We start from the raw sequence: 57,671 nt of genomic DNA on the forward strand, positions 1-57,671 counted from the left end.
CAACCAGCAACCAGCAACCAGCAACCAGCAACCAGCAACCAGCAACCAGCAATTCAACCACTTAACCAATTCTTAATCATCTCTTTCCCGTGTTCGGTCAGGATTGATTCCGGATGAAACTGCAGACCTTTTACATCGTATTGCTTATGGCGAAGCCCCATAATTTCTCCTTTAATATCCCGGGCAGTTACCACCAAATCATCGTTCACCGAACTAGCAACCACCGCCCAACTATGGTAGCGACACACCCCAAAGGATTTAGGCAAGCCATGAAATAAATATTCTTCATCATCTTCAACAAAAACTTTATCGCCGTAGCCGTGCAGTACCAACGGCATATTATACAACTCAGCCCCAAAAGCTTCGGCAAAACCCTGATGACCCAAGCAAATGCCAAGTATACTTTTACTCGGAGCGTAGGTTTTGATGAGTTCCATCATGGCACCTGCTTCTTCAGGAATACCCGGCCCCGGTGAAAGCAGAATTTTATCGTAGTGATCTACTTCCTCTACCGAGATTTTATCATTCCGAATGACATCCATCTTTTCTTCCATTCCCAACTCCCGAAGGATATGCACTAGGTTGTAAGTGAAAGAGTCGTAATTATCTAAGACTAGTATTTTCATGGTTGATTACAAATTGAAAAATTACAGATTGTAAAGTTGAAAATTTATACTTTTAAGCGAAGGTATTTCATGAAGCCTGATATTTGCTGGGAAATATCCAGTAGTCTATTTCGCAAAGTATCATACTCATTTCATTGAATGACTCCCGATTGGTGAAGAACGTACAATCGACTCCACAGTTCTCCCGCTGAGCCTTTAGCGTACCGTAGAAAACGGATAAAATCTTTGGTGTTATCATATCAAAACCTTCGGCAATATTGCTTGAAATGGATAAGGCAGAACGCTGTATCTGATCTTTGATACCAAAAGCATATTTCTATTCTTCCCGAACACTTAACTGATATATCTCAGAAGCAACATCAGATGCTTGTTGCCAGATCGGTAAACTTTCAAATTGCTCAATCTTCTTCGCCATCCTAAATAATTTGCGATTTTAAATTTCCCAACCTTTAGTTTGCAATTACACTAGTCAACTTTAACATTTGATTACCACCTTTCTGAAATTCGTAGTCAACGGTTAGTATCTCAGTATGTATTCCCTGATTTTCCAAATAATTTACTACGCTATTCAGATGTCTTGAGGCTTTACCGCTGATCTCTAGCAAAGGAAATATTCTGAGTTCTCTACCTACCCGGCACATTTCTAGTATAGCTTTTTGATGAAATTCTTCATCTAACTGTTCTGAATAAGCAAACAAAAAATGAGAACAAATGACTAAATCAAAGGAGTCATCCTCGAAAGGTAAACTAGGCAGGGTTCCTATTACGTAGCGATTAGTATTATTTTTTTGCTCAAAATCCTGTAGGAATAGCTCCATCGCAGCTAATCGAGTTTTTACTAGTTGCTTGGGCGACTGATAGTAATCCCAAATATAATCGGCTTGATTTTTTGTTAATTGCTCCTTAATAACCGTAGCAGTTGCTTCTATTCGCTCTCGGATTTGTTGAGCTGAGAATTGATAGATAGGATCTAACGATGTGTAGTCCTTATCTATAGAGAAGAGTTCAGCATTTACACTGGCAGGGCCATCTCCGCAACCAAGTATCTTTTTATCTAAACTCTCTGGTAGAAGCGCAAACATACGCTGATATTCCTCTAAATTCCTTCCCCAAGGAACAACTTGATCAATTGTAAATCCCATTTTGAACAATTCGTAATTTTTCAATTTGCAATTGTTTCTGCTAACTCCAGAGCCTTCCGCAATGCTGCCAGCTTATTATTCACTTCTTGTAATTCCTTTTTAGCTTCTGACTTGGCAACAACTCCGGCACCGGCTTGGTAGTACAGGGTGTTGTCCTGACTCAGAAACGAGCGAATCATAATGGCGTGGTTAAAATCGCCGTTGAACCCGAGAAAGCCGAGAGCACCACCGTAGTAGCCCCGTTGTGTAGTTTCGTAACGATGAATCAACTGCATGGCCATATGCTTGGGTGCTCCCGAAAGCGTTCCGGCAGGAAAAGTATCGGCCACTACCCGAATGGGTGACGTCTCTTTCGAGAGCGTTCCGGTTACTTTAGAAACCAAGTGAATAACGTGGGAGAAGTACTGGATTTCTTTGAAAGTCTCTACCGTTACATCGTCGCCGTTGCGGCTTAAGTCGTTGCGGGCTAAATCTACCAGCATTACGTGTTCAGAATTCTCTTTGGGGTCGTCCATCAGTTTACGTGCTAGTTCGGCATCGGCTTCATCGCTACCCGTACGGCGAAAAGTACCGGCAATAGGGTAAATACTGGCAGTATCGCCTTTAATCACAATCTGGGCTTCAGGCGAAGAACCAAATAGCTTGTAGTTACCGTAGTCGAAGTAGAATAGATAAGGGGAAGGGTTGATGGAGCGTAAGGTGCGATATACATTAAACTCATCGCCCTTAAAAGCTGTCTGGAACCGTCGCGACAGCACAATCTGAAATACATCGCCCCGAAAGCAATGTTCCTGCCCTTTACGAATAATCTCCAGAAACTCGTCATCAGTATAATTACTTCCCTCGGCTTCGCTACGCTTGAAGTGGTAGCTGGGAATGTTTTTATTGTTGATAAGTGCCAGCAAGTTGGTTAGGCCACTATCTTCGCCATCATTGCCTTCGTACTGATGCTCAAAAGCGTATAGTTCGTTACGAAAGTGGTCTACTACAACCACGTAGCGATACACTGCGTAGTATATTTCGGGAACGTTGTAATGCGTTTTTTCATCTGAAGAAAGATCAATCTCTTCAAAATATTGTACCGCATCGTAGGCCATGTAGCCAAACAAGCCGCTGGTAGTGAAGCGATAATTGCTTTCCTCACTTTCAAACCGTTGAGAAAATTGCGCTAGCATCTCGACCACTGCCTGAGGGTTTTCTACTGACTGCGAGTCTTTAGTACCGTCGGGAAAAACTTGGGTAACTGTTCTCTGGTTCACCGAGAAAGATGCAATCGGCTGGCAGCAAATAAACGAGAAGCTGTTATCGCTACTGTGGTAGTCGGAGCTTTCCAACAAAATAGGATTTTCGTAGCGATCCCTAATCTTCAAGTAGATGCTAACAGGAGTTACAGTGTCTGCTAATAATCGCTCGGATCGGGTAACGAGCCGAAAGGTATTGGGGGGTGATTGTGTATTCATGTTGGTAAATGGTTGAGTTTTTGTAAAAAAAAAGCCTACTGCGTAGACAGTAGGCGATTATTAAGTTATTTGTACAATAAGTTACCCCTAGTTCACGCAAAGAAGATATTCTTGCGCCACCACCATGCAGTAAACATATTGATTTGTGTATTCATCTTAACGACAAATATAAAAGTCCGTGTGGATAATCCCAATAGAAGCGTAAATTTATCCGATAATCTGCTGAAATTCAGCAATCAACCACGAAGTTTAATATAGTATATGGAAACCCTCGCCGAACAATTTCAGCAAGTTAGCAAACAGAAGAGCCGGGTGCAACGAGAGAACAAAGCACTTAAACAAGGACTAATTTTTAGCGGAGGGCTTATTTTGTTGTTGGTAGGTTACCTGATATTCATTGAGTTTTTCACTCCATTATTTGGTCGCTGGCCGCAAGTGCAAAAATCGTTGCAACGGGCCGAAGCGCACAATCACTACCTAAAGGAACAAGTTGATAGTTTATACCGGGTAAACGATTTGTTGTTAGAACTTTCCCCCTACTACACCGGAGTATTCTACGAAGTGCAAATTGGTGCCTTTGAGAATTTTAATCTGGCTGACTACCAGGAAGATTTGGTAAAGATGAACATTGATTACAACGGTCCGCTGGATCAGTATACCTTAGGAAAATTTAGGGACTTGCCCAAAGCCTTGGCCTTTCAGAAAGATGTGCAGCAAATGGGCATTCAAGATGCCTTTGTAGTGGCGAAGGTAGATGGAGAACGAGTTTCTGTAAATGAAGCTTTACGGGAAGCAGAACGGTTACAAGAAAGCCGGGAAGAAAGTTTGGAAAAAAACCCAACTTGAGTCTGTCGGTTTTACTAAATCCCAGAATAAACAGGATTTGAGCTGTTACGCCATCGCAACCCTCCACTGTTAACATCCTGCAAAAGCAGAATGCCCTAACAAAAGTTAGGGTGAGGCCCGGTTTTGGTGGCAAACTTGGCTCGGTAATGGTCTAAGTGTTGGATTTAGAAAACGAGATTAGACTCAAGCGGGTAACCTTCAATATGTAAAAGAACTACCGCTTCATGCGGCATTTACTTATAAATTTCTATTTACGAATATACTATAAACTCAAGAAAGGCTAAAATGATTTCATGCGGAAAAACTTCATTTTTAGTACATGCACTACTAAATCAGTAGATACTGTTTTGTAGACAGGAAAGAAAAAACCAGATAATTCGTACAGAGTTGAAAAGTAATAAGCCCTAAGAGTTCAGAGTTTTGGGTTCACAGTTCTGAATTACGATATGTTTACTAATTTGAACCCAGAACCCAGAACCCAGAACCCAGAACCCAGAACCCAGAACCCAGAACCCAGAACCCAGAACCCAGAACCCAGAACCCAGAACCCAGAACCCAGAACCCAGAACCCAGAACCCAGAACCCAGAACCCAGAACCCAGAACCCAGACTTTCATGAATATTGATCCCGATAAAATTCGCTTACTTGTTTTAGATGTAGACGGAACGCTTACCGATGGTGGAATTTACGTTACCGAGAAAGGAGATTCCTTCAAAAAATATAATGCCAAAGATGGTATGGCTATTTCCAAACTTATCCGGCAGGGATTACCCGTGGCGTTTATCAGCGCGAGCTTTACTGTTAACACGGTAGAGTATCGAGCTAAGATGCTGGGCGTAGAATATTGCTACGTGGGTAAAGATCCAAAAACGCAGATACTGGAAGGCTGGATGGAGACGTTAGGCATTCAATACTCAGAAATTCTGTTTATGGGCGATGATATTAATGACCGTGAAGTAATGCAGAAAGTAGGCATCTCGGCTTGCCCAGCGGATGCTTCTCCAGCAATACGAGAGATTGCTGACATCGTTTTGGAACGGCGCGGGGGAGATGCCTGTTTCCGAGAATTAGTCGACCGTTACTTTCCAATTAGCTAACGTATGAGCTTTGTCTATCCGTCGTTTTTGTGGGGCTTGCTAGCATTGGCTATTCCGATTATTATTCACCTGTTTAATTTTCGGCGTACCAAAAAAATATACTTCAGCAACAATCAGTTTCTGAAAAATGTAAAGGAAACGACCACTTCCAAATTGAAAGTCAAGCACTTACTGATTCTTTTAGCCCGGTTGGCCTTTATTGCGTTTCTAGTGCTCACCTTTGCCCAGCCCTACCTACCCGGAGAAAATGATGATGAGGCGGGGTCAGGCGAAAATCCGCTGGTGTATCTCTATCTGGATAATTCACTGAGCATGTCATCCGAATTGGCGAACGGAGTGCGGGGTATTGACCAAGGAGTGAGCTTTGTTGATGAAATTGCTACGTACTATCCCCGCAATACTCAGTATAAACTGCTGACCAATGGCTTTGGCAGTTTTTCGCGCGTACCCAAAAGCGGTGAGGAACTCACGGATTTGGTTACCAACGTATCGCTCACCGGAGTGGCTCGTGGCCTGGATGAAGTGTTGCAGAAAATTCAAGGTGATGTGCAACTAACTGGTATGCAAGGCAACGAAATACAACGGGCGGATGTATACCTGATCTCTGATTTTCAGAAATCAACCATCGGTGAAATACAGGGAAGTAAACTGGGCGAAGACACTACCTTGCAGGTGAATTTGGTTCCGGTGCAATCGTCGTATCAACATAATGTATTTGTGGATTCTATGTATCTGGCCAACCCGTTTATGATGGCCGGGCAGGCGAACGAACTAGCCGTAGCTTTGCGAAACGAAGGAGGTGAAGCAGTAGAAAACCTTATTGTTCGTCTGCTAATTAACGAGCAGCAGGTGGGCAGCGGCAGTGTAGACATTAATGCCTATGCGACTAATACGGTTAATTTTCCGCTCAACTTCCCGCTTCAGCAGCAAAATCAGTGTCGGGTTGTCTTCGAAGATTATCCCGTTACCTTCGATAATGAATTTTTCTTTACACTCAACCTGGGTGATAAAATTAATGTGCTGGAAATTACTTCTAATTTGGCGGCAACCCGAGTGAATAGTGCTACCAACGTAGCTCGGGTATACGCCAACGAGAGTGTCTTCAATTTCCAATCGTTCAGTATCGATAATCTGGATTATAGTCTGCTGGATAACACTAACTTACTAATCTTAAACGAGATAGAAGGGGGTAATCAAAACGCTTCAGTGCTACTGCCTTACATTCGCGAGTTTTTGGAAGACGAAGGACATATGGTATTTATTTTGCCCTCCAGTGGCGATGTTTCTTTTCTCAGTGAAGTTACTCAAAACACATCGTTAGCGGCTCAGCGCCAAACCTACACTGATTCTACCGGAGTGCGTACAGTGACTTTGGCCAATCCTGATTTGGCAAATCCTTTCTTCGACAATATGTTCGAGGGGCAAGCCGATAATTTTGACATGCCCTTCGCTGTGCCGTTGGTGAACCACAATCTGCCGGGTAGCTCGTTGCTACGTTATAAAACCGGCGATCCGTATCTGCTTTCGTTGCGAACGCCGTTCACTTCGGGAGATCAGATTTTTGTGTTTAGCACCCCGTTGCGCCAGGAGTTTACCAGTTTGTACCGTCACGCGATATTTGTACCGGTGATGTATCGGTTAGCTTCTATGAGTAAATCGCTGGATGTACCGCTGTATTACCCGATGGATGAAAATACTATTACGCTGGAAGCTTCACGCTTACTAGACTCCGCCAGTCGGGAAGCTACTGGTCCCCGCTACTTGTACAAATTGCGCCGCGACGAACAAGAACTAATCCCAACGCAACGAGCAGTAAACGGACGGCTACTGATGGAGGTGCCGCAAAATATACTTGAAGCCGGTTTTTACGAACTGGTACGTACTGAAGAAGCCGCCAACGCGGCCGATAGTGCGGTAGGGCTACTTTCTCTTTCCTTTAACAATACCGAATCAGAATCACTGGTAGAGCCCTACACCGTTGACGAGCTTCAGCAGCAGATTGAAGGAATAGAAGGCGTTTCTCTGTACGAAGCTGACGATGTAGAAGGCTTCACTGCTTTGATGCAATCTAAAAACGATCAGGTAGCTTTGTGGAAATATGCTTTGTTATTAGCCTTGGCTAGCTTACTTGCTGAGATTCTGCTGATTCGGTTTCTTTAGTTGTCGGTTGACGATCTACAGCCCACGACCAGTGGTTGTAACAGGTGAAAAAGTGAGCTGAGTAGAGAATCAGTTCCAGTAAAGCCTAGCAGCTACTTTTCAATTGACTTCCTAACCTTCCGAATTTGCTTTAGCGGTGTATCAGCAATCTGAGCAATCTGCTCATCCGTAAGTAATCCAGACTTTAGCATTGCAATTATCATTGCCTCCTTACCTTCGCCCTTACCTTCTTGTCTACCCTCTTCTTTGCCCTCTTGGTAACGAACGTCAGTCTTAATATCGTAAGTAAGTGCCATTGCTTCGGTATATTGTATGACTTTTGGTTGTAGGTGGCGTAAGTTAGCCAGTATTTCTATCTGTCGAACGTATCTCTTTAATTTTCGTTCGTTTTTGGATAACTGCCTTAATCTGTTGAGGATTTTAGGAATTACTGTATCTACTTCCTCTTTCTTAAAACTACTTAGGATTGCTAACACTGCTTCTTCCGGTTGGGTAGCGTTGCTAAGTAAATTACGGTAGTCAAGTTCGCGGATATCTACCAAAGTGAAGTGGTAATTTAGTTGTTCGTGGTTCAAAATAGTAGCCATGCGAGGCTTACGCGATCCAATAAATATGACGTACTGCTTAATCGGTTCCTGGTACTTCTCCCAGAGCATAGCGTAATACAAAAGCATCCGATTAGCCATGGTGGTTTCATCTTTCACCTGAAACTCGATGTGCAATAAGTAGGAGGGATGTTCATTTTTATGAGCAGTAACCCGCTTTAGTAAATCAGGCTTGCGCTCTAGCGTGGTTTGCAGATCATCGGGTAGCTCTTCCGTGGTTTTGATAGGCAAACCTAACAGCTTATCAGCCAACGGCAGGATTAGTGCCTCCATATTTTCTTTCAGAATCTTGTCGTAGTCTTGAGCCATACATTAAGCGGTTGATATTTCAAATATAATAGTCCACAGTCCAATCTAATGAGTAGTGATTAATGAATAATGATGAACGGCATGTATAAATCATCCATCATTGTGCATCAGTCATTACCAACCCTGTGGACTATTAATAAGAATCTACTATTTTTGTCCGCAGTTATCTACCATCCTAATGAACGTCTGGTTAAAGTCTGTCACTCTTCTTGAACCTTCCTCACCACTACATCAGCAACGGGTTCATCTGTTTATTCAAAACGGAAAAATCGCTCGCTTGGAAGCTGCGAGTGATACTGAACCTAATATTCAGGCGGATCGGATAATTGAAGGTGATGAAGTGCGGGTTTCAATAGGTTGGCTGGATATGCAGGCGCATTTTGGCGATCCGGGTCTGGAGCATAAGGAAGATTTATATTCGGGTAGTCAGGCGGCAGCGGCCGGAGGGTTTACCGAAGTTGCGCTGGTTCCTAACACTGAACCTGTACTGGATACGAAGAACGATTTACACTATTTGCTAGGTCGTTCGTTAAATTTAGTTAAGATTCATCCACTAGCGGCGGTTACTCGTAGTGCCGAAGGGCAGGAGCTAACCGAAATGATTGATCTGCATCAAGCCGGCGCCGTTGCGTTTTCGGATGGGTTGAATGCGCTCACCCACCGACAAGTGCTGCTGAAGGCCTTACAGTACACGCAGAAATTTGGTGGACTGCTGATTAACCGCCCGGAAGATACCCAACTTACCCAGTTTGGTACCATGCACGAAGGTGTGCAAAGCACCTTGCTAGGAATGAAAGGAATGCCCAGCTTGTCGGAAACACTAGCGGTAGAGCAGCACATCCGGCTATTACAGTACGCCAGCGAGTTTACTTACGCTCATCCACCTCGGTTGCATCTCAGTAATATTTCTACTGCTGAATCAGTAGCGTTAATTCGCCAAGCGAAGCAGCAAGAACTGGCGATCACCTGCGATGTAGCCGCGCATCAGTTGGTCATGACCGATGAGCTACTGGCTGACTTTGATACCAACTATAAAGTAAATCCGCCGCTACGTACCGAAGCAGATCGGTTAGCTTTGTTGGAAGGGCTGAAAGACGGGACGATTGACGTGATTGTATCCAGCCATCAGCCACAGGATGTGGAAAGTAAACGCTGCGAGTTTGATCTGGCCGAATTCGGGATACTTGGGCTACCTACGTTTTTGCCGACGTTGGCTCAGGTGGCATCAGAAGCATTGCCTTGGTGGTCGTTGCTAGATCGCTGTACGCATCTTCCTCGGGAGTTACTAAAACTACCGCTACCCAAAATAGCCGAAGGCGAAACGGCGAACTTAACCGTGTTTGATCCCACAGCAAGCTGGGAATTTAACGAATCAACCAGTCCTTCCAAATCTAACAATCATCCTTGGTGGGGTAATCCACTGACCGGGCGGGTGTTGGCAGTATTTAACGCTGGCGAACAGTATCTAGCTCCATGAGTGAAGAATCACCAAACCGGGAGATTTTTTCCGTAGGGCTAAAGTACGGATTGGTAGGCAGCGTTATCGCTATCGGTTTATTCTTTGCCATGAAATGGGGAGGGGAAAACCCGCTTATCTGGACTACCCCTAAGCTGGTGGTTTATTCTATTATCTTCATACTTTTCCCCTTGCTGGCTCTGGCTGAATTTCGTCGTTACCACTGGGAAGGAAAATGGAAGTTTTGGTACGGATTGGTGCTAGGCATTGTGGTGTACGGAACCATTTGTTTGAGCACATTTTCAATAGATTATATCGCTATGGTGGCTGATAGTAGCTTAGTAGCTTCTTATCAAGAGGCTTCGCTCCAGTCGCTGGAAAGTAAACAACAAGAATTTCTGGAGCAGTTCGGTGAAGTGCAGTACGCTCAAACCCGCGAAGCGGTGAGCAGTATTACGGCGGTAGAAATTGCCCTGGATGATTTGTTAAAGAAACTATTGCTAGGTTTTTTCCTAACGGCTACCATTGCCTTGGCCGTTAATATTATTTCATCTTTGCGTTCCCGTAGCGTTTCCAACTCATAAGTTCTATTATCTTTGTAATTCGTACACTACACTAACCCATTGCTTTATGAACCATTCGGTTAGATACGGCCTGATTCTCGGAGCTCTAAATGTAGCATTCACGGCAGGAGTTTTTCTGATTGACTACAAACTTATTCAGAATCCACTGATAGGCTTTCTTATATTTGGAATTACGATAGCTGTTCTATTTATCGCGGGCTTTGAACTACGAAAAAAGAACGGGGGTTATCTTACTTTCAAGAATGCTTTAGCATCCTCTTTTGTCATTTATGCTATTGCGGCGGTGCTGGTGGTGACGTACAATGTACTACAGTACAATGTATTTACTCCCGAAATTGCTCAGGAGCTTCAGAAAGAAGCACTTAACCAACAGGTGGCAGTATGGGAGAGCTTTGGTATGAGCGATGAGCAGATTGACGAAAATGCGGCGGCGATGGAAGATCGCAACCTGTTTGGCCTCACTTGGCAACTGGTAGGCTTAGCCGGAAATTTGTTCTTTGGGTTAATTATCTCACTAGTTGTGGCAGCCATTATTAAGAAGAAAGAACCGGAGTTTGATTAATGAAGAAAGACCTGTCCATAGTTGTTCCACTGTACAATGAAGAAGAATCGCTGGTAGAACTGTGCGCCTGGATTGCTCAGGTAATGGGCGAGTACGGATTTCGCTACGAGGTGTTGCTGGTAGACGATGGAAGTCGGGATCATTCTTGGCAGGTAATTCAAGAAATAGCAGAAGCCAATCCTAATGTGCAAGGATTGCGGTTGAACCGAAACTACGGCAAATCAGCTGCATTACAAACCGGGTTTGACCACGCCCAAGGTGAAGTGATTATTACGATGGATGCCGACTTGCAGGACAGTCCCGACGAGATTCCTGACTTATACGCCATGATTCAGGAGCAGGGGTACGATTTGGTATCGGGTTGGAAGAAGAAACGCCACGATCCCATTAGCAAAACTATTCCTTCTAAGTTTTTTAACTCCGTTACCCGAATGATTTCAGGAGTAAAACTGCACGATTTTAACTGTGGCTTAAAGTCGTACCGTCGGGAGGTTATCAAGAACATTGAAGTATACGGCGAAATGCATCGCTACATCCCAATGATTGCCGCTCGTAATGGTTACACCCGCATCGGCGAGAAAGTAGTGCAGCATCAGGAACGGAAGTACGGTGTTACCAAATTTGGTCTGGAACGCTTCATTTTTGGCTTCTTGGATCTCCTGTCAATCAACTTTGTTTCCAAATTTAAGAAGCGACCCATGCACTTCTTTGGCACATTAGGTTCGCTCTCGTTTTTGTTTGGGTTAATTGTGACAGTTTGGCTGATTGTGGATAAGATCTACCGAATCCATAATCAACTAATAGTGCGGGAAGTTACTGACCAGCCATTATTTTATCTGGCTCTGGTGGCGGTAATACTGGGAGTACAGCTTTTCCTTGCTGGTTTTTTGGGCGAGATGGTCACTATTCATTCGGGTAAGAAAAACGACTACCTGATTGCCGAGAAAACCCCGCAGCCCGAGAGTAAACTGGTGTAATCATGTTCTACTCGCTAATTATTCCGGTTTATAATCGCCCCGAAGATATACGGGAGGTACTGGAAGGCTTAGTTCAGCAAACTTACTCTAACTTTGAAGTGATTGTGGTAGAAAGTGGCTCTACCATTAAGTCCGATCAAGTAGTGGCTGATTTTCAGAATCACTTGAACGTTCGCTACGCGCCGACGGGCAACCACGGACAGGGCTTCTCTCGCAATTTTGGGATGGAACAAGCCCAAGGCGACTACTTCATTATTCTAGATTCTGACATCATTGTTCCGTCAGAATATTTACAGCACGTCCACGAAGGTATTCAGCAGCAGCAGTTAGATGCTTTTGGTGGGCCAGACCGCGGGCATGCTTCTTTCACACCCGTGCAGAAAGCCGTTGATTTCGCTTTAACCTCCTTCCTGACCACCGCCGGAACTCGCGGGCAAAAGAAACAAGTAGGTGAGTATCATCCCCGCAGTTTCAATATGGGGTTTTCGCGAGAAGTATACGAAGCCACCGGTGGCTACCGCCTTCCCAATTGCGGGGAAGATATTGACTTGAGTATCCGGATTCACCAGCAGGGTTTTACGGTTGGACTAATTCCTAAAGCATTTATCTACCATAAACGTAAGCGTACGCTGGCGGGCTTTTGGCAGCAGATGGTCTGGTTCGGTAAATCCCGAATCAACCTGGCGCGTTTGTTTCCCGGTAGCCTGAAACCTATTTATTTTTTACCACTGGCCTTTTACGCTTACCTAATTTTAACACTGCTGCTAGTAATTGCTATACCTCTGTTAGGAAAGTGGTTGTTAGCCATGCTAGGGTTCTACGCGATTGCGGTTGTGATTGAAGGAGCGTTACGATATAAATCACTTCGGGTGGGGATCTTGAGCATTTTTACTGCCTTTACGGTGTTCTTGGGCTACGGCTATGGTCTGGTAAAATATTACTTTCAGCAGTCGGAACCCTACACACATCCGGCCGAAGCACTTTAGAAGTTATTTACTTATCTGAGCTAAGGCTGAAAATCAGGATGGTTCGCGTCTTTCTCCGATACGATAGGTTGCTGAGTAGGCCAGTCAACATTAAATGTAGGGTCGTTCCAGCGGATGCCGCGTTCTTTTCCGGGAGCGTAAAACTGAGATACCTGATAAAAGACTTCACAATTATCTTCCAGGGTAATAAATGAATGAGCGAAATGCTCCGGTACGTACAAAGCCCGATGGTTTTCAGCGGATAACTCTACTGCTACGTGCTGGCAGTAAGTGAGCGAGTTCTTCCGAAGATCAATAATCACATCTAAAATACTGCCCCGAATGCAGCGAACAGTTTTGGCTTCTTCGGCTCCTTCCACCTGATAATGAAAGCCCCGCAGTGTATACTTTTCTTTAGACAGCGACAAATTGCACTGAGCTACCGTCGGGTTCAGCCCGTGCTCCTGGAATTCATTCGCGCAGAAGGCTCGGGAGAAAAAACCACGCTCGTCTTCTATCTTCTTTAGATCAATAATGTGCGCTCCGGCTAATTTGGTTTCAGTAAAGATCATATAATCAATGGTTCAATTGCTCAATAGCTTGGGCTTGGAGCAGGGAGCTTGGCGTATGTGTTTTTCGTCCACACTTTTGACCTCGCATTTATACTTCCCTAAGTCCGTGCGCCCCGCCCGTTTTTCAAATTTCACTTTTTTGTCCTCTTCCAGTCTTCTTCTAAAATTGCGTATTCATGGTTATCCACCCACTGGCCTCGGATGGGTAGTACTTTTCGTTTGCTGCCTTCGCGTTGCATTCCGACTTTTTCTAGCACTCGGGCGGAGGCAATATTCTTGGTGGCGCACCCGGCTTCAATCCGATGCAAATGTAGCTCTTTAAAACCAAACCTAAGTACTTCATTCAATGCTTCGGTCGCTAAACCTTTTCCCCAGAATACTGGAAGCAACTTGTACCAAACTGTAGCCAACTGAAATCGCTCTTCTCCCAGGTGTAGGGCAATCAACCCGATGAAGTTCTGAGTAGCTCTATCAGAAATTCGCCAAGTGAAATGATGATTAGGTTCGGCTTGCTGCTGATTCAGCCACTGCTGCACAATGGCTTCTGTAACCGCCCTGTCTTCAGGAATACCTAGCGTATTGTATCGATCAGTTTCCGGTAAAGAATGCAGATAATGAATATCGTCCAGATCATCGGACGTAATGATCTTCAACTGAAGTCGGTCGGTGATTAGTTCTGATTGCAAATTTGGAAAACATAATCAAATTACTGAATCAATTCCAGTCGTTTTTTTAGCGTGCGAAGCCGCACAAACTGGTCGCCCGCAAAATCTTGTTCGCTGAACTGGTGCTCAGTTAGTTTTTGGTGTAGCTCCTGCATTCCTTTTTGCAATGTGTATTCCAATTGAAAATCGGGGAGGACAAAATTAAGCAAATCAAAATTAACTTTGTAGTTACGCGGGTCTTCGCCTACCTCGCCGGTGTACACAATTTCAGCTTCCGGTAGCAGTTTCTGCACCTCGTCGGCTACATCCTTCACTTGGAAATTTTCTTTATTGCCCCCTACGTTCACAATTAAGTTATGCACTTTGTCGCGAGAAGCTTCGCCTAAAGCCACAAACGCACGGGCAATATCTTTGCAGTGAATGAGCGGTCGCCAGGGTGAACCGTCACTTTTAATGGCAATATTTCCTTGGGAAACGGCGCAAGCCAGTAGATTATTCACCACCAGATCAATCCGTAGCATGGGTGAGTGACCGTAGGCGGTAGCGTTCCGCAGAAAGGTAGGAGAGAAGTTATCGTCGGCCAAGGCCGATATACGCTTTTCGGATTCAATTTTGGACTTGGCGTAAGCCGTGAGCGGATTCACCGGGTCGCTTTCGTCCATATCCAGCTTGGCCCCCTTACCATAGATAGAGCAACTACTGGCAAACAGAAAGCGAGATACTCCGGCTTCTTTTGCCATCTCGGCTAGTTTCACCGATCCCTCCAGATTAATTTGGTAGGTCAGTTCAGCATCAACATCGCCCATGGGATCGTTAGACAGTGCCGCCAGGTGCATTACTGCATCGTGTCCTCGCAAATCTTCTACCGAAAGGTTACGCACATCACGAATCCATTCGGTTTGGGGTGCAACAGTTTCTTCCCAGCCGGTGCTTTCGTACAGGTTAATATCGCAACCCGTAACGGTGTGACCGTTTTCTATGAGCAAGGGTACTAAATGAGCTCCGATGTATCCTTTATGGCCGGTAACCAGTACGTTCATGGTTTATTCTTTAGCAGGTGAAAAATAGCGGTCGCTTCTTCCTGAAAGCGATGGCTAAGCGAATAGTTCACTACGGATTTGAGTTTCTTAGCACTAACCTGTAAATCGTCGGGATGCTGGGCAGTGTCTTGCTCATTGGTGGTGATCGGTAGCTGTTTCCCGTACTCGTTTTGATAGGCAGCCTGAACCTCCTGAGCAACGTCTAGCATAGAATAGGTTTGTTCACCGCAGATATTAAACGTATTGTTCGGAGCCTGCGGAAGTTGTAGTACCTTTTCAACGATCCGGCACACATCTCCCATCCAAATAAAGTCGCGGGTAGCCTTTCCGTTCGATTTCAGCACAATTTTTTCTTCCGTGGCTGCCATCCTTGCCAAATCATTCAACACCAAGTACCACTTAGAAGAATCGTAATCTTTAGGGCAACCGTAGCTGTTCGTGAGCCGAAAAATGGTGTAGGGCAACTGCTGATTGGCGTAAAACTGCTTTACGTAGTATTCGGCGAACAAGTGAGTGGTTCCGTAGTCATTCTTAGGTTCGGGGGGCAAATCTTCGGTAATCAGTCCACTACGCCTACCGTAAATTTGAAAAGTAGAGAAGTACACAAAGTGAGGCTTAGCTCCTGAATAACCAGCAAAATGTTCCAGCAAATTACGAGTGCCCAGCGCATTTACCAGCAAGGCATCTCGGGCAAAGTTAGGTTTGAAATAATCATTAACACTGGCAGTGTGAATTACGGCATCAAATTGATGCGGTGAAAGTGAATCTTCTACCTGTTGGGCATCTGAAATATCACAAGTAATAAGTTGAAAGTTTGCCTCAGTAATAATAGATCGTTTACGGCTCGTTAGTACGTGTACTTCGTACGCTGATTGTTGAGCAAAATAGTCGGTGAGCCAACTACCGAGGTTGCCAAGCCCTCCGGTGATGAGAATTTTCTTCATAAATCTACCAAATTTTCCAGCGGGGCTGCCCTTCGTTCCACATCGTTTCCAACCTACGTTTGTCGCGCAAGGTATCCATGCACTGCCAGAATTGATAATGTTTGTAGGCCGTTAGCTGACCATCTTTTACTAACTGTCGCATGGGTTCCCGCTCAAACATGATATGGTCACCTTCCACATAATCCAGTGCTTCGGGCTGGCAGACGAAGAAGCCACCGTTGATCCAGCCGCCTTCGCCTTCCGGTTTTTCTTCAAAGCTTTCTACCACCTGATTCTCGCCAAACTTCATCGCTCCAAATCTTCCTTCGGGCTGCACGGCGGTCATGGTAACCAGCTTGCCGTGGCTCTGATGAAAGTTCGCCAATTCTTTGATATTCACATTCGACACTCCATCGCCGTAGGTGAACATAAACGGTTCGTTGTTCAGGTAGGGTTTAGCTCGTTTGAGCCGACCGCCCGTCATGGTGTTGAGTCCGGTATTAACCAGCGTAACCTTCCAGGGTTCGGCATCGTGCTGGCTGTGCGATTCAATACTGTTGTGAGCAATATCGATGGTCACATCATTCTGATGCAGAAAATAGTTGGCAAAGTATTCTTTAATTACGTAGCCTTTATAGCCCAGCAGAATAACGAATTCGTTGAATCCAAAGCTGGAATAAATCTTCATGATGTGCCACAAAATAGGTCGTCCCCCAATTTCCACCATCGGTTTAGGAATTAGATGGGTTTCTTCGCTTAGTCGCGTGCCAAATCCTCCGGCTAAAATGAGTACTTTCATGGGTTAATTGTTCAATAGTTAACGGAGGCCGGAGCCCGGAGTAATTACTCTTGAAACAGCTTATACTATGGTTGCTTATAGACTAGATTTCACTTTGTTGATTTCAGTGTCTTACTATCTGCATTCCGGTCTCTGGCCGAAGGCTTTTTGCAAAAATAGACAATCTCGTTTTTCATTAGGGCGTATCGCTGAATTTGTTCGGGGGTGAAATGTTTTACGTAATCATCTTCAGTAACCTGAAATCCGCCTTGGCGCAATCGATCGCCGTAGTCGTGGCCGTAGCGGCGCACGTGGTCGTCTTGTCCGTAGAGGCGTTCCCGCTCTTTAGGATCAGTTACCGATGTGTCTTCTTGCGTGACCGGAATATTGTAGGTGGGCGACTGAATAATGGCCCAACCATTGGGTTTTAGCACCCGACAAATTTCACTGGCACAGCGAATATCGTCCTTTACGTGCTCCATCACATGGTTGCACAGCACTATGTCGAACGTATTATCACCGAAAGGAATATCGTGCAAATCCATTTTAATATCTGCCCAAGGCGAATCCAGATCACCCGTAGTGTAATCTAGCGTTGGCATTTCGGAAAACTTAGGGATAAAGCAGATTTCGGGAGCTACGTGCAATAGCTTTTGAGGCTTAGCGAAAAAGTCAGTTTTGTCTTGTAAATAAAGCCAAAGCAGACGGTGACGTTCTAGCGTTAGCGAACCAGGACAGAGGGCGTTTTGACGGGTTTCAATACGGCCGTAGGGCAAAAATTTACGATAACCCCGTTCATCTACCGGGCAAAATAGACGATCACCTTGATAGAAAAAAGCTATTAAGCGGAGCAACGGCTGACTAATTAGCTGCAAATACTTACGCGGCACATACCGGATGGCCCATTGGATCAACCACTTCATAGCACAAAGATAGTAGAAGGAAAGAGATCACCTAATAGTATTATTCCGTGAAAATTTATAATATAAATTTTTTAATGAGAGATATTCACAGATATTAATGGTGAGTAAATGAATTCTTTTTTTTGTACAAGAAAACAAACGTTACACCAGTATTTTTTACCCAATTTGACTTAGGAACTTTCTTTGTATGCAACAAATTGATAAGATTGTCATTTAATTCTCACTAATTGGTATGAGGACACTTAAGTTTAAAACCAACATCCAGGAAATGTACTGCGTAGATCGCATTGCGTCTTACCTGGATAATGTGAAAGATATTATCGCTTGGTCAATTGATATACATGCCGAAGATCATTTACTGGTAGTGCAGGGATACGAAGGGCTTCAGTCTCGCGATGTAGTAAGCATTATTAATTTAGCTGGTTTTCACGCGAAGCCCGTAAAGGGGAATTTAATTACGCGCTTGTTAAGAACTTGACTGCTTTTGATTCTAGGTAGATTTATGTGGTCAATCTCTAAGTCTCCCTACCACCACATGAATTCATCTACAACTTCATTCTTCTACGAAAAATAGCTCTTTCCTATTTGGCGTTTCCGTTCTGACTTCAGCGCGTCCACAGGTTTATCTTGTTCGTCAGATCGGCACAGATCTTTTAAAAGATCTAAGTCGGTATTCCACCGGATGCCGTCAAAGAATTCGGCTCCTTTATGGTCGCGCACTTTGTACAGCGATTTTTCGCGGTAGCAGGTGCCAATGTATACGTAGCCTAAGCCTTGCTCCTGGGCCCATTCAATTACTTTCCACATCATCCACTTACCCAGGGAGTGCGACCGCATGTATTCGGTGTCGTAGAAGGAGAACCAGTAGTGCAAGGTACTATCTTGTATAATTGCGAATACGTAGCCTAGCATTCGGTCGGTATTGCGAAAGGTGAAAATATGGCTAATTAACTGACGGCTTAGTACGTATTGCAAACGTTCGGATTCCATATTGCCTCCGGCAAATCGCTCTTCAGCGTAGTCGGTACAAAAAGTTACAAAGTCTGGGTCATTGGTATCAAACTCGGCCTTAGGCTGCACCAGCATCCCGGCTTGCAGCGGTTCCATCTTCCGGTCTACTCGTCGGTTTTCTGAGAGAGTTTTAAATTCAGCCAAATTTACCCGTAGGCTGCGGGCCAGATAGAACACATCGTCTTTCCAGTCAGTGTCGCCTGTGTACGGTAAAAATCCCCGAGCGTAAATCTCCGGCAGTTCTTCTTGCGCTTCCTTCACGCAGTAAACCGCGTAGGAAAAAGTGTAGGAAGTATAATCAGTTTGATGCTCGGAGAATAGAATTTTCATGGTTCAATTGTTCAAAGATGCGAATAACGGGTTCATAAGAAAAGTAGTCGTTTATAATAAAATTTCGTAGGAACATAACGGTTCGCCGCGCGATTAATAATGTTCGTACAACCATATGATTTCTAATAAGATACGTCAACCCGTTATTCGCATCAATGGTTGATTCTTATCGAAAAATGGAAGACGGAAAGTATTGAATATGTGTACATACTGTAAATTCTTTTCCGTTCTCCATCTTCCGGTTTCACATTTCATATCTCCCGCTCTTTCCTTACATAAAAAATATAGTCCATCGGTTCAGGGGTTAGTCCTTGCTGGCGAATTACGGTGCTAATTTGCCCTCGGTGGTGGGTGGAATGATTTAGTACGTGCCAAAGTATATCATCTACCCGGTTTTTAAAGGAAGTTCCTTTAGTATTCTGATAGACGATAGTTTGCGTTAAGTCGTCAGTATCGTCTAAGAATTGCTGGGTAGTTTCCCAGGCCTGCTGATTGATAGCGAGCCACTGCGAACGTTCGTGTTCCTGCCAAACGGCAAACGGCGATGCCTCTCCTCTGAGGCGACTCAACCAAGTGAGGTGAGCGTTTAGCAGGTGACTCATCCAAGAACTAACCTGCTTGTGATCTACCGAGTTTTCGTTTAGGTAGCGGATGAGCTTCTCGTTTGTGCTGTGGTTGTATTGATAGAGGCGATGAAACATAGAAGTCTGGATTGGGGGGTAATTACTCCTTTTTTCCTCCAAAAATAGCGTGGCCAGCAAACATCCAGTAAGCATCTACTGCATCAAACCCAGCTTCTCGCAACCAGTTGAGTTGGTCAGGTAAGGTGGAAGGCTGATCTATTGGGTCTTCGTCGGGGTAGGCGAAGTAGTTCCAGTGGTCTTGGGTAAAGGTTTGGTAGGCATCGGGATGCTGTTGCTGCTGTACGTAAGTATCCCACTGCCGGGCGGCTATCTCAAATCCAACTGGCGTTGCGGGACGAATAATATCCGCAATGAATAGTGACCCACCTGGGGCTAGTGCTTGGTACAAGTCTTGAAACAACTGCTGCTTTCCGGCATCATCCAGGTGGTGAATGAGCAAGGACGAAACTACGGCGTGTACCGGAAACGAAAACGTTCGCCAGTCAGTAGCGGCTAAGTCAAATTGTTGGGTACGAAAGCGATTTCGGTGAGAGCCAGATTGTTGAGTGGCTTGTTCTAGCATAGTGGGCGAACCATCGTAGCCGTATACTGTCGTCTGAGGATATTCTTTTAGTAGGTGATAACTCAGCAGTCCGGCTCCGCAGCCCAAATCGACTACGTTGGCCGAAGACGGCAGTGGGTTAATTAGTTCGCCAATAATCCGCTGCTGTTCATCACGGTAGGGAACAAAATCGTTGCCATACTGTATAAAGTCTTTTGAATTTTCTTCGGTCCAGATAGTGCCAGTATCCATTGTTTATTCGTTAGGTTGAATGGTAAAAATATAAGAAGTCAGAGGCGGGAGGTTCATTGGAATTCCGGCATCGCCTTCGCTAATAATCACTTCGCTGGTATTCATCGTCGCGGTAGTTTCGGTCTGAAAAATATCCTGAAGTGAGTAAGTAGAGCCCTCCGGCAACCCCATTGCCTGCGTAGCGGTAACCGGAATTTTCAGGTTGAAGGAGTGCGTATTATGAGCGTCAAAATTGCTAACAATCAACAATCGCTGATTGCCAGTAAACCGTAGAAAGGCATAAACCTGATCGTTATACCCTTCGGTGAAATGTCGGTTGTGCGGGTGTAAATCGTAAAAATAACCCGAGCGGATCGCTTCTTCCTGAGCCAAGTTCAGTAAATCTCGGTAGAATTCCCGTAACTCTCGCTGCTCTTCACTCAATTGCCCGCCGTCAAACAGACCATCATTCACCCATTTCTGATATTCGGGTACGCCCCAGTAGTCAAAAATCGTAGTGCGCCCGTCGTTACCGCTAAAGCCAGATTCACCTTCTGCGGGTTCGCCCACCTCCTGACCGAAATAAACCATTACCGGGCCGGAGTGCCACAGGGTGCTAACCACTATTGCGGGCTTGGCTCGAGTTGGATCATTTCCAAAGAAGCGGGAAGCGATGCGCTGTTCGTCGTGATTCTCCAGAAAGCGAAGCATATTTCGATTCTTATCGCGCAAATACTGCCAGATATCCGGGAGGTGCTGCACTGAACCCTGTTCTTCAATTACCGCGCGTAGCGTATCGTAGAGTTGTACTTTGTCGTACAAGTAATCAAACCGTCCGGTGTCAATGTAATTACGGTACTGCTCAGGATTGTAGATTTCGGCGATGAAAATCAGGTTAGGGTAAATATCTTTCACTTTCGGAATTACCCAGTGCCAGAATTCTACCGGAACCATCTCGGCCATATCGCAACGAAACCCATCCACACCTCGACCCGACCAGTACAGCAGGATATCCAGCATTTTCTGCCAGGTATTCGGAATGGGGTCAAAGTGGGTTCTACGATCATTCAGATAATCGACTCCGTAGTTCAGTTTCACAGTTTCAAACCAATCGTTCACGCTGGGTTGAGCCGTAAACTGATCGTTTCCGGTAGCCTTGGCCGGGTTTTCATCAAACGTACCATCTTTAGTAGGGAAAGTGTGTTCGCCCAGCGATTGATAATCGGCCGGAACCTGAAAGGGTTTACCCACCAGGTAGTAGAAATTGTTATCTGGGAAAAAAGCTTCGTTGGTATCATCACCCGCCCCGAAATCTTTGGTGCCGTCGGGCTTAGCATCTGACTGGTAAAATCGGGCTACGTGGTTGGGCACAAAGTCAATAATTACCTTCAAGCCCTCATCGTGAGTGCGTTTCACTAGCGCTTCAAACTCGGTCATCCGGTTAGGCACATCTTCTGCCAAATCAGGGTTTACATCGTAGTAATCTTTAATCGCGTAGGGTGATCCGGCTCGGCCTTTTACCACATCAGCATCGTCGAGCGGAATACCGTATTCACGGTAGTCGTTCAGTACGGCGTGTTCAATCACTCCGGTGTACCAGATATAAGTAGCTCCCAATTCACTTAAAGCTGCCAGAGCTGTTTCATCAATATCGTTGAACTTACCAACCCCATTTTCCTCAGCGGTGCCCCAGGGTACGTTATTGGTTACCGTATTGCCAAACAGGCGGGTAAAGATTTGGTACACCACCACTTTTTGGTCAGGCGATAGCGATTCCTCCAGCAGCAGGTTAGGATCTTCTTGGGCAATGGACTTCAGTTCTTCGGTGTTCACGGAATGTTCGGTTACGGTGGTGGATGGTGTACAGCGAATACACAAAAGTACAAGCCCAGCGGAAAGTATGCATCGGTTCATAGACTTTTTTGTTGGGAGCAAGAGTAGGTTAGTTAATAATAAATTAGAGCCTTCGTTGTTAAGTAACAAAATAGCTTCGTATTTTTCCAAACCCTACCCCAAACTTACACGGTATGCGCGAATTAGTCTTATCGGTAATAGCTTTTCTCGCCTACAGTTTAGCATCAACTGGCTACGCTCAAGACTGGAGCTTTGCTATTGGCCCAGGAGTTACACAGTATTTGGGTGACGTAAATGATCAGAAACTGGGTGGCAACCGTTGGGCAATTAATGCCGAAGGCTGGTACCGACTAACGGATAATCTGCACATTAAATCGGGGGTAAGTTTATACCAACTCTCCGCTCAAGATGCTGATCCGGTACGTTTACGTAGTTTTCGGTCTACTAATTTTGAGTTCTATTCCTCCGCAATGTACTCATTTAAGCGAGGTTTTTTTACCCCGTTTGCCTACGCCGGTTTGGGAGCAACTACTTCCAGCCCTCGGGGCGATAGCCGACTGGGTTACTTTAACTTGCGGGATGTAGAACCCGAAGCTGAGCGAGTGCCCGGTTTGGTTGGAATGATTCCGTTTGGGGTAGGAGTAGACTACGAACTCACTCCGGTACTTTCGCTAGTAGTTGATTTAGCCCTGCGTTATACTTTTAGTGACCGACTGGATGCTATGCGTAGGGAAATGATTACAGTGGATGATTTAAGTCCACTGGCGCGGGAGTACTACGCGGCTCTGTCGGAAGAGCAAGCGCGGGCAATTAACGAAGAATCCTTTTTGCGAGGGGGCAATTCGGCTAACAACGACTTGTACGGAATACTGAGCGTAAAAGTCCGATTTACTCCCACATCCGCACTCTTCGGCTGCGTTGATCCGTACAAATATGCTCGCCCCACCCACAAACGCAAAGTTAAAAATTATAAGCCTCTCTAGGTGAGATAAGTGTCTTTTTGTAATTAGTGGCTGGTTCGTTAAATCAGACTAAGCAATAATCTCCTTCACCACTTTGCCGTGTACATCGGTCAGGCGAAAATCTCTTCCTTGAAACTGGTAGGTCAGTCTTTCGTGGTCAAGGCCGAGCTGATGTAGAATAGTAGCCTGTAAGTCGTGGATGTGTACTCGTCCGCTAATGCCCGAAAAACCAATCTCGTCGGTTTCGCCGTGGGTGAACCCTTGCTTGATGCCGCCTCCTGCCATCCACATGGTGAAGGCATCACCGTGGTGGTCGCGGCCTTTAAAGTCAGCACCGGAACGGGCTTCCATCATTGGGGTGCGCCCAAACTCTCCTCCCCAAACTACTAGGGTTTCATCCAGTAATCCACGTTGCTTCAAATCTAGCAGCAATGCGCTCATAGGTTGGTCAACGTATTTACAGGCATTCTTAAGACCACTGTCTACCCCATTGCCAGGTCCAGCTCCATGAGTATCCCAGCGGCGGTCAAACAGTTGCACAAAGCGAACGCCGTTTTCTACTAACCGACGAGCAAGTAAGCAGTTATTGGCAAAAGAAGCTTTTCCTGGTTCGGTGCCGTACAGCTGATGAACCCACTCGGGTTCATCATTGATATTCATCACCTCCGGTACGGCAGTTTGCATTCGGAAGGCCAACTCGTACTGCGAGATGCGAGTCAAAATCTCCGGGTCACGAGCCTGCTGGTATTCCTGTTTATTAATCGCATTGATGGCATCAATAGATTTCTTTCGTAAGTAAGGATCTACTTCGCTAGGGTTGGAGAGATACAACACCGGATCGCCTTTGGAACGACACTGTACTCCCTGGTAAACGGTGGGTAAAAAACCACTACCCCAAGCACTTTTTCCCGCACTAGGCTCACTACCGGAAACTAGTACGACAAAGCCGGGTAGGTTCTGATTGTCGGAGCCTAATCCGTACGTAATCCAGGAACCCATGCTGGGACGGCCAAGTCGGGGTGAGCCTGTGTGCATAAATAGTTGTGCCGGAGCGTGATTAAACTCATTGGTATGCACTGCTTTTAAGAAAGTTACCTCGTCTACTATTTCAGAAAAATGAGGTAAGTAATCTGATACATATGCTCCCGATTGCCCGTGCTGCTTAAACTTCGCTTGGGTTCCTAACATTTGCGGCGTACCCTGAATGAAGGCAAACTTCTTTCCTTCCAGCAGCGACTGCGGACAGTCTTGCCCGTCTAGTCGGTTGAGGACGGGCTTGTAGTCAAATAACTCTAACTGCGAAGGGGCACCAGCCATGTGCAGGAAGATGACATTTTTGGCTTTTCCTGGAAAGTGCAGAGGAGAACCAGTAGTAAGCGCATTGTCAGGTAGAATATTCTTTGACTTAAATTCAGAAGAATGGCAGCCTCCCAACGAACTTAGCGCAACTGCTCCCAAACCAGACATACATTTTTGTAAGAAATGTCGTCGGGTATTATAGGTAGCAATTTGGTGCTGAGCTTCGGTAATGATATTCTTCATGTTAGTTTTTCGTAATAAACTCATCCAAGTTCAGCATAGCATTGGCCACTAGCGTTAACGCATGTAGATTGATGGGTTCTAGCTCAGTACCTACTACATTTTGTATTAGTCCTTCTGATGTGTAGTGGGCTAGTGCATCTTGATACAACGCAATTAGTACGGCTACTTTCTTATCATCGGGCTTACGTAGTATTACCCGCTCGTACCCTCTTACCAGTGCAGTCGTCACATCAGTCGGGTTATCTTCTGTCATTAACTCAGCTAGCTGTTTGGCAGCGGCGTATAAAGTAGAATCGTTTAGTAGAGTTAGTGCCTGAAGCGGAGTGTTAGTCCGAATACGACGCGAGATACAGACATTACGGGCAGTACCATCAAAGGTCGTCAGCATGGGGTGCGGGCTGATTCTTTTAGTGAAAATATACAGCGAACGGCGGTATTGTTCTGAAGTAGTATCGGCAATCCAGTTGCTCCAAATACCACGATTAGCATCAGGGCGAGCAACTTTTATACTGGGGCCTAGTACCTTTCGGTTTAATAAATTGGTAACCGCGAGCACCTGGTCACGGATCTGCTCGGCCGATAGTCGTACCCGAGTACCTCGGGATAAAAGGCGGTTGAGTGGGTCTTTTTCTATTTTCTTATCGGTAGCCTGCGAACTTTGGCGATAAGTAGCTGAGGTAACTATCAGTTTCAGCAATGATTTTATGCTCCACCGGTACTCGTTGACTAACTGCACTGCCAACCAATCCAGCAATTCGGGGTGCGAAGGTGAAGCACCTTGGGAACCAAATTCTTCTGAGGTTTCAATAATGCCAGTTCCGAAAATTTCCTTCCAAAAATGATTGACGGCTACCCGGGCAGTTAGTGGGTTATCTTTACTTACCAGCCACTGGGCCATACCTAACCGGTTATTTAGTAAGCCATCGGGTATCTCGCCTAAAATTTCTGGTACGTCGGCACTTACTAATTGACCCTGGGTTGTCCAGTTGCCCCGTTCAAACACATAAGTTTTTCGGCTTTTGTTGCGGGGTAAATCCTGCATGATAGGAGTTTCTTCCGGTTGGATAGAAGATAGATAAACCAGCCGCTGGTTAAACTCTTCACTGTATTGCTTCTTTCGTGGGTTTCGTTCGTGGTAGTAAATCCAGTCCAAATGAAAGAGATGCTGAGCCAAATCCTGGTTCTTACGAAAAAGGTAATACACATTCCGTGTTCCGACCCTGGGCTTTACCGAGACAGTAAACTCCCGCCACTTGTCAGGTTCGGGCTTGGTCATCGCCCATCGGTTCCACTTGCCGGTAGTGGTTATCTCGGCTTGCCCTAACTTTTCGCCATTTACTGAATCTAGCCGTGCTTCAATAAAACCGCCAGAAAGAGCGGTAGCGCAGCGAAAAGAGATTTTCTCTACTTCACTCAAATCTACGTCTTCAAACATAATCCAGGAGCTGTCCTGTATCTGCCAAACTACATCCTGGTAAGGAACCAGTAACTCGATGAGCTTGCTAGAAGCATGGTATTCTTCCGCTTCTACTTTGCGATAGCCTAAATGGTGAAGTAAAGATTCTTTTTGCTGATGCAAGAATTGAGTACTCTGGTTAGGCGGAGTATCGACATTGTCCAAATGATCTTTCAGCCAGGTAAGGGTAGATTGTACTTTTATAGCATCTTCCCCTTCGTAGGTAAATAGCTTAGGTTGTTCGTTGTAAATATCGCGGTCAACTGTGTTGTTAAAGAACGCCATAAATTGATAAAACTCCTGGTGCCGAAATGGGTCATAAGGGTGACTATGGCACTGTACACAAGCCATCGTAGTACCTTGCCACACTTCAAAGGTTGTACCTACCCGCTCTACAACAGCAGCTACCCGAAATTCTTCATTATCGGTTCCTCCTTCATCATTGGCCATAGTATTGCGGTGAAAAGCTGTGGCAATCAACTGATCTTTGGTAGGGTTAGGTAATAGGTCGCCCGCCAATTGTTCAATCGTAAACTGATCGTAAGGCATATCTTGATTAAAAGCGTTAATTACCCAATCGCGGTACTTCCAGATAGAGCGATCCAGATCTTTTTCGTAACCTTTAGTATCAGCGTAGCGGGCTAGATCCAACCACATAGCTGCCCAACGTTCGCCAAAGTGAGGCGAGTCTAATAAGTGGTCTACCAGCTTCTCGTAGGCATCACTACTACTATCAGCTAAAAAAACTTGCGCCTCTTCGGGCGTAGGGGGCAACCCGGTTAAGTCTAGGTATAAACGGCGTAGTAAAATTTCTTTACCTGCTTCAGCCGCTGGAGTAAGATTATGTGCTTCTAACTTATTGTAGATAAAATAGTCGACATCGTTTTTGAGGTTACCAATCTCTGCTTTAGGAGGACTAATGCTAGTGTCGGGAGAAATGTACGCCCAATGATCTTCCCACTGAGCGCCTTCATTAATCCACTGACTAATTAGCTCAATTTCTGCTTCGTTGAGCGGCTCACCATCCGAAGGCATTCGGTACTCCGGGTCATGGTGGACAATTCGCTGGTACATACCGCTACTTTCGGCGTCTCCGGGGACAATAGCTGGAATACCAGACTCGGCGGTATCGAGGGCTTCCTCTCGAAAAAGAAAACTAACTCCGGCTGACTTCTTAACCCCACCGTGGCAAGAAATGCACTTACTGTTGATGATCGGACGAATATGCTGGTTGTAGCTAATAGGTTCATTAGTATCTTGCAATGTAAAGAACATCACTGCAACTAGCGAGGTGACCCCCAATCCGATGAACCAACTTTTCGAGTTCATAAAAGCTACTGTTGATTAATTTTTTGGTGCTTTGTAAGATAAGAAATCTGATCGATAATTTCTCAATTTACCCGAATGCCATTGGTTTGGGGCGTTGAGTCGCAAGAAACTAATATTTTGTGAGTCAGGTTAAATAAGCAACAATTTCTAGTAATTCTGTAAATTGGTGGATCAATGCAACGCCTTTTCCTATGATTAGAAACCTCATACTTTTTTTACTAATTTCTTTGTTGTGGAGCTGTTCTCAGAGCGGAAATCTTGATCCGGAGATTGCTGAGCAGTTGCCTGAAGAGGTCAGCTACAACTTCCACGTTAAGCCGATTTTGTCGGATCGTTGCTTTGCCTGTCATGGACCGGATGAAGCGGCAATTGAAGCCGGATTAAGTTTGAGCGATGAAACCTTGGCTTTTGCTAAGTTAGAAAGCGGCGAACACGCGATTGTTCCCGGTAAACCTCATCAAAGCGGATTGGTAGACCGCATCTTTTCGGATGATCCCGAAACGGTTATGCCTCCACCGGAGTCAAATCTTACCCTGACGGAATACGAAAAAGCAGTACTAACCCGCTGGATAGAAGAAGGGGCCGAGTACGAACCTCACTGGTCATTTATTAAACCGGAAAAACCGGAAGTACCTAAAGTGCAACAAGAAGATTGGGCAAATAACGATATTGACCGATTTGTACTGGCTAAACTAGAAGAAAAAGGCTTTGAACCTAGTGATCGCGCTACCAAAGAAAAACTTATCCGCCGAGTCACTTTTGATTTAACGGGTCTTCCCCCGACAATCGAAGAAGTAGATAAATTTTTAGCAGACAATTCATCGGATGCTTACGAGAAGGTGGTAGATCGTTTATTGAACTCGCCTCGCTACGGAGAGCGTATGGCTACCGAATGGCTGGATGTGGCTCGCTATGCCGATTCCCACGGTTACCAAGATGATGGAATGCGGAACATGTGGCCTTGGCGCGATTGGGTGATTGAATCGTTTAACCAAAATATGCCCTACGATCAATTCATTATCTGGCAATTGGCCGGAGATATGCTGCCCGATGCTACCCAGGAACAAAAGTTAGCCAGTGGGTTTAATCGCAACCACCTGCAAAGCCAGGAGGGAGGAATTGTTTCGGAAGAATACCGAGTAGAGTATGTGGCCGACCGAGCCAATACACTGGGTACGGCATTTTTGGGACTGACGGTAGAGTGCTCCCGATGCCACGATCATAAGTACGACCCCATCTCCCAAGAAGAATACTTTTCACTCTATGCCTTCTTCAACAGCATTAACGAAACCGGACAGATTCCCTACATGGGCGAGGCCAGCCCCACCGTAATTTTAACGGATGATGAGGCTGAGCAGCAATTATCTTTCTTAGAGGAAAAGATTCTGGAAAAAGAAGCAGAGGTGAATCCTGACCAAACAGCTTATCAGCAAGGCTTTGCTGAGTGGCTAACGCAGGTGAAAAATCATGCTGCCGATCATACTATTTCTTTGAAGAGCAGAATTGGACATTATCCGCTAGATAACCCAGTAGATAATAAGTTTCGTAATCTGGCAGCCCCGAAACAGCCCGCCACAATGGTGGTAAGTCAGCAAGACAAGGAGCCAGAGATTGTAGATGGTAAATTCGGGAAGGCAGTACGTTTGGTGGGCGATAGCTACGTGGATATGGGTGAAGAGATTGGCTACTTCGAACGCAATGAACCATTTTCTATCAGCCTGTGGTACAAAGCCCTGAAAGATAGCATTGAAGGGCCAGTGTTTACCCGCTCGGGAGGCTACTTTAATGGCAACCGGGGCTACGTATTTTGGCTACGCCCCGATCGTACCCTTTCGGTGAGTCTCAACCATACTTGGCCCGCTAACAGTATTGAGATTCATACCGAAGAGAGGCTTCCGGTTAACGAATGGGTCCATTTGGTAATGACTTACGACGGATCGAGCCGAGCCAGTGGTCTTACGGTATATCTTAACGGGCAGCCAATGCGCCACCAAATCGTTACTGACCACCTAAGGCGTAGCATGATTACTTACGGCAAAGACAAAGAAAGTTGGGGTGGTCTGGGGAACTTACGCATCGGTAAGCTACACGATGAAACCATTGAGGGTATTGAGGTTGATGAATTTCAAGTGTTCGGCCAAAAGCTAAGTGCGGTAGGCGTGGCTGAGTTGTACGGTGAGCCTAACCCGATTGTAAAGTTCTTAGAATCAGAAGACCAGCAACCACTGCTGGATTACTACTTGCAAAACTACGATCAGGGCTATCGCACTACGCTGGCTAAGCTCACTGAGTTGCGCGGCGACGAAAACGATATTCTGAGTGCGCTACCAGAGGTAATGGTAATGAAAGAACTGGCCGAACCTCGACCGACCTTTGTTCTCGACCGCGGGGCGTACGATGCGCCTACCAAGCGGGTTAATCCGACTACACCCGTATCTGTAATGGCGTTTCCCGAAGACTTGCCCACTAATCGCTTAGGACTAGCACAGTGGCTGGTTCACGAAGATAATCCGCTTACGGCTCGGGTAGCGGTAAATCGCTACTGGCAAATGCTCTTCGGTCGCGGGCTGGTGAATACCTCGAACGACTTTGGTAATCAGGGTGAGTTTCCTTCGCATCCCGAACTGCTCGACTGGTTGGCCATTCAATTCTGGGAATCAGGGTGGGATGTGAAGGCACTGCTTCGGATGCTGGTTACTTCGGCCACCTACCAGCAGGCGTCGGTACCTTCGCCCGAACTATTAGAGCAGGATAAAGCCAATGTTTGGCTCGCCCGGGGGCCTAGTTACCGTATGCCCGCCGAAATGATTCGTGATAATGCTTTAGCGGCCAGTGGTTTGCTGAATGATTCCATTGGTGGTCCCAGTGTAAAGCCTTATCAGCCTCCCGGACTGTGGAAGGAATTGGCTACCCGAAATGTTACTGAATATGTGCCAGATACTGGTGATGATTTGTACCGTCGCGGTATGTACACTATCTGGAAGCGAAGCTCACCGCCCCCATCGATGATTAGCTTCGATGCCGCCGATAAATACCTCTGTACTGTAAAGCGACAAAAGACCAATACGCCTCTTCAAGCCTTGGTGCTACTGAACGACCCGCAGTACGTAGAAGCCGCTCGAATGCTAGCCGAGCGAATGGTTACCGAAGGAGGAGAGGATCTAGATGATCAGATACGCTTTGGTTTCAAAACCCTAACTAGTCGTGAGCCAGACTCGAGAGAGCTAGCTCTACTAAAACAATTGTACCAAGAAGAAAAAGCAGTATTTAGCGAAGAACCTGTGAGTGCAGACAGCTTATTGCAGGTGGGTGAATATCCCCGCGATTTTGCTATTCCTAAGGATCAGTTGGCTGCCCTAACCATAGTAGCGAATACATTAGTCAATTATGATGAAGCGGTGTATAAACGATAAGATCAACGAAGCATTAAAACGCGCTTGTAGTGCGTTCACTAAAATAAAATAATAAGGTTATGGAATCCACTAAAACCGTCACTCGGATTACGTATCAGGAGTTCCTAAATATGGAAATCCCTGATGATGACAACTACATCTACGAACTACTGAACGGCGAAATTGTGAAATACTCTGCCCCCGAATCTAAGCATCAAATAGCATCAGCTAATCTACACCTCATAATGGGTAGCTATGTTAAACAGAAAAAACTAGGCCGAGTGCTGTACGCTCCTATCAGTGTATTTTTAGGTGAATACAGTGCTCCTCGACCTGATTTGCTGTTTGTGTCTACTAAGAAGCAAGAAATTATTCAGCAGAAGGGCGTAATGGGAACACCTGATTTGATGATAGAAATTGTATCTCCTGGCTCAGTGGTACGCGATCGAGTACACAAAAAGGAAATATATCAACAAGCAGGTGTGCCTGAGTACTGGATTGTTGACCCTAAGTATCTCACCGTAGAGGTGTACGAACTTATTGATTCCGGCTACGCGCTTTTCCAGGATGTAGAAGGCGAAGGTACTATCGAGTCCAAAGTGATTGAGGGGTTGAAGATTGATGTGGGGGATATTTTTGGTGAATAGGCGGCCGCAATCGAGCAATAGAACAATTGATCCATCGAACAATAGATCCATGAAACTCTTACATAACCAACATATTGACCGACGGGATTTTTTGAGTAAAACTAGCTTAGGGCTAGGCAGTGTTGCTTTGTCTTCTTTGCTAGGTTCTACTAAATTGTTTGGTAAATCCGTCTTAAGCGACAATAACCCTATTAATCATCTTCATTTCGCTCCCAAAGCCAAGCGAGTAATCTATCTTTTCCAAAGTGGTGGCCCATCTCAGTTAGAAACCTTCGATTATAAACCTACGCTTCAGGAGCGCGTAGGGCAGGAGTTGCCCGAATCGGTACGGGGTGGGCAACGGCTGACGGGGATGACAGCAGGACAGAAATCGTTTCCATTGGCTGGATCAGTATTTGACTTTGCTCAGTACGGGAACAGCGGGGCTTGGGTGAGCGAACTGATGCCACATACGGCTAAAATTGTAGACGAACTCTGCTTTATCAAATCCATGCATACCGAAGCCATCAATCACGATCCGGCGATTACTTTTTTCCAAACGGGTTCTCAGCAAAATGGGCGTCCGTCTATCGGTTCGTGGATTAGCTATGGTTTGGGTAGCGATAACGAAAATCTACCGTCTTTTTGTGTTTTATTATCAAGGGGAAAAGAGGGTGGACAGCCACTGTACGCCAAACTCTGGGGTAGTGGCTTCCTGCCATCGCTGCACCAGGGAGTGCAGTTTCGATCGGGAAAAGATCCGGTATTGTACCTGAACGATCCACCTGGTATGAAGAAAACCAGTCGACGAAGAATGTTGGATTATCTAAACGAGCTACACGATATTCAGTACGAGAAAGTAGCCGACCCGGAGATTAACTCGCGTATTGCTCAGTACGAGATGGCGTACCGGATGCAAGCCTCGGTGCCGGATACAATGGATATCTCGCGAGAGCCAGATTACATTTACGATATGTACGGTGAGCAGTCACGACAACCAGGCACGTTTGCGGCTAACTGCCTATTGGCTCGTCGGCTCATTGAAAAAGATGTAAAGTTTGTGCAGCTCTATCACCAAGGTTGGGATCAGCACGGTAATTTGCCTAACGATATTCAGATTATGGCGAAGAGTGTCGATCAGCCTTCGGCTGCGTTGGTAATGGACTTAAAACAACGGGGGTTGCTAGATGATACGCTGGTGATTTGGGGCGGAGAGTTTGGCCGCACCAATTATTCTCAGGGCAAACTAACTAAAGAAAACTACGGACGCGATCATCATCCGCGCTGCTTCAGTATCTGGATGGCCGGGGGCGGCATCAAAAAAGGTATCAGCTACGGTGAAACCTGTGAGTTTGGCTACAACATCGTAAAGAACCCCGTTCACGTCCACGACTTCCAGGCTACGCTAATGCACTTACTCGGTGTAGACCACGAACGGCTAACTTTCAAGCACCAAGGCCGCCGTTTTCGCCTCACCGACGTACACGGGCACATTGTGAAGGATATTATTGCTTAGCATCCTCACCAAATAGAGTATCTATGTACAGACTACTTGCTTCGTTCATTCTTCTACTTTCTGCTTTTTATTCGGTGGGGCAAGATAAACCTGGTACGCTTCTGTGGGCGGTAAGTAAGGTAGGTGTTAGCGATACATCGTACCTGTTCGGAACATTTCATGAGGTGGATCCTTATTTCTTTTTATCTTTATCAAGTTCAGTAAAAAAGTTAGAGCAGGTCGATGTGCTTTTTGTGGAACAGACGGCAATCAATACTGATGTATCTTCTTCAGAAGAGGTCAAGCTCAATTATTGGACAGTTGAACAGTGGGACAATCTTCTAGATAAAGAACAAAAGCAGATATTTGAATCGTTTGTAGAAAAATCTGAAAGTCCCGAGTATTATGAGTCACCACCTTTACTCTTAACATTAAATCTTACTCAAATATACACACGGTTCTTTTGTGATGATAATGGTCGTAAATCTTACGAGACGATGGATAGCTTCATAGAAAAGACCGCTTTAAACAAAAAGAGGGAAGTAAGGTCTCTGGATGAAAATCAAACGAATATTCTTTTGCGATCTTCTCTTGGCAGTACTTCTGAAGAGGATTCTGCGTATGCAGTTGCGTGTGTCGAATTAATGACCAAAATGCTAAACAGCGATTTATCAGGTTGTGAGTTTGTAGAAGATTACAAAGAACTTAATATTGACTATCAGTTAGAAAGGAAAGAGCATGAGCATCCCTTTGAATTAACAGAGCGTAATGACCGATGGATGACGGTTCTGGACGAAGTTTTTAAAGAAAACAGCTGTTTTGTAGCAGTTGGCTTTCGGCATTTACAGTATAAACAAGGGCTAGTTCAGCAACTAAGGGAATTAGGGTATTCGGTAGAACCTATTGCTGCTCGCTAGCTCGAATGAGACAAAACTAACTTTTTAACTTGTCAATCTATTGCCTATGAAACGAGTTGCTTTCAAAATGCAGTTGCTTCCCGAATACGCGGAAGAGTACCGAAAACGGCACGATGCCATTTGGCCAGAACTGGTGGATTTGCTGCACCAAAGCGGTATCAGCGATTACCATATTTTTCATGACCCGGATACGCACGAATTGTTTGCTACTTACGTGTTGGCCGATGACCGTAAGGTAGATCAACTAGCGCATGAGTCGGTGATGAAAAAGTGGTGGGCTTATATGAAAGACATCATGGAAACCCACGAAGACAATTCCCCCATTAGTAAACCATTGGAGGAAGTCTTCTCTATGAAATAGCCCTCCGCTTACTCAGCTATAGAAATATTCTCTGATGAAGGAAAACGAGCGCGAACTCCCCATCCGCCGAAATTCTCCGTTACAGCAAACCAGACTTCATTGTTCCCTTTGTTAAGTGGCAAATAGACAGTATCAAAGTAGCCAATGGTGCCTAGGTAGCGATAATCACGGGAGCGGAAGTTGCGCTGACCGCCGTAGACTGCTTTACCGTTTACAAACACTGTCACCATATCAGAATAGCCAATAAGTAGGGGTTTTATCTGCTTTTGGTCAGCATCTACCGTAAATTTAGCCACAACCGTATTGGTTTCTTCGGCCACTGCACTCACCTGCCCCAGATTTACCGTACCTGATGACTCGCTCATCAGTGTTCGCCAATTTAGTCTGCTCTTGAAACCTTTGGATAGCTCAGTCTGATTTTCAAGCTGTTTACTACCAAAAGCATTAGAAACTTCCCACTGCATCACGGTGCCTTCTTTCGCTGCCGGAAACGATTGGGGAGCACTCTTGATGGGTGGATTTTCCACCGACTGAAAGCTGAAATTGGCGAAGTAAGCCTCCTTTCCTCCGGTGTAAATTCCCATAAACCCAGCTTCAGCCTTTCGTTTTAGATCAAAAGCGTGCAGCACTGGCACATTCATATTATCGATGTAGACTTCCATTTGCTGGTCAGCAATAACTAACTTTACGTGCATCCATTCCTGGAAACGGTAGAAGTGAGGAGTGCCGTGGCCTTCTCCGTAGTACAGTTGCCAGCCAGCCATTCCGTTATAAACCGGAGTATACTGCATAGCATCGGGATTACCCGACTGATGCGCTCGCATATAGTATTCTTCGTAATTCTCCTGGTCTTGCATCCGGAACATTGCCCCTACAAAACCTCGTTCGCTATTAAAGGCGATGTCATATTCAATGATTCCATTCTTAAGTGATACATCAGACAGGTAAGCTCGACCGTTAGTCAGCTTTACTGCTGATTGCCCTTTATATTCTTCCAGGGTGTGCTCGCCAGAGAACTCCCAACGATCGGAGGAAAAGGCAACTACTTCGGGTGATTGGGCAAAGGCTAAAGTTGTAGCAAAAACGAATAGGTTAAGAAATACAGAAATTTTCATATTGGTAAATTAGATGACATTCCGATAAACTTCTAAGGCTCGTGACGACACGAACCTTGGGGTAAATAATTATCAGAATAAGGTTTATTGAAATGATTAAAAACACTGCTTACTACACGAACGAAGGCAGTAGAAAGCTGTGTTTTGCCTTGTTCAAGTTGGTGCAAAGCGGTGCAAGTTGCTACAAGACCATTACGAGCTTGTCAATAAATTCAGTCTGATCGTCAGACTTTACAAAAGGTTTAAAAACGAAGTCAAGTGGCTCAATAGTCAAATGTAGAGCAAGTTGCACCAACTTGAACGAGTATGAACAACTGTTTTCTGGTGGGCTACGTTACCTTACTCATGTTTCACATTCTAAACTTTTTATTATGAACCATTTCGCACAATCTATTCTCACCTTATTTATCGCGGTAGTAACTACCTTGCCCGCTTTAGCGCAGGATGATAAAGCCAACCGACCTAGCCCTCCCGCTCAAGCGGAAGCAACGGTAGACGGCACAACCGTTATTATTGACTACAGCCAACCTTCGGTGAAGGGACGCGAGATATTTGGCGGGCTAGAACCCTACGGAAAAGTATGGCGCACCGGAGCTAACGAAGCCACTACGTTCGAGGTAAGCAGTGATGTAACCATCGAAGGTCAGGCTTTACCCAAGGGAAAGTACGCTTTGTTTACTATTCCCCAGGAAAATGAAGACTGGACAGTTATCTTTAATAAGACAGCTGAACAGTGGGGGGCTTATGACTACGATGAATCTCAAGATGCTCTTCGAGTGCAAGTAAGTCCCGAGAAATCTGAGTCAATGACCGAGAAAATGACATTTGATATTGCTGAGTCAGGTGAAGTAACTTTCATGTGGGCCGATACTAAACTTTCTTTTGACGTAGCCAGTGCCGGACAGGCGAGTAACTAGTTTACGATAAAGCTTTTTTGAAATTTATCCATTGAGTAGACATAGAGGTAAATTTTACCTCTATGCTATTTATGGGGAGAGGAAGCCTTCAATCTTTATCACAGAATAGGTAAAAAGTCGTTATCTTCGTGATACAGCCAAGCATCATGGAGGCGACTAATAAAGAAACAACGCAGATAGAACTTCTCAAGCAAATCATTGAAAATGAGGTTGCCTGGGGCAATAGTCAGGAGTGGACGCACCAGGACTTTGAGCAACTTAGTGAGCGCATCTGGCAGAAAACCCAAACCAAGCTAAGTGCTACCACCCTGAAGCGGTTGTGGGGCAAGGTGAGCTACCAAAGTCAGCCTACCACTAATACCCTGAATGCTCTAGCCCAGTTTGCTGGTTACGAGCACTGGCGCGATTTTGTGGGAAGCCAATCTTACGTTTCTAGTACTACTGAACAAGAACTCCCGAAGCTAAAAGCGACATCTCCGACGATCAGCAAAAAGCTGGCTATCTTACTGCTGATTCCGATTTTAGTGTTGCTGTTACTGGGGTTTAATCGATGGGTTAACCGTCCGCTAGAGATTGATGCTTCAAAGGTTACCTTTTCCAGTGAACCGGTTACAAAAGGGCTGCCTAATACGGTGATTTTTCACTACGATGTATCTCAGTTACCTTTTGATAATATAGAAATTCAGCAATCATGGGATACCAGATTGCGCCGAGCCGTGAGCAACCAAGATAGTGTCTTCACGACTACTTACTATTATCCGGGCTACTTCCGGGCTAAGCTGTTGGTAGAAGAGCAAATCGTACAAGAACATGATGTGTACGTAACGACTGATGGCTGGCTTGCCCTGATTGGGGGCGAAACTATCCCACATTATCTAACTGATGATATTAAGCAAGATGGCATACTTTCGGTATCGCCGGAGTATTTGCAACGAGAGAATCTGCTTAATCAAGAAGAGGCTTCTCACTTAGCTTATTATAATGTTCAAGACTTCGGAGAAGTGTCTTCGGCTAATTTTACGTTGGAAACAGCTATCAAAAGTGATTATAATCTCAGGGAAGCCGTATGTCAGGAAAGTCAGGTGTCCGTGCTTTGTGCGAAAGGGCGCATTGCTATTCCTTGGTCAGTACCTGGTTGTGTAGGAAAGCTTTATTTGGCTGCCAGCGAACAATTCCTTGACGGACAGGCGGCGGATTTATCAGCTTTTGGTTGCGACCTTTCCGAGTGGCAGCATATCCGCCTAACCGTTGAGCAACAACAACTGTCGGTATACCGCAACGAACAATTAATTTTTCAGACTACCCTTGAAGAAGATGCCGGAAAAGTAGCCGGAATCCGATATCGATTTCAAGGAGCTGGATCAATAGATTACGTTCGACTACTGGATGAAAATCAATCAGTAGTGTTTCAGGATGATTTCAGCAACTGAAATTCTTCCAGGTTGGAGAACGTACCTTCGGGAATAGTTTCTATCACTTCTATATCCGTAATATCTCGCTCACCCCGGTCGCCGGAAAGCATGAGTGAGCCGTGGTTTTTGTATTCAGCCCAGGGAGTCATAAAGCGGGGAGTATCCATTTCTACGGTAGGGTAGAATGCCCACTGAGTCACCATATAATCGTTAGGGTCAACGTACACCTGATACTTATTTTGCGGGGTAACTCCTACGCCTTCAAAGCGTAGTTCCAGCACCTCCGCCATATCACCTCCCTGAATAGTATCTTCGCCAACATAAGTCAGGGTAACCCCAGAGTCTTTCAATTTGAAGGGCATAAACAACCAGTAGCTATCGTTAATCCAGATACTTTTTCCCTGTTCTACGTACTTGGCTAGTGAATCAGCGTTAGTAATCTCTTCGCCGCCCATCGCCACTTTTCCCTGATCAGAATTTACGTTGATCAGATAAATAGCTGAGTCGCGCGGTACTTCAATTCGTACATCGCCCGACTGTTTGTCCCACAATAGGGTGCGGATATCGAAGAAGTTCCAGCTTACGTACTGGGTAGTATCCCAGGCTTTACGGCCTCCCATCGCCTGCATTACGCTATCGGCGATTGCCATTGCTTTCTCATCAGAAGCTGCTTCATTGAAACCTTCAGCCGGAGGGTTCGCATAAGCCACCCCTGCGCCGTCTATTTCAGTAGCTTGGTCTTCAGCAGTTGATCCTGGCTGGCAGGCAGTAAATAAAAAGGGAGCTAGCAAAAAGGCGATAATTCGGGGCATAGGTGTAGTGGTTTTTGTCTAAAGGTATTGTTGGAAGAGAGCTCAGTAGTTAAACCGTTCTGGTACAAATGTACAATATATGCAACTGGGTGCTAACGTACATGTTTAAATTTTCACTTCTATTGAAGATGAATATTGGAAGTGCGCGTATTGTTTGGCAGATTTCAGAGAAGGAGATGTTTTTGCCAATTATGTTAGAGACTAGAAAAGCTGCCCCAACAACAGAGGCAGCTTTACAAGAATACGTAGCAAAAGGTTTGTTTCTTCTCTACTCTTGAGACGTAAGATGGTTTTTGTGATCTTGCATGGTCGTAACCAGCCCGTCGATGTACTCAATTGATTCGGTAGTGGACTTTCGGATTTCGTCTACAAATTGGTTAACCTCAATTTCATCTACCGAATCTTGATCCAGGGCTTCTTTTAGTCCGGTAAGATGCGTATGTAACTCTTGGTTGCCTACCATCTTGATAGAGGGCAGCAGCTTGTGTGTGAGACGACGCAATTCGTATACATCTTTCTGGCTGGCTGAATTAGCCACTTGCTCGGTTAGTAACTGAAAGCTTCGTCGCAGTGAGTCTAATAAGTTAGTTACAAATTTAACATCATCATTATACTGATCGATTAGGCGGTGTAGTTGCACCATATCATCTTCTTCCTCATTAGGAACGAAGGGAACCTCTTTCGAGGAGATGAGTCCCATATTGAGGGCAATTTTATAGTGCAGCTCATCAGGGTTGAATGGTTTGGATAAGTAATCACTCATACCGCATTCTTTCACCCGATCTTTTACTCCCTGCACTACGTCAGCGGTAAGTGCTATGATAGGTAAATTCTCATAATCGCCCCCTAAATTTCGAATGGCCGAAGCAGCATCGCAACCGCTCATGATTGGCATTTGTAAATCCATCAAAATGATGTCGAAGGTCGTTTGCTGTACTTTCTCCAATGCTTGCTTACCGTGCTCCGCAGTAGTTACCTGAATGCCCACCTTCTGTAGGAAACTGGTAGCAACCATTCGGTTAGAAGGATTGTCTTCTACCAGCAAAAGATTAATTCCTTTGAGCTTTTCAATATCGATTTTCTGCCTCGCTTGCTGCGATTCTTTCGTGATTTTAGCGTTGTGCTCGTAAGTAAGTATAAAACTAAAACTGCTGCCAAACCCTTCTTTGCTTCTCACTGACAGCTCACCCTTCTGTATAGCAACCAAGCGTTTGCAAATAGTTAGTCCGAGTCCAGTTCCTCCAAACTTACGAGTAGTATCATCTGCGCCTTGGGTATAATCCTGAAAAATAGATTTAATCCGATCTGCCGGAATACCGATACCAGTATCTCGTATATCGAACTTAATCTTACATTTATCTTTTTTCTTGCTAAGCAGCTCAGTATGAACCGAAACAAAACCCCGTTCAGTAAATTTGATCGCATTACCAACTAGGTTGTTAAGAATTTGGGTAAGTCGTACTTCGTCACCAAGCACATACTCAGGAATGGCATCATCCCAATCGGAACGAATGCTGATATTTTTCTCTTCAGCCCTAAACTTAAAAGCTTTGATAATGCCTTCAGTTACTTCGCGTGGGCTAAAGTTAATTTTTTCTAACTTGATTTTACCAGCCTCAATTTTAGCAAAATCGAGAATATCGTTGATAATTACCAGCAGGTGGTTAGCCGAGAATTGCAGGCTCTTCATGTATTCTAACTGATCCTCTCGGGGGCTTTCATCCATTAAGAGGCGCGTCATGTTAACTACCACATTGAGTGGTGTCCGAATTTCGTGACTCATTGTAGAGAGAAAGTCTTGCTTGGCTAGTGCAGCTCGCTCAGCTTTTTCTTTATCGCGGCGCAGCCTACTGGCTATTCTAACGTGATCGGTCATATCGAAGCAGACCAGTGAATAACCCACCGACTCTCCTCTCTCATTGGCTAGAGTGGCGGCACTAACGTGAACGGGGAATGTTTTACCATCGCGATGCCGCATTGTCATCTCACCTTCCCAGTGTTTGTTCTGAATGAAATCCTGATGATGAGCCTCATTGATAAGTTTTCCACTTTTTGGCAGTAATAGTTCGGTGGTTTTCTTTCCTAAGGCCTCCTCTTTTTTCCAACCAAATAAGTGCTCGGCATACTGGTTCCAGTAAACGATTCTGCGGTTAGCATCTGCCGCAATAATGCTACTATCGAGCTGGTTTAGCATAGATGCCTGAAAGTTAGCTTGCTCTTGTGCTCTCTGGCGGTCGCGTGCTTCGCACTTGAGCTGCAATAGCGTATTTTCTAAGTCTTTAGTGCGGTTTTTTACCAGCACTTCCAGATTATCTTTGTGCAACTGAAGTTCCTGCTCAGCGCGTTCTCTTTCTTTGATTTGTTTCTGAAGTTCGTTATTAGCTTTTTTTAGGCTGGAAGTAGATGGGGTGTTTAGTAGCTTAGGAATGAGGGGCCAGATAGCGATGGCGGTAGCCAACGAAATAACTGCGTTTATTGCTTTCAGCCAACCCGATATTCGGTATGCTGGTTGCCAAGTGGCATATACTTCCATGAAGTGAGTGACCCCGCAGGATAGAATAAATGCGATAAATAACCAAAACACCGGTTTAGCTTTCCAAACGTCTTGGCGCTTTTCCATTAACATAAAAATAGCGAACGGAATTACGAAATAAGAAGCGCCAGATATGGCATCGGATAGGGTGTGTAACCAGAGTATATCAGGTTGCCAGAAATAGTAATGCCCGTGGGGCATAAATCCATCACCGCTTAGCCAGCTTCCTAATATAGTTCGAATTGTATTTATCATGCTCAAAGACATATTTTATCTTAGACCCACCTAACGCTTTAGGTAGTAGGTTTGGTGGAGTAGTTTATATTATCCTTATGTTAGAAAAAAGGTTAATACGTAGGTTATTCGGGTTATTACTATCAAGTTTCTTAACGAAGGAATCAATTATCTTACGTAAGCAATTTTGTTTTCTTATACTATTTCTTACGTTTAATGGTGTCAGCTAGTAGTACTTTAACATGTGTTAGTTTATAAAAGATTAGCATAAATTTTTAATAAAATAGTGAATATATATTGTACAGACTTCTCTTAAATATATATGGTAAGCTACACATGGATGAGAAGAAAAAGATACGTAAATCAACTATTTTATTACATGGTAGCGAAATAATGAAAAACCGTAGAATTGTAGCTAAGAGAAAGTATTAAGCTATGGAAAAACCACACTGTACAACAACAAAAAAAGGCTCCAATTGGAGCCTTTTTAAAATTAAAAGAGGATAAAAGCTACTGCTTGTCTTTATCATCTACTTCTTCGTATTCTACATCAGATACGTCGGCATCGCTGGTAGCATCGGTGCTACCTTGCTGATCGTTGGCTGTCGCTGATTCAGCTCCTCCTGCACCCGCAGCATCAGCACCCGCTGCTTGATACATCTCCTGAGAAGCATTTTGCCAAGCGGCATTCAGCTTTTCCATTGCTGCATCAATACCACTCACATCTTGTGCTTGGTGGGCAGTTTTCAGTTCGGCTAGTGCATCTTCGATAGGCTTTTTATTCCCTTCGGATAGCTTGTCACCGTACTCGCTCAACTGCTTTTCTGTTTGAAAGACCAGCGAATCTGCTGCGTTGATCTTCTCAATCTTTTCCCGTTCTTGCTTGTCAGTTTCAGCGTTAGCTTCCGCTTCCTTACGCATTTTTTCAATCTCTTCATCGGTAAGTCCGGAAGAAGCCTCGATACGGATTTTCTGCTCTTTGCCAGTACCTTTATCTTTGGCTGATACGTTCATGATACCGTTGGCATCAATATCGAAAGTTACCTCAATTTGGGGTACGCCTCGCGGTGCTGGTGGTATGTCTGACAAATGGAAACGGCCGATAGTACGATTGTCTTTGGCCATTGGCCGCTCACCTTGCAGCACGTGAATCTCTACCGATGGCTGATTATCCGAAGCCGTTGAGAATGTTTCTGACTTCTTAGTAGGAATAGTCGTGTTAGACTCAATCAGCTTGGTGAATACTCCACCCATAGTCTCAATACCTAATGATAGCGGAGTTACATCAAGTAATAATACATCTTTTACATCTCCACTGAATACGCCACCTTGGATCGCTGCACCTACTGCTACTACCTCGTCAGGATTTACACCCTTGGAGGGCTTTTTGCCGAAGAACTTCTCAGCTTCTTCCTGAATTTTAGGGATACGAGTAGAACCTCCTACTAGAATCACTTCATTAATTTCTGATGCAGATATTCCGGCATCTTTCAGTGCTTGTTTGCAAGGCTCTAACGTTCTCTGTACTAAGTCATCTACTAATTGCTCAAACTTTGCGCGACTCAGGCTACGTACTAAGTGCTTGGGAATACCATCTACTGGCATAATGTACGGCAGATTGATTTCGGTGCTGGTAGCACTGGAAAGCTCAATCTTGGCTTTTTCAGCAGCTTCTTTCAATCGCTGCAAGGCCATTGGATCTTTTCGGAGATCAATGTTATTTTCCTTTTCAAACTCGTCAGCTAGCCAGTTAATAATACGAGCATCAAAATCGTCTCCCCCCAGATGAACGTCACCGTTGGTAGACTTTACTTCGAATACTCCGTCGCCTAATTCAAGAACCGAAACATCAAATGTTCCACCTCCCAAGTCATAAACCACAATGGTCATGTCCTGGTTTTTCTTGTCAAGACCGTAAGCTAATGCCGCCGCAGTAGGCTCGTTGATAATTCGCTTTACGTCTAGTCCGGCAATCTGGCCAGCTTCCTTAGTGGCTTGTCGTTCGGCATCGTTAAAGTAGGCCGGTACTGTAACTACTGCCTCGTTAATAGTTGTTCCCAGGTAATCTTCTGCCGTTGATTTCATCTTCTGAAGAATCATTGCCGAAAGCTCCTGCGGAGTGTACAGTCGGTCGCCAATCTTTACGCGAACCGTGTCGTTATTTCCTTTTTCTATCTGGTAAGAGATATTTTTCATCTCTTCCGAGACTTCTGAATGTTTCTTACCCATGAACCGCTTCACCGAGCTAATAGTGTTTTGCGGATTCGTGATTGCTTGTCGTTTAGCAGGGCTACCCACTTTTCGCTCACCATTGCCGTTATCTAAAAAGGCTACGATGGAAGGGGTTGTCCGACCACCTTCACTATTGGGAATGACGACGGGTTCGTTACCCTCCATCACTGCCACACAAGAGTTGGTGGTTCCTAAGTCTATACCTATTACTTTTCCCATAAATATATTTTATAAAGTTGGAGTTTTAGTTCATCAGTTCTATAGTATCAATGGGTATGCCAAGCCATCGTGCTATGACAGATTGTCAGAATACTCGAGTGTGTGCTGGCGACTGTCGCGCGGTGTTAGTGTGTTAAAGTGTTATGGTGTTTAGGTGTTTTTGTTTATGAGTTCTGGGTTTTGAGTTTGAAAATAATGAACACAAACACTAAAGCTATTTAAAGTTTTAAGACCTACTGCGTGATTGTATTGCGTGGAATGAACCCTGCGTGGAACGCCCCATATAGACGAATGCTCGTTTTTAGTAGAGGGTATTCCGATAAACTTCCAAGGTTCGTGACGTCACGAAACTGGGGGCAGATAATTATCAGAACAAGGTTGCGTGCTGATTGTAGCGAAGGTGTACCGAACGCGATACAATCGCGCTCTAGCATTGCATCAACCGGCTGAAAATGAGGTAGTGCTGGTAAAACAAATTTCAAAACGTTAAATCACTTCACTGTAACACATCGCACCATAACACTTTTTCTCTAATGACTGGTTAATTCTTCCCAGGTAACAACCCCAACCCGATCTGCCCAGTTCTGCCACTTTTGGGCTAATTCTTCAGCACGTTCAGGGTATCGCTCGGCGAGGTTCTGCGTTTCGGAACGATCGGCGTCCATATCATATAGTTCCCAATCTTTGGTGGAGCCAGGGGCGGCTAGTTTCCAATCACCATCCCGGATAGCCCGGTTGCCCATGTGTTCCCAAAACAGAGGATGACTACGATTGATAGAATCACCTTGGATAACTGGAACGAGGCTAACGCCTTCGGTAGGTTTTATTTTCTGATTTTGATACTGCTGAGGGTAGTCGGTTTGGGCTAAATCTGCGCAGGTAGCCATCAAATCAATGACGTGACCTAGCTGTCGGTCGATGCGCGGTTGTTTTATCTGGCGAGGATAGTGCAGGATGAACGGAGTAGCGATACCCCCCTCGTGTACCCAACTTTTGTACAGTCGGAAGGGTACGTTACTAACGTTAGCCCAGGAGGCAGTGTAGGAAGTCCAACTAAAGCGCGAACCGATGGCTGCCGTATCGGCCGGGCTAGGATTACGGTCAATATATTCTTGGGTGGCACCATTGTCGGACAAAAACATAACAACCGTGTTTTCTAACTCACCCAGCTCTTCAAGCTTATTAATAATATTACCAATGCCTTGATCCATCACGTCAACTTGAGCCGCGTAAACAGCCATTTTCAAGTCCATTGTATCCTGTTGCGCTGGAGTCAAATTATCCCATTTCCACACCAGACTATCCGGTAGCGACATAGCTAGATTTTCGGGAATAATGCCTAGTTCCTGGGCGCGCTGGTAACGCTGCTGTCGGATTTTCTCGAAGCCTGCCCGGTACTTACCTCGGTATTTAGCAACCGCCGAATCAGGGGCCATCAGTGGAAAGTGGGGAGCAATGTGAGCCACGTACAAGAAGAATGGATTAGGCGAGTCGCGCTGTTCTTCTAGAAACTTTACGGCGTAGTCGTTGAAGGCAACGGTAGAATAAAAGTTAGCACTATCTAATTCTACCTCTGTGCTGTCCAGCACTACAAACCGGCCTACCCGGTTGTTAAATGGATAATAATACATTCCACCTCCTTGGGGAATTCCGTAAAACCGATCAAAGCCACGCTGAAGCGGCCAGTATTCCCGGGCACTGCCTACGTGCCACTTTCCCGTCATGAGTGTGGAGTAACCTGCCTCTTTCAGTACTTCAGCAATAGTCACGCACTGTTGGTTGAGGTAACCCTGATAAGCTGGAATCCCCATATTGCCCACCATATGCCCAATACCCGCCTGATGCTGATATAATCCGGTAAGTAACGAAGCTCGGGTAGGGCAGCACCGCCCGGTATTGTAGAACTGGGTCATAATTAACCCGTTGTCAGCCAAACGATCAATATTAGGCGTGTTGATCTCCGAGCCGAAGCAGCCCAAATCAGTGTAACCCATATCGTCAGCCATAATAATGACAATGTTTGGTCTCTCTCCTTCATTGGCTTCGAGGGAGGATGGTGTTTGACAGGCCAGTAAGCTCAGCAGACCAAGGGCGGAAATAACCCGGGCAATCATTGGCTGCTTCCGTACTTTTCTTTAAGGTAATGATGATGACTGTTATCCGACCCCGGCTTAAAGCGATGGGTTTCGCGGGTTTCGCCTAGCTCTTCCTTAAACTGTTCAATATCTTGCTGCATCTGCGCGACCATCTCAGGATGCTCATCGGCCAAATTGGTTTGCTCGCCCCGGTCTTCAGCCAAATTGAATAGCAGTATGCCGTGGGGTTCTTCGCCCGCATAAGTATACCGTCCGTTGTAGGGTTTTTCCATAGGTAGCTTGATTTTCCAGTCGCCTTTACGGTACGCAGCGATCTTGCCAGTTTGATGAGAGTAGTACATGAACTGATCGCCTCCTCGCTCTTCGCCTTCCAGCAACACCGGGGCAATATTCTCTCCGTCAATAGGTCGATCATTAGGTACCGAGGCTCCGGTAATGGCCGCAAAGGTCGGAAACCAATCCATCATATTATGCATACCATCAATCGTTTGGTTGGGTTCTACTTGCGCCTTCCACTGCATTACGCAGGGAACGCGCATTCCGCCCTCAAAGGTTGTCTGTTTTCCGGCTCTAAGTGGCCCAGCCGAACCACCGTGCTCAATCATGGTAAGCCAAGGGCCGTTGTCGCTAGAAACTACTACAATGGTATTTTCATCTACTCCTACCTCCTGTAACTTTTTCAGCACTTCTCCTACGCTCCAGTCCAGTTCCTGAATCACATCGCCGTACAAGCCTCGATCCGAAGAATCTTCAAACTGCTCGGAGGCGTAGATGGGCACGTGAGGCATGGAGTGCGGAATGTACAGAAAGAAAGGCTCATCCTGATGATCGTCAATAAACTGCACAGCTTTTTCAGTGTAGGTTTGGGTAGTGTAGTGCTGGTCTACATCTTCTTCTACCAGTTTGTTGCCTTCCAGATACACCACCGCGCTCATGTCATTGCTATACGGAATACCAAAATAGTAATCGAAGCCACGTTGCAAGGGTAAATATTGCTGGCGGTGGCCTAGATGCCACTTGCCTACCACACCAGTAGCGTAGCCAACGCTTTTCAGCATATCGGCCATTGTGACTTCGGTGGTGTCCATACCTGTCCAGCTAGTGGGAAAAAAAACGCCGTGAATCCCATCCCGAGCCGGATAGCGTCCCGTCATGAGTCCGTAGCGAGAGGGACTACATACGGGTGAGACTGAATAAAATTCGCTGAACTTAATGCCGTTCCGGGCAATCTGATCCATGTTGGGGGTTTTGATATCTTCCGCGCCATAGCAGCCGACATCGCCGTAGCCCATGTCATCGGCGTAGATAAAAACAATGTTGGGCAAATCGGTAGACTGTTGGGCGTAGCCAGCGAAGGTAAAGACAGATAGAAGAACTGCCAGGTAGTGCCGTATGAAGTTAGGTGTTGTCATAGATTTTATTGTTACGGGTAGTGTGTTTCTTGAAGTTTATCAGTCAGGTAATAGCGATCAAAATATCAAAACTTTTTAATAATCGCTACAAAGAATCAGTTTATGGCTCTTATTGCTTTAGACGGTTGAATAATTGACAATGGATAGTTGATAATAGAAAAAGAAGGGTGGGTGAAAAAACGGAGTCGGAAAACCGACGTTGAAAGATAGTGAATAGTGGACTGACAATCATTCATTACATTATCAGGTCTCAGTTTTTTGTTGCCAGATGGTGGTCAATAAAGATCAGTGCTTCTGCGTTGGATGTAATATCAAATAGAGATAACTTGCCAATTGAAAATTATACTGCATTGGTGGGGTTTAAAAAATGTTAATTGCTAGCGTATCGTGTAGCTTTTCAGTAATTTAGATGTTTAATTATGCGCCTTCTTCTCCTAACTATTGGTTTTTGCTTACTTGCTTTCTGGACTTTTGCTCAAAGTTCACCGGAAGGAAGCATCAAGGTTTCAGGTAATATTATTAGTGGTGAGGATCAGCCACTGTCTTTCGCCACAGTAACTAATTTATCTACCGAAACGGGAGTTATCAGCGATGAAGATGGATTTTTCTACTTAACATTTCAGCGCAATGATACCATCCGAATTTCCTCAGTAGGCTTTGAGTCGGCATTTATTTATTTTGGTGATACTGCCCAAGCCAACAACTACGATTTGCAAATTCGGATGAGCGAACAGACCTATGAGTTAGAAAATGTTACGGTGTTTGCTTTCAAAGACGTAGAATCTTTCAAACGAGCCGTACTAGCACTGGATGATCTGTCGGAAGAATCCCCCAAGGTGACAGTACCCGGTTCTTACGATGGTCCTCGTCGTGAACCGAAAGCTAGTCCCCTCAATCCGGTATCGTTTATTGCCAGTCAGTTTAGCCGCCGAGCCAAGTACGAGCGTATGGCCAGAGAAGCCAAACAGGATTATGATCGGCGACGGCAGCTTTCCCGTAAGTACAATCGCGAAATGGTGGGTGAAATTACGGGGTTAACCGACGAATCGCTGGATGATTTTATGATCTTCTGCCGCTTTGAAGAAGATTTTATTGAACGGTCTAGCCAATACGATTTGGTGCTAGCTATTAACCGCTGCTACACGGACTTTTCCAAAGAAAATAAGAATTAGTTTACTACTTCCTAAGCGAATCCCTGCTTAACTTTACACCTTATTCCTAACCTTCCGACTAATGATTAAGCGTTTTGCTGTTCTTGCCTTGGTGTATCTTGTATTCAGTGGTCACGACCTATTTCTCAAGTTAGACTCTTACTTTTTACCGCCTAACCAGCCCGTTGAGTTATACCTATTTAATGGCACATTTACTACCAGTGAAAATATTATTGCCCGAGAGCGGATGCAAAATGTAAAAATAGTCGGCCCAGCCGGTACCCAAACCCCGGAAGACGCTCAGTGGACTGACCGGAACAAAGCAACTTATTTATCATTCACTACTGGTGAAGCTGGAACTTACGTAGCCGGAGTATCGGTAAAACCAAATACTATCGATTTATCGGCGAAAGACTTCAACGAATACTTGGAGCACGACGGAGTGCTGGATGTGCTCGCTGAACGAAGGAAAAATGGGCAATTGGATGAACCAGCTCGGGAGCTATACGCTAAGCATGTGAAAGCCATCTTTCAGGTGGGCAATGAACCATCACTGCACTTTAGCCAAGTTTTGGGGTATCCGGTAGAGTTTGTGCCTCAGCAGAACCCTTACGAATTAAATACGGGTGATGTACTGCAACTTCAATTGTTAGAAAATGGTAAACCGCTAGCCAACCATTGCGTTTATGCTGCTTTCTCGGCCGAGAACGAACACGCACATTCGGGAGAAGAGCATGAACACGATGAACGGCAAATTAAAACCAACGCCCAGGGAATGCTTACCGTCAATCTAGATCATGCCGGGCAATGGTATCTCCGCTGCATTCGGATGGTAGAGAGTGATGCTGATAGCTTGGAGTACGAATCAAACTGGGCTACACTAACGTTTGAAATGAAGTAACGGGTATTTCACGACCAGAGGTTCTGATTACGAATAGATAGAGCAGTGATCTGATGTAGGTTACTGCTAACAAAACTTAAAGCCCTCCTCAATCGTATTACGTTTATATTTACCACATGCTAACAGTTCGTTTATCTACTGAGACTGAGGATAAGTTGCGTGAATTTTGCCAGCAACAACAGAAGACCAAATCGCAAGTAGTGAAGGAGGCTTTAGTTGCGTATTTGCAGAAAACTGAAACAACTGCTTGATTTTAGCATCAATGCACAAATTGATTTTCTGGAATGGATTCGTCGAGGTGGAATAGAAATTACCGAGCTAAACCAGTCACATATAGCTCGTTTAATTGAACTAAGTCGGCAATTCTCAGATGTTCCTATGGATTTAGCTGATGCTTCCCTAATTGTTGCCTCTGAGAACTATGGGATTACTGAAATAGCCAGTATTGACTCCGACTTCTACATCTACCGCGATATTCGGAATCAGTTCCTCTCGAATATATTTCCTAAGTAGCTAATTTACCAGAATAAAATCTAATCAGCCGGAGCAATTCGCGTGGTGGGAATCTTTTCGGTGAAAATAATAGTCTTCCCGGAAAGCTCTTCCAACATGGGTCGTAAAATACGATGAGCATTCACTTCCGTTTCATCCAAAATTTCCGAGCCAGTAGCCGCATCGCGAATCTGGCGTTCGGCCTGACGGTACGCTCGGGAAATAAACTGATCGCGATTAGCAAATAAACCAGTTTCTACTGAATACAGACGGGTCTTCTCTAAATCCAGTTTATAATAGCAGAGTTCAGGTTCAGGCAGGTGCATCCACACGGTATCGCTCGTAATTTTAATATCAGTAGTACTGATTTTTAGAAGATCTAAGCAACCTACGGCTTCTCCTTGAGTGATGAGAATAGCCTTAGAGTCAGAATCCAGTTTGAAAATATTCAAAAATTCCGGGCTCAGCTCTTTCACTTCGGTTACTTCCTGAAAGCGATATTTCACTAGCTCCATTTTACCCAAAGCCTCAATTTCGGTAATCAGCATGGTTGTGACTTCGGCTTCAGATGGCTCGGGTACTACCGAAGTAGTCCAGTTTTGCCAGTGATATCCGATAAAAAACGGAATACCCAACAATAGAACCAGACCCATGAATCGTCGGACACGCATCAGCTTGAATTTTTTAATTTGCCTACGGCAGTAAAACGATTAAATACTGATTCGGTATGCGGAGCATCGCCTAATTCATGGGTCAAGTCCTGCCCCGCCCAATGCTCGTAGTGCTTCCCACTTTTCCACAGTCGCGATTTACTCACATCGTAAATTATTCCCTGGTAAGCACACCACACTTCCTCCCGATCTTGTCCGTTGCGGAGGGCTAGCTGTTGAGTGGTATATTCGCGTAGATTATTCACGGTATGGCATCTATTGCTCAAATTTCTGAAGTTTCAAGAATAATCAATTACTTTCACAATTATTGTGGTAAACTTCTGAAGTTTCGTAGTAATCGTGAAAACTGAGGCACCCTAATCTATGAATCTCAAAATTGAATACGGCGATGGGTATATCAATATCAACTGTGAACATCCAGTAGATGTACGGGGGATGGCGGGAAATCCTGAGGCGATAGCGTTGTCAGGGGGGATTATCGATGCTTTAGAGAATCCTATCAACTCTCCTTCATTACTGGAAATTGGTAAGCAGAAGATTGCTACGAATACTGATGCTTTGGCCGTGATTGTGGTGTCGGATAATACCCGTCCGGTACCCTACCGGGGCGAGCATGGTATCATGCGCTACATCATTCGTACTTTGCTGGAAGCGGGATTTACTCAACCGCAAATCACTATTATTATCGGGGCAGGTTCGCACCGGAATATGGAAGCAAATGAGATTGAAGTAATGCTGGGCTTGCAAGAATCGGGATTAGGTGAGGTGAAAGTTACCAACCATGAGTACGATAATGACGATCATCTGATTTATCTGGGAACCACTTCCCGAGGTTCGGAAGTAACGGTCAATCGGCAGTACTACGAAGCTAATTTGAAGATTGTAACCGGGTTGGTAGAAAGCCACTTTATGGCCGGAGCTTCGGGTGGGCGCAAGGGTATTTGCCCGGGTATTGTAGGGATTAAAACACTCAAGATATTTCACGGAGCCAAGTTTCTCAGCTCGGCTAAAGCAGCTGACTTAGTGCTGGAAGGCAATCCGCTTAATGATGAATCATTGGAGGTGGCGCAAATGGCGGGTTGCGATTTTTTGGTCAATACCACATTAGATGCCGACAAACGGATGACTGGAGTGTACACCGGTGATCTGGTAGAAGCTCATCAGGCAGCGGTACAAAAGATCCGGGAGTACGTAGTGGTTCCATTGGAGCAGCACTACGATATTGTGATTATTCCGGCAGGCTTTGTGGGCATCAATCATTACCAAGCCGGAAAAGCGGCGATTGAAGCGGCTCGGGCGGTGAAACCTGGCGGACAGATCATTATCATTGCCAAAAATACTGATACTGATCCAGTAGGAGGAAAGGGCTATAAGCAATCGCTAAAATTGCTAGCGAAGCACGGAAAGGAAGAGTTCTTACGAATGATTAGTGACCCCCAATGGGAGATGATTCAGGAGCAGTGGCAGGTGCAGATGTGGAGTAAAGTGCTTACTCGTATTGAGCAGGAAGATAACCTCATCTACTGCGCCCTGGAAATCCCCGATGTGGAATATGAGCACTTACCAGGTGTACCAGGTTGGCGATTAATAGATGCGACCGATTGGCAGACCTTGACTGATGAGCAAAAAATTATCCGAATGACCGAGGCAGCAATCCAGCGAGCTATCGGCTCATCCAATGTATCTGAATCGTCTATTCTGCTACTCAAAGACGGCCCCTACGGCATTCCTGAAGTAGCAAAGTAAGCATTATACATAGTGCGGGCTCGTATAAGTTTAAAGCATGTACATAATACCGAGTGCTACTAGTACCAGACTATATATTGCTACTCCAATATTTATTCGTTGAAATAGCTTAGGGTCGTTCATAACTCTAGCGACGTAGGCTCGGAATTTCTGATAGTTCAGCATTTGTGCAGATACTTTAATAAGAATTAAAGTCAACAGCAGAGCAATTAGCCACGACGCCCGAACATCAGATACAAAAACCATATACCAAGTGTAACCCACCAGTATTACGGCAGCGAATGCCACGAAATACAGCCACGCTGGCTTTTTCTGTGTATACGCCTCATGCTCTTCCCATTCATTCCAACGCCTGCCAAGGTAGGCAATGATAATACGAGTAATGATACCTATGACCGCCCAAGCAAAACAAATAACTGCAAAATAATTAAGCTCCATAATGCTTTACGCTGTGAGTAGGTAGACCCTCTATATCCTATTTGCAACATAGCTACTGTGGCTCACATTATTACTGATATACGTCAGCTTACAGTAAGACTATGAATGGGTTTACTCAGGTCTGGAGTCAGTTTACAGCAGGGTTCAGTAACAAAGGAAAAGGTTCGTCGCGGTCGCAAATCACTTTGTTATTTTCTAGCCGAAGCCGGGCCACTTGAATGACTGATCGCCGTTGCCGATAGCCAATTTTATCCCAGGAGGTGTTGGGGCCAAAGCTTCCTTCGGGATTACAGTGGTAAAAGATGTAGGCGTATTCTCCGGCGGGTACCACATCGGCGTGGTGCCCTTGGGCCGTATCGTCTTTCCGCTGACCTACCCCGCCTAGAATCACCCCTTGCTTTTCCCAGTTCTTAGCGTCATTTGATCGGTAAAGTTCTATGCCGTACCAGGGGTCGGTAATCATCCAGTAGCTATCTCGCCACTGAAACACATTGGCTCCCTCACACTGAGTAGTATCTACGGCTTGTCCTTTCGGAACCCAATTGAGTAGGTCTTCACTGTCGGCGTAGTGGGTGGTGTACCCGGCATTTTCGTGCTTGAACCACATGCGGTACGTATTATCTGCTAAGCGAACAACGCTGGGGTCAATCACTCGGTCCGACTGTAAATCTATCTCTTGTTGAAAAGATAAATCCCACATAGATGCGCCAGTGAAGAGCAAAATATCGTGCTTATCGTCGTAATGCTTGGTAGGTATGCCCTGAACAAAGCTGACGAACAGGTGGTAAGTACTATCTTCGTAGTACATATCGGGTGCCCAGTAGGTGTTGTGTCCCGGTTCATAGTCTAAGTTCAACGTGCCGCGATAAGTCCAATTAAGCCCACCGTCAGTAGAAGAGGCAACGCCAATGGCGGTTCCATGTACCCAAGCCAAATCCGAAACCCTAACATTGGCCCGTCGCTGAGTGTAAATCATCCACCAATTTTGTTCCTCGTAGTTCCAGAATACCGTAGGGTCAGCGGGCGCATCAAATACTGGGTCTTTGAATAAAGGAGCTGAGGGAGTTTTATCCGAAGGCGATTGCGCGAATAGAGTGACTAAGGAAACCAAAAGTAAGCTGCCCGTCAGTAAGCTTCTTCGAGTAGTGTAGGAATCAATCATCTTTTCGGCGGCGGCTTCAAGTTTTACTTTACTATCAGAAGCAGTTAAGATAAGTGATTCACTACGTTCTTCCTAAATGTGGTACAGTGGTAGCATCTCTGTGGGACACTACCACAAGTGAGGGCTCAAATTAATTAGTCTACGGCGTAAAAGAATTGTTCAGACACGATTTTGCCATTCTCCACTCGAAACACTCCCACTTCTTCATCGGTATTTCTTGGTCGCCCTTGCATAGTAATATCCATTTTCATGGCAGCCGTAAAATGATTGCCCGCTACTATTGGCCCTTCAATTTCTACACCATGAAGTTCTTCTACCATTTGGCTCCATTGCTGTTCTTTCTTTCTAATGGCTTCTAGTCCTTCTACTTTTTGTGCAGAAACTTGGGCTCCTTCCATTTCCAGACTGATGCAATTAGCATCGTATAATTCTTCCTGCGCTTTACCCCACTGACCCTGGCGGCAGTATTCAGCCCATTGGTTGGCAATTTCTTGTGTTGACATACGTGATAATGTTTTTAGTTAGACAATACCCAAAGGTAGCGGGGGTGAATGACAGAGCATGTCAGGGGTTACGATTAAATTCGTCGCAGGATAAAAATTTTCCTAGATCAAAACGCTGATCTTCAAACGTTTCCTCTAAGATTTTGAAGTGCTGGATTCTATCCAATCGGAACGATCGGTAATCTTGCCGTAGACGGCACCACCCTACCACAATCCACGTTTCGTCGTAACAAAAAATTGCTAGTGGTTCTATCTTACGGCGAGTAGTTGCCTGATTCTTATCTTTATAGTTCAGCTCAGTGATCCTAAAGTTGACGATTGCCATTTGTATGTACGAAAGTGAGGTGGTCTTTACTTCATCGGCCTTGCTTTTTACCACCAGCATTTTGCTACTTAGCATCTCGCCCTGCGATTGTAAAGTACTCTTAAATACCGATTTTATTTTCTGTAATGTTTGCTCAAAGTGCTTAATCAATGAATCGTCATTGGTCTTGGCAATTAGTTGTTCCGCCGTAATCAACGCATTCACTTCGGCTTCGTTAAACATGATAGGGGCTACGCTATAGCCATCCATTATTGAGTAACCTCTTCCCTCAATGGTGATAATGGGGACACCCGATTCTTCCAATTTTTTAATGTCGCGGTAAATAGTTCTTAGACTTACATCAAACTTCTTAGCTAACTCACCCCCGGTCGTTATTCTCTTCGACTTCAGTATGGTGAGGATGGATAGAAGCCTAGCCAGATGATTCATGTTTTTTGTCGGTTAAATTACCAACTGAGTATGACATTTTCTGTCAGGGGCTACTCTTTTATTTTCTTGAGAAGTTAATAATTGAAGACTACTGTTAAAGCAATAGTACGTTCTCACTAGCAGATATCAAATCCCCCCAACCCCCTTTTTCTAAGGGGGAGGTGTAGCCTAGTATTTTTGATGTGCATAACGAGCGTAGCTCTATTTGTTTGCTATGTCCCCCTTTCGTGAAGGCCCACTGCTGCGTGGGGTAAGGGGGGCATTTGATCTTGCTGAGAAAATGCACTAATAAACATTAGTATCTGCCAGTCCACTTCAACCAACGAATCCAGTTTAAGTACGTTTTCAATATGCCAAATAGAACTTAGATCACTTGCCTCGCTGCCGAGATAGCCATCGTTGGTAGGCTGCTTTTCCCTTGGCAAAACCAGCGGCATCGGCGTAGAAGTGATGGGAGCCATCGCCCGCTTCTACGTTAAGCACGTAGTATAAGTAGTCAGATGATGCCGGATTAAGTGCTGCTTCCAGTGCTGATTGGCTGGGGGAGCAAATTGGTCCCGGAGGCAAGCCCTGTATTCTGCGGGTATTGTACGGATGATCTACCTCGACATCACTCTTATGAATGATTCCATCCCAGCGGTTGAGTAGCTTAGCAATATAAACGTTGGTGGCATCAATGCCGAGGGGAATTCCTCGCTCCAGCCGATTATAAATTACCGAAGCAACCAGCGTGCGCTCACTATCTACTTTAGACTCGTTTTCAATGAGGCTGGCAATAGTAACAATTTCTTGCTTGGTTCTACCCATGTCTTTCGCCAGTTGCCCCCACTCTGGTTGCCAGACTTGCTTAAACTGCTGCACCATCTTTGCAATTACAGCTTTAGGGTGCGTATCGATTTCAAAGTCGTAGGTAGTAGGGTAGAGGTAGCCTTCCAGGTTGGTAGCCTGAGGAGCAAAATCTTGGATAAGGCTCGTGTCATTCATCATGGCTAAGACCTCCTCGGAGGTTAGCGCCGGTTCTACCGGAAATTGGGCAGCAATGCGTTCCGCCATCTCAAACCGCGACCACCCTTCGGGAATAGTAAGTGCTTTGGAACGTCTTTTTCCGTCCTCCAATGTAGCTAATACCTCTTTCGGGCTGATGGGTGAAGGAAAACGATAATCTCCGGCTTCCAATTGTAGATCGGTAGCAAACAATCGTAGATATAGTTTAGTAGCCAACGGTGCTTGTATGATTTGGTAGTCTTCCAATTCTTTCAGAATCCGATTGGAAGCCATTCCCCGCTCAATAGTGATATACTCGGAAGAATAATCGTGCGCTACTGGGGTATCTAAGGCACGCTGTAACCAAAAGTAGCCTCCCGCTAATCCCAAAATTACCAAGACTAAAAAGAGTAGTATAAAACGAGTCAATTTCATAATCGTTTTGGCGTAGATTTTAGCTTGCTCAAAGCTAAGAGATGCTATGGGCAAGTGCAAACTTACTTTTTGTAGTCTTCCGCAAGAGCACTGCCAATAGTTTTGAGGTAAGCTAAATAATTCCTACTACGCCAGGTTGTAATTCCTTTCTCCTTCTTTTAGTATGCTGTTTTTGTAAAGGTCTTTTAATGGAAAGCACAGATCAAAATCATTCCAATCCAGATTACCGCCTTTTATCTGATAGGTTTTGAATAGCTCTTCGTCCAAGTATTTCTTAATAGCCGGATGCATTGCTTGTTCTAAAAAAGGCTTAAAATCCACTAACTTTTGATGCCCATCGCTAAAGAATATACGGACAGCAAAGTCACCAATATAATTAGCTCTAACGATACTAAGGGTTTCGCGCTTTTGTACTTCAGAGTATTGCTCAGTAATCTTCATAAGTTATAATCTTTGCGTGACCTTCTCAAAATCTACCTCTCTATGATATACGAAATATTCAACCCATTTGTCTACAACAGCATCAGCATAATGCTCAATAAACTTCTTTAAGTGGTTTAACTCTTTGCCTTTTAGTGGTTTTCTTCCTCTTATATTAGTGATGACGATTTCTTCAACGATTCCATCCACTACAATAATTTCCGCCTTACTCTCAAACTCACCGGAACGAGCGTGCACGTGGATAGGCTCATGCTCGTTAGAGTAGAAGAAAATAATAATTCCCAAGTATTCGTATAGCTTTGGCATTCTTTGCTTCGGGTAGTCTATAAATTAGATTATTAACTCATCATCGTATTCATCAATAATTTGCCCAATTGATTTTAAACGAGAAATTTCTTCCAGTAGATTCATTTCTCTCAGTTTATAAATGATAGAAGTTTTGGTTACATTGAAAATGTATGCCAATCGTTCAATTATTTCAAAGAAAGTTCTTTGATTATCATATTGATCGTCTACATATAGTTTGCCCCTTCCTAGTCCTCTCTCATCCTGACAGCGCCAAAGCCATGCTAAAATACAGGCTCTAGGCAATACTAATGAAGAAGCAAATTGGTTTGCTTGCCACTCAAT

At 45.0% G+C, this 57,671-nt stretch carries 53 protein-coding genes and 1 pseudogene (1 of these 54 only partly in view); 21 read left to right on the top strand and 33 right to left on the bottom strand.

What is annotated here, in order from left to right; all coding sequences use genetic code 11:
- Positions 1–53: 53 nt before the first annotated feature.
- The 4 genes and pseudogenes from P0M28_RS19315 to P0M28_RS19330 all read right to left on the bottom strand — a co-directional run bounded on the left by P0M28_RS19315 (position 54) and on the right by P0M28_RS19330 (position 3,228).
- Positions 54–626 (bottom strand): anthranilate synthase component II, encoded by a 573-nt coding sequence (locus P0M28_RS19315; protein WP_302204347.1) that lies wholly within the window; start codon positions 624–626, stop codon positions 54–56.
- Positions 627–757: 131 nt separating this feature from the next.
- Positions 758–927 (bottom strand): annotated as a pseudogene (locus P0M28_RS31125) (four helix bundle protein).
- 148 nt (positions 928–1,075) lie between these two features.
- Positions 1,076–1,792, bottom strand: coding sequence for a methyltransferase domain-containing protein (locus tag P0M28_RS19325; protein ID WP_302204350.1), 717 nt, complete (start codon positions 1,790–1,792; stop codon positions 1,076–1,078).
- Positions 1,789–3,228, bottom strand: coding sequence for an anthranilate synthase component I family protein (locus P0M28_RS19330; RefSeq protein WP_302204352.1), 1,440 nt, complete (start codon positions 3,226–3,228; stop codon positions 1,789–1,791). The genes P0M28_RS19325 and P0M28_RS19330 overlap by 4 nt, the downstream gene beginning before the upstream one ends.
- A gap of 261 nt (positions 3,229–3,489) precedes the next feature.
- Between P0M28_RS19330 and P0M28_RS19335 the strand changes: the two genes are divergently transcribed.
- From P0M28_RS19335 to P0M28_RS19345, 3 genes are all read left to right on the top strand, one after another.
- Positions 3,490–4,074 (top strand): hypothetical protein, encoded by a 585-nt coding sequence (locus P0M28_RS19335; RefSeq protein WP_302204354.1) that lies wholly within the window; start codon positions 3,490–3,492, stop codon positions 4,072–4,074.
- 614 nt (positions 4,075–4,688) lie between these two features.
- The gene (locus P0M28_RS19340; protein WP_302204355.1) at positions 4,689–5,171 is read left to right on the top strand and encodes a KdsC family phosphatase; all 483 of its coding nucleotides are present in this window, start codon (positions 4,689–4,691) and stop codon (positions 5,169–5,171) included.
- Positions 5,172–5,174: 3 nt separating this feature from the next.
- The gene (locus tag P0M28_RS19345) at positions 5,175–7,331 is read left to right on the top strand and encodes a BatA domain-containing protein (RefSeq protein WP_302204356.1); all 2,157 of its coding nucleotides are present in this window, start codon (positions 5,175–5,177) and stop codon (positions 7,329–7,331) included.
- 92 nt (positions 7,332–7,423) lie between these two features.
- Here P0M28_RS19345 and P0M28_RS19350 read toward each other — a convergent pair whose 3' ends face one another.
- Complete coding sequence (locus tag P0M28_RS19350) at positions 7,424–8,245, bottom strand: RpnC/YadD family protein (RefSeq protein WP_302204358.1); 822 nt, start codon at positions 8,243–8,245, stop codon at positions 7,424–7,426.
- A gap of 178 nt (positions 8,246–8,423) precedes the next feature.
- Between P0M28_RS19350 and P0M28_RS19355 the strand changes: the two genes are divergently transcribed.
- Genes P0M28_RS19355 through P0M28_RS19375 form a run of 5 tightly spaced genes read left to right on the top strand, consistent with a single transcriptional unit; the run spans position 8,424 to position 12,810 of the window.
- A complete protein-coding gene (locus P0M28_RS19355) occupies positions 8,424–9,722 on the top strand; it encodes a dihydroorotase (protein ID WP_302204360.1) in 1,299 nt (432 codons plus the stop codon).
- Complete coding sequence (locus P0M28_RS19360) at positions 9,719–10,285, top strand: DUF4199 family protein (RefSeq protein WP_302204362.1); 567 nt, start codon at positions 9,719–9,721, stop codon at positions 10,283–10,285. The genes P0M28_RS19355 and P0M28_RS19360 overlap by 4 nt, the downstream gene beginning before the upstream one ends.
- A 46-nt stretch (positions 10,286–10,331) precedes the next feature.
- Positions 10,332–10,847 (top strand): DUF4199 domain-containing protein, encoded by a 516-nt coding sequence (locus tag P0M28_RS19365; RefSeq protein ID WP_302204364.1) that lies wholly within the window; start codon positions 10,332–10,334, stop codon positions 10,845–10,847.
- Positions 10,847–11,824: a glycosyltransferase family 2 protein gene (locus P0M28_RS19370; protein ID WP_302204365.1), complete on the top strand. Its 978-nt coding sequence runs from the start codon at positions 10,847–10,849 to the stop codon at positions 11,822–11,824. Before P0M28_RS19365 ends, P0M28_RS19370 begins: the two co-directional genes overlap by 1 nt.
- A 2-nt stretch (positions 11,825–11,826) precedes the next feature.
- Positions 11,827–12,810 carry a glycosyltransferase family 2 protein gene (locus tag P0M28_RS19375; protein WP_302204367.1) on the top strand — a complete coding sequence of 328 codons (984 nt, stop codon included), beginning with the start codon at positions 11,827–11,829 and terminating at the stop codon, positions 12,808–12,810.
- Between the two features lie 20 nt (positions 12,811–12,830).
- On the opposite strand, the gene rfbC is transcribed toward P0M28_RS19375, so the two are convergent.
- From rfbC to P0M28_RS19405, 6 genes are all read right to left on the bottom strand, one after another.
- Positions 12,831–13,361: a dTDP-4-dehydrorhamnose 3,5-epimerase gene (gene rfbC, locus P0M28_RS19380; RefSeq protein ID WP_302204369.1), complete on the bottom strand. Its 531-nt coding sequence runs from the start codon at positions 13,359–13,361 to the stop codon at positions 12,831–12,833.
- Positions 13,362–13,492: 131 nt separating this feature from the next.
- Positions 13,493–14,047, bottom strand: a complete 555-nt coding sequence (locus P0M28_RS19385) for a GNAT family N-acetyltransferase (RefSeq protein WP_302204371.1) — start codon at positions 14,045–14,047, stop codon at positions 13,493–13,495.
- 20 nt (positions 14,048–14,067) lie between these two features.
- Entirely contained in the window at positions 14,068–15,066 is a 999-nt protein-coding gene (locus P0M28_RS19390; protein ID WP_302204373.1) for an NAD-dependent epimerase/dehydratase family protein, read from the bottom strand.
- Positions 15,063–16,010 (bottom strand): NAD-dependent epimerase/dehydratase family protein, encoded by a 948-nt coding sequence (locus P0M28_RS19395; RefSeq protein WP_302204375.1) that lies wholly within the window; start codon positions 16,008–16,010, stop codon positions 15,063–15,065. Before P0M28_RS19395 ends, P0M28_RS19390 begins: the two co-directional genes overlap by 4 nt.
- A 4-nt stretch (positions 16,011–16,014) precedes the next feature.
- Entirely contained in the window at positions 16,015–16,788 is a 774-nt protein-coding gene (gene rfbF, locus P0M28_RS19400) for a glucose-1-phosphate cytidylyltransferase (protein ID WP_302204376.1), read from the bottom strand.
- Positions 16,789–16,877: 89 nt separating this feature from the next.
- Complete coding sequence (locus tag P0M28_RS19405) at positions 16,878–17,690, bottom strand: class I SAM-dependent methyltransferase (RefSeq protein WP_302204378.1); 813 nt, start codon at positions 17,688–17,690, stop codon at positions 16,878–16,880.
- Positions 17,691–17,922: 232 nt separating this feature from the next.
- On the opposite strand from P0M28_RS19405, the gene P0M28_RS19410 reads away from it, so the two are divergent.
- Positions 17,923–18,168: a hypothetical protein gene (locus P0M28_RS19410; RefSeq protein WP_302204380.1), complete on the top strand. Its 246-nt coding sequence runs from the start codon at positions 17,923–17,925 to the stop codon at positions 18,166–18,168.
- An 83-nt stretch (positions 18,169–18,251) separates the two neighbouring features.
- Here the strand turns inward: P0M28_RS19410 and P0M28_RS19415 are convergent, their stop codons facing one another.
- The 4 genes from P0M28_RS19415 to P0M28_RS19430 form a co-directional block, all read right to left on the bottom strand.
- On the bottom strand, positions 18,252–19,031 hold the full coding sequence (locus tag P0M28_RS19415) for a GNAT family N-acetyltransferase (RefSeq protein WP_302204381.1): 780 nt from the start codon (positions 19,029–19,031) through the stop codon (positions 18,252–18,254).
- Between the two features lie 251 nt (positions 19,032–19,282).
- Entirely contained in the window at positions 19,283–19,732 is a 450-nt protein-coding gene (locus P0M28_RS19420; RefSeq protein ID WP_302204383.1) for a DinB family protein, read from the bottom strand.
- 22 nt (positions 19,733–19,754) lie between these two features.
- Positions 19,755–20,468 carry a class I SAM-dependent methyltransferase gene (locus tag P0M28_RS19425; RefSeq protein WP_302204385.1) on the bottom strand — a complete coding sequence of 238 codons (714 nt, stop codon included), beginning with the start codon at positions 20,466–20,468 and terminating at the stop codon, positions 19,755–19,757.
- A gap of 3 nt (positions 20,469–20,471) precedes the next feature.
- Positions 20,472–22,280: an alpha-amylase family glycosyl hydrolase gene (locus tag P0M28_RS19430; RefSeq protein ID WP_302204386.1), complete on the bottom strand. Its 1,809-nt coding sequence runs from the start codon at positions 22,278–22,280 to the stop codon at positions 20,472–20,474.
- A gap of 194 nt (positions 22,281–22,474) precedes the next feature.
- Here P0M28_RS19430 and P0M28_RS19435 point away from each other — a divergent pair, with 194 nt between their 5' ends.
- Complete coding sequence (locus P0M28_RS19435; protein WP_302204387.1) at positions 22,475–23,284, top strand: hypothetical protein; 810 nt, start codon at positions 22,475–22,477, stop codon at positions 23,282–23,284.
- Between the two features lie 48 nt (positions 23,285–23,332).
- On the opposite strand, the gene P0M28_RS19440 is transcribed toward P0M28_RS19435, so the two are convergent.
- Together P0M28_RS19440 and P0M28_RS19445 are read right to left on the bottom strand one after the other, a co-directional pair.
- Positions 23,333–24,805, bottom strand: coding sequence for a DUF1501 domain-containing protein (locus P0M28_RS19440; RefSeq protein WP_302204388.1), 1,473 nt, complete (start codon positions 24,803–24,805; stop codon positions 23,333–23,335).
- Between the two features lies 1 nt (position 24,806).
- The gene (locus tag P0M28_RS19445) at positions 24,807–27,590 is read right to left on the bottom strand and encodes a DUF1553 domain-containing protein (RefSeq protein ID WP_302204389.1); all 2,784 of its coding nucleotides are present in this window, start codon (positions 27,588–27,590) and stop codon (positions 24,807–24,809) included.
- A gap of 191 nt (positions 27,591–27,781) precedes the next feature.
- Here P0M28_RS19445 and P0M28_RS19450 point away from each other — a divergent pair, with 191 nt between their 5' ends.
- From P0M28_RS19450 to rhaM, 5 genes are read left to right on the top strand one after another with little or no spacing between them, the layout of a single operon-like run.
- A complete protein-coding gene (locus tag P0M28_RS19450) occupies positions 27,782–31,003 on the top strand; it encodes a DUF1553 domain-containing protein (protein ID WP_302204390.1) in 3,222 nt (1,073 codons plus the stop codon).
- A 59-nt stretch (positions 31,004–31,062) separates the two neighbouring features.
- On the top strand, positions 31,063–31,629 hold the full coding sequence (locus P0M28_RS19455; protein WP_302204391.1) for a Uma2 family endonuclease: 567 nt from the start codon (positions 31,063–31,065) through the stop codon (positions 31,627–31,629).
- Between the two features lie 49 nt (positions 31,630–31,678).
- Positions 31,679–33,124 carry a DUF1501 domain-containing protein gene (locus tag P0M28_RS19460; protein WP_302204392.1) on the top strand — a complete coding sequence of 482 codons (1,446 nt, stop codon included), beginning with the start codon at positions 31,679–31,681 and terminating at the stop codon, positions 33,122–33,124.
- 23 nt (positions 33,125–33,147) lie between these two features.
- Positions 33,148–34,020 (top strand): TraB/GumN family protein, encoded by an 873-nt coding sequence (locus P0M28_RS19465; protein WP_302204393.1) that lies wholly within the window; start codon positions 33,148–33,150, stop codon positions 34,018–34,020.
- Between the two features lie 46 nt (positions 34,021–34,066).
- Positions 34,067–34,381: an L-rhamnose mutarotase gene (gene rhaM, locus P0M28_RS19470; protein WP_302204394.1), complete on the top strand. Its 315-nt coding sequence runs from the start codon at positions 34,067–34,069 to the stop codon at positions 34,379–34,381.
- Between the two features lie 8 nt (positions 34,382–34,389).
- Here the strand turns inward: rhaM and P0M28_RS19475 are convergent, their stop codons facing one another.
- Complete coding sequence (locus tag P0M28_RS19475; RefSeq protein ID WP_302204395.1) at positions 34,390–35,496, bottom strand: hypothetical protein; 1,107 nt, start codon at positions 35,494–35,496, stop codon at positions 34,390–34,392.
- Between the two features lie 371 nt (positions 35,497–35,867).
- On the opposite strand from P0M28_RS19475, the gene P0M28_RS19480 reads away from it, so the two are divergent.
- Together P0M28_RS19480 and P0M28_RS19485 are read left to right on the top strand one after the other, a co-directional pair.
- Positions 35,868–36,413, top strand: a complete 546-nt coding sequence (locus P0M28_RS19480; protein WP_302204396.1) for a DUF2911 domain-containing protein — start codon at positions 35,868–35,870, stop codon at positions 36,411–36,413.
- A gap of 146 nt (positions 36,414–36,559) precedes the next feature.
- Positions 36,560–37,843, top strand: coding sequence for a hypothetical protein (locus P0M28_RS19485; protein WP_302204397.1), 1,284 nt, complete (start codon positions 36,560–36,562; stop codon positions 37,841–37,843).
- On the opposite strand, the gene P0M28_RS19490 is transcribed toward P0M28_RS19485, so the two are convergent.
- The 5 genes from P0M28_RS19490 to P0M28_RS19510 all read right to left on the bottom strand — a co-directional run bounded on the left by P0M28_RS19490 (position 37,822) and on the right by P0M28_RS19510 (position 47,363).
- On the bottom strand, positions 37,822–38,637 hold the full coding sequence (locus P0M28_RS19490) for a hypothetical protein (protein WP_302204398.1): 816 nt from the start codon (positions 38,635–38,637) through the stop codon (positions 37,822–37,824). The genes P0M28_RS19485 and P0M28_RS19490 overlap by 22 nt on opposite strands.
- A gap of 268 nt (positions 38,638–38,905) precedes the next feature.
- Complete coding sequence (locus P0M28_RS19495) at positions 38,906–41,425, bottom strand: response regulator (RefSeq protein WP_302204400.1); 2,520 nt, start codon at positions 41,423–41,425, stop codon at positions 38,906–38,908.
- A gap of 489 nt (positions 41,426–41,914) precedes the next feature.
- Positions 41,915–43,855, bottom strand: coding sequence for a molecular chaperone DnaK (dnaK, locus tag P0M28_RS19500; RefSeq protein WP_302204401.1), 1,941 nt, complete (start codon positions 43,853–43,855; stop codon positions 41,915–41,917).
- Positions 43,856–44,385: 530 nt separating this feature from the next.
- Complete coding sequence (locus P0M28_RS19505) at positions 44,386–45,969, bottom strand: arylsulfatase (RefSeq protein WP_302204402.1); 1,584 nt, start codon at positions 45,967–45,969, stop codon at positions 44,386–44,388.
- Complete coding sequence (locus P0M28_RS19510) at positions 45,966–47,363, bottom strand: sulfatase family protein (RefSeq protein WP_302204403.1); 1,398 nt, start codon at positions 47,361–47,363, stop codon at positions 45,966–45,968. Before P0M28_RS19510 ends, P0M28_RS19505 begins: the two co-directional genes overlap by 4 nt.
- A 419-nt stretch (positions 47,364–47,782) precedes the next feature.
- Between P0M28_RS19510 and P0M28_RS19515 the strand changes: the two genes are divergently transcribed.
- The 3 genes from P0M28_RS19515 (at position 47,783) to P0M28_RS19525 (ending at position 49,928) form a co-directional block, all read left to right on the top strand.
- Complete coding sequence (locus P0M28_RS19515; protein WP_302204405.1) at positions 47,783–48,535, top strand: carboxypeptidase-like regulatory domain-containing protein; 753 nt, start codon at positions 47,783–47,785, stop codon at positions 48,533–48,535.
- A 61-nt stretch (positions 48,536–48,596) separates the two neighbouring features.
- Complete coding sequence (locus P0M28_RS19520) at positions 48,597–49,415, top strand: DUF4198 domain-containing protein (RefSeq protein ID WP_302204406.1); 819 nt, start codon at positions 48,597–48,599, stop codon at positions 49,413–49,415.
- Between the two features lie 216 nt (positions 49,416–49,631).
- On the top strand, positions 49,632–49,928 hold the full coding sequence (locus tag P0M28_RS19525) for a type II toxin-antitoxin system VapC family toxin (RefSeq protein ID WP_302204407.1): 297 nt from the start codon (positions 49,632–49,634) through the stop codon (positions 49,926–49,928).
- 20 nt (positions 49,929–49,948) lie between these two features.
- Here the strand turns inward: P0M28_RS19525 and P0M28_RS19530 are convergent, their stop codons facing one another.
- Together P0M28_RS19530 and P0M28_RS19535 are read right to left on the bottom strand one after the other, a co-directional pair.
- The gene (locus P0M28_RS19530) at positions 49,949–50,578 is read right to left on the bottom strand and encodes a DUF4230 domain-containing protein (RefSeq protein ID WP_302204409.1); all 630 of its coding nucleotides are present in this window, start codon (positions 50,576–50,578) and stop codon (positions 49,949–49,951) included.
- On the bottom strand, positions 50,578–50,823 hold the full coding sequence (locus P0M28_RS19535) for a cytochrome b5 domain-containing protein (protein ID WP_302204411.1): 246 nt from the start codon (positions 50,821–50,823) through the stop codon (positions 50,578–50,580). Before P0M28_RS19535 ends, P0M28_RS19530 begins: the two co-directional genes overlap by 1 nt.
- Positions 50,824–50,941: 118 nt before the next feature.
- Between P0M28_RS19535 and P0M28_RS19540 the strand changes: the two genes are divergently transcribed.
- On the top strand, positions 50,942–52,324 hold the full coding sequence (locus P0M28_RS19540; protein WP_302204412.1) for a lactate racemase domain-containing protein: 1,383 nt from the start codon (positions 50,942–50,944) through the stop codon (positions 52,322–52,324).
- Between the two features lie 30 nt (positions 52,325–52,354).
- Here P0M28_RS19540 and P0M28_RS19545 read toward each other — a convergent pair whose 3' ends face one another.
- The 8 genes from P0M28_RS19545 to P0M28_RS19580 all read right to left on the bottom strand — a co-directional run.
- Entirely contained in the window at positions 52,355–52,762 is a 408-nt protein-coding gene (locus P0M28_RS19545; RefSeq protein ID WP_302204414.1) for a hypothetical protein, read from the bottom strand.
- 127 nt (positions 52,763–52,889) lie between these two features.
- A complete protein-coding gene (locus P0M28_RS19550; RefSeq protein WP_302204416.1) occupies positions 52,890–53,924 on the bottom strand; it encodes a glycoside hydrolase family protein in 1,035 nt (344 codons plus the stop codon).
- Between the two features lie 134 nt (positions 53,925–54,058).
- Positions 54,059–54,427: a nuclear transport factor 2 family protein gene (locus tag P0M28_RS19555; protein WP_302204417.1), complete on the bottom strand. Its 369-nt coding sequence runs from the start codon at positions 54,425–54,427 to the stop codon at positions 54,059–54,061.
- A 61-nt stretch (positions 54,428–54,488) separates the two neighbouring features.
- Positions 54,489–55,181, bottom strand: coding sequence for a helix-turn-helix transcriptional regulator (locus tag P0M28_RS19560; RefSeq protein WP_302204418.1), 693 nt, complete (start codon positions 55,179–55,181; stop codon positions 54,489–54,491).
- A gap of 369 nt (positions 55,182–55,550) precedes the next feature.
- Positions 55,551–56,654 (bottom strand): endolytic transglycosylase MltG, encoded by a 1,104-nt coding sequence (gene mltG, locus P0M28_RS19565; RefSeq protein WP_302204420.1) that lies wholly within the window; start codon positions 56,652–56,654, stop codon positions 55,551–55,553.
- A 72-nt stretch (positions 56,655–56,726) separates the two neighbouring features.
- Positions 56,727–57,041 (bottom strand): DUF2442 domain-containing protein, encoded by a 315-nt coding sequence (locus P0M28_RS19570; protein WP_302204422.1) that lies wholly within the window; start codon positions 57,039–57,041, stop codon positions 56,727–56,729.
- A 3-nt stretch (positions 57,042–57,044) separates the two neighbouring features.
- Positions 57,045–57,347 carry a DUF4160 domain-containing protein gene (locus tag P0M28_RS19575; protein WP_302204423.1) on the bottom strand — a complete coding sequence of 101 codons (303 nt, stop codon included), beginning with the start codon at positions 57,345–57,347 and terminating at the stop codon, positions 57,045–57,047.
- 24 nt (positions 57,348–57,371) lie between these two features.
- On the bottom strand, positions 57,372–57,671 hold the 3' portion of the coding sequence (locus P0M28_RS19580) for an ImmA/IrrE family metallo-endopeptidase (protein WP_302204425.1). 981 nt of this gene lie beyond the right edge of the window; only the last 300 of its 1,281 coding nucleotides appear in the window; the start codon falls outside the window, past its right edge — the gene reads right to left on this strand; it ends in the stop codon at positions 57,372–57,374.

Source organism: Tunicatimonas pelagia, assembly GCF_030506325.1.
GTDB lineage: Bacteria > Bacteroidota > Bacteroidia > Cytophagales > Cyclobacteriaceae > Tunicatimonas > Tunicatimonas pelagia.

Coding starts and splice junctions, on each gene's coding strand:
- P0M28_RS19315 (WP_302204347.1), bottom strand. CDS start 626: ATGAAAATACTAGTCTTAGATAATTACGACTCTTTCACTTACAACCTA.
- P0M28_RS19330 (WP_302204352.1), bottom strand. CDS start 3,228: ATGAATACACAATCACCCCCCAATACCTTTCGGCTCGTTACCCGATCC.
- P0M28_RS19335 (WP_302204354.1), top strand. CDS start 3,490: ATGGAAACCCTCGCCGAACAATTTCAGCAAGTTAGCAAACAGAAGAGC.
- P0M28_RS19340 (WP_302204355.1), top strand. CDS start 4,689: ATGAATATTGATCCCGATAAAATTCGCTTACTTGTTTTAGATGTAGAC.
- P0M28_RS19345 (WP_302204356.1), top strand. CDS start 5,175: ATGAGCTTTGTCTATCCGTCGTTTTTGTGGGGCTTGCTAGCATTGGCT.
- P0M28_RS19350 (WP_302204358.1), bottom strand. CDS start 8,245: ATGGCTCAAGACTACGACAAGATTCTGAAAGAAAATATGGAGGCACTA.
- P0M28_RS19355 (WP_302204360.1), top strand. CDS start 8,424: ATGAACGTCTGGTTAAAGTCTGTCACTCTTCTTGAACCTTCCTCACCA.
- P0M28_RS19360 (WP_302204362.1), top strand. CDS start 9,719: ATGAGTGAAGAATCACCAAACCGGGAGATTTTTTCCGTAGGGCTAAAG.
- P0M28_RS19365 (WP_302204364.1), top strand. CDS start 10,332: ATGAACCATTCGGTTAGATACGGCCTGATTCTCGGAGCTCTAAATGTA.
- P0M28_RS19370 (WP_302204365.1), top strand. CDS start 10,847: ATGAAGAAAGACCTGTCCATAGTTGTTCCACTGTACAATGAAGAAGAA.
- P0M28_RS19375 (WP_302204367.1), top strand. CDS start 11,827: ATGTTCTACTCGCTAATTATTCCGGTTTATAATCGCCCCGAAGATATA.
- rfbC (WP_302204369.1), bottom strand. CDS start 13,361: ATGATCTTTACTGAAACCAAATTAGCCGGAGCGCACATTATTGATCTA.
- P0M28_RS19390 (WP_302204373.1), bottom strand. CDS start 15,066: ATGAACGTACTGGTTACCGGCCATAAAGGATACATCGGAGCTCATTTA.
- P0M28_RS19395 (WP_302204375.1), bottom strand. CDS start 16,010: ATGAAGAAAATTCTCATCACCGGAGGGCTTGGCAACCTCGGTAGTTGG.
- rfbF (WP_302204376.1), bottom strand. CDS start 16,788: ATGAAAGTACTCATTTTAGCCGGAGGATTTGGCACGCGACTAAGCGAA.
- P0M28_RS19405 (WP_302204378.1), bottom strand. CDS start 17,690: ATGAAGTGGTTGATCCAATGGGCCATCCGGTATGTGCCGCGTAAGTAT.
- P0M28_RS19410 (WP_302204380.1), top strand. CDS start 17,923: ATGAGGACACTTAAGTTTAAAACCAACATCCAGGAAATGTACTGCGTA.
- P0M28_RS19415 (WP_302204381.1), bottom strand. CDS start 19,031: ATGAAAATTCTATTCTCCGAGCATCAAACTGATTATACTTCCTACACT.
- P0M28_RS19420 (WP_302204383.1), bottom strand. CDS start 19,732: ATGTTTCATCGCCTCTATCAATACAACCACAGCACAAACGAGAAGCTC.
- P0M28_RS19425 (WP_302204385.1), bottom strand. CDS start 20,468: ATGGATACTGGCACTATCTGGACCGAAGAAAATTCAAAAGACTTTATA.
- P0M28_RS19435 (WP_302204387.1), top strand. CDS start 22,475: ATGCGCGAATTAGTCTTATCGGTAATAGCTTTTCTCGCCTACAGTTTA.
- P0M28_RS19440 (WP_302204388.1), bottom strand. CDS start 24,805: ATGAAGAATATCATTACCGAAGCTCAGCACCAAATTGCTACCTATAAT.
- P0M28_RS19445 (WP_302204389.1), bottom strand. CDS start 27,590: ATGAACTCGAAAAGTTGGTTCATCGGATTGGGGGTCACCTCGCTAGTT.
- P0M28_RS19450 (WP_302204390.1), top strand. CDS start 27,782: ATGATTAGAAACCTCATACTTTTTTTACTAATTTCTTTGTTGTGGAGC.
- P0M28_RS19455 (WP_302204391.1), top strand. CDS start 31,063: ATGGAATCCACTAAAACCGTCACTCGGATTACGTATCAGGAGTTCCTA.
- P0M28_RS19460 (WP_302204392.1), top strand. CDS start 31,679: ATGAAACTCTTACATAACCAACATATTGACCGACGGGATTTTTTGAGT.
- P0M28_RS19465 (WP_302204393.1), top strand. CDS start 33,148: ATGTACAGACTACTTGCTTCGTTCATTCTTCTACTTTCTGCTTTTTAT.
- rhaM (WP_302204394.1), top strand. CDS start 34,067: ATGAAACGAGTTGCTTTCAAAATGCAGTTGCTTCCCGAATACGCGGAA.
- P0M28_RS19475 (WP_302204395.1), bottom strand. CDS start 35,496: ATGAAAATTTCTGTATTTCTTAACCTATTCGTTTTTGCTACAACTTTA.
- P0M28_RS19480 (WP_302204396.1), top strand. CDS start 35,868: ATGAACCATTTCGCACAATCTATTCTCACCTTATTTATCGCGGTAGTA.
- P0M28_RS19485 (WP_302204397.1), top strand. CDS start 36,560: ATGGAGGCGACTAATAAAGAAACAACGCAGATAGAACTTCTCAAGCAA.
- P0M28_RS19490 (WP_302204398.1), bottom strand. CDS start 38,637: ATGCCCCGAATTATCGCCTTTTTGCTAGCTCCCTTTTTATTTACTGCC.
- P0M28_RS19495 (WP_302204400.1), bottom strand. CDS start 41,425: ATGATAAATACAATTCGAACTATATTAGGAAGCTGGCTAAGCGGTGAT.
- dnaK (WP_302204401.1), bottom strand. CDS start 43,855: ATGGGAAAAGTAATAGGTATAGACTTAGGAACCACCAACTCTTGTGTG.
- P0M28_RS19505 (WP_302204402.1), bottom strand. CDS start 45,969: ATGATTGCCCGGGTTATTTCCGCCCTTGGTCTGCTGAGCTTACTGGCC.
- P0M28_RS19510 (WP_302204403.1), bottom strand. CDS start 47,363: ATGACAACACCTAACTTCATACGGCACTACCTGGCAGTTCTTCTATCT.
- P0M28_RS19515 (WP_302204405.1), top strand. CDS start 47,783: ATGCGCCTTCTTCTCCTAACTATTGGTTTTTGCTTACTTGCTTTCTGG.
- P0M28_RS19520 (WP_302204406.1), top strand. CDS start 48,597: ATGATTAAGCGTTTTGCTGTTCTTGCCTTGGTGTATCTTGTATTCAGT.
- P0M28_RS19530 (WP_302204409.1), bottom strand. CDS start 50,578: ATGCGTGTCCGACGATTCATGGGTCTGGTTCTATTGTTGGGTATTCCG.
- P0M28_RS19540 (WP_302204412.1), top strand. CDS start 50,942: ATGAATCTCAAAATTGAATACGGCGATGGGTATATCAATATCAACTGT.
- P0M28_RS19545 (WP_302204414.1), bottom strand. CDS start 52,762: ATGGAGCTTAATTATTTTGCAGTTATTTGTTTTGCTTGGGCGGTCATA.
- P0M28_RS19550 (WP_302204416.1), bottom strand. CDS start 53,924: ATGATTGATTCCTACACTACTCGAAGAAGCTTACTGACGGGCAGCTTA.
- P0M28_RS19555 (WP_302204417.1), bottom strand. CDS start 54,427: ATGTCAACACAAGAAATTGCCAACCAATGGGCTGAATACTGCCGCCAG.
- P0M28_RS19560 (WP_302204418.1), bottom strand. CDS start 55,181: ATGAATCATCTGGCTAGGCTTCTATCCATCCTCACCATACTGAAGTCG.
- P0M28_RS19570 (WP_302204422.1), bottom strand. CDS start 57,041: ATGAAGATTACTGAGCAATACTCTGAAGTACAAAAGCGCGAAACCCTT.
- P0M28_RS19575 (WP_302204423.1), bottom strand. CDS start 57,347: ATGCCAAAGCTATACGAATACTTGGGAATTATTATTTTCTTCTACTCT.